The sequence below is a fragment of the Pseudomaricurvus sp. ABR4_320 genome (genome assembly GCF_056159445.1).
The window spans coordinates 115131-172801 of the sequence record NZ_JBSWVF010000010.1 but is presented as its reverse complement, the minus strand read 5'-3'; the positions used below and the strand labels follow the sequence as shown (position 1 = coordinate 172801).

The following is a 57671-nucleotide window of genomic DNA, read 5'->3' as shown; positions in this document are numbered from 1 at the left end:
TCATCTAAGTCGCCAATGTAAGAGTATAGTGAGCATGGTAACGCGGACGAGCAGCAAGCCAGGCTCTTAGTTTTTCAGTCTTATGCTTACCTAGATATCTATATTCAAGTGAGTATCCAGCACTTTTAGTACTTCTAGATCCATCTCTCGCAGGAAGCTCAAAAATTCTTTGGCCCTATGACGTTAATGTGGCCGCCGATAACCTCTACGGCTGCAACATCCAGCGCAGCAAAAAGTCTCGTTGCCACTGACGAATAAAGACACGTATCTGTGTCTCTACACGCCTAAACAATGATGGCAATGCCAGCTGGGCTCGAGTTAAGGCTTGAATATGACTCTTTTTATCGACACAAAACACGAACGCACGGGCTGAAGGGTCCACGTTTAACCCAACAATATCGTGAACCATAGCAACAAGATGGAGATTCGCAGAAAGTTTAAATGTCTGCAAGAGATGCGTCCTTAAACGCCACGAATAAAACTTTCTAATCCACTAATAAAGCTTTTGTCTTGATTGGACTCAATTAGAATACTATTAACGGATATACTGCTGGGCGTATCGCCGTTTATAGACAGAATATATTTACCCTCGCACCCAGATTGTTTTGGATATACCAAGCACAGCAAACGTACACCGTATCGATTTCCATAAGCCTGCATCTGATACATATCAGCTTGAGAGATTCCTAATTTTGCTTCTTCTGGCGCTAATAACTTCCATTTTGTATCAACAATTAGCATGGTTTTGCCAGACTGATCGATAAAACTGATATCAGGTCGCATTTGGAATACAGGCCGATCGATATCGTGTCTATACGCCATAAATCGTTTCGGCCCCTGCTCTTTCAATCTCCAACCATATTTAAACCCTAGTGGTTTCAACGTGGCAGCCACCCAGGATTCAAACAACTGGTTCATATCAAACATCAAAGAAAATGATTTTAGACCTCCAGCACCGGCACCTGGATTAAGAGCTTGAATAAATATTGAGCACAGGCGAATAATTTCTTCAAACCGATTTTCACTGCGATTTAGATAAAGCTGATCCACCTCTTTTGAACTAACTTGCCGATCAGCAACTTCATCAAAAGCATACAACAACTGAATAATATCGTTCTTGATGCGGGTTGACCGTGTTTTTGGTAGCAGTAGCCTCAAGGTATATTTGATAATTTGGTTGATGAGAATATCTTCACTTAACTCATCATATTGACAAAAAAGACGCTCTTTATGTGCCAGGTTGTGCCGAAACTGCATATGGCTGAGTAATTTCCCTTTCAACACAGCTAAATTTTCATCACGAGAAACATATTGCCGCAAAGCGCCTTGTACTAATTGCCTATTGAGTTGCTGGCAGAAATCGTGAATAAAAATATCCAGCAATGTATGTTTCTGAAAGTTAATACTAGCACTACCAGGCTTGTGTATTTTGAACAGTCCGGCCTTTCTGAGCATACGAACCAATGCTTCTCTACAGGCACCAGGGTTTGATTCCTTACCATGGATCTTGGGCAGTATCTCTAATGTCAAATCCCCCAGATTCACCAGCCCGCAATATTGCGACCACTTTACGCAACGGTGCCCCCAACTGTAGGCGTTACCAGGAATAGTATTTAGATTTGAAAGCGCCTGAGCATGTTTCGCTTCAATAGACCGATCTCCAGTCTTACGCTCATCAACGATGAGTAATGATTCATGCTCAATGATGCATAGGACTTCAGCCATAAAAATCCCAACCTAACCTTCGATGTTGGGATCTTCGTAAATCTTGCGAATGCTTTCTGGTGTGATATCCGCAGTCTTTGCAACACGGTACTCAACAAAATCTTCAAAGTCATCGTGATCAAAACCGAGCACTTCGACGTCACTCATGGTTGAATGCTCAATAATTTGCGGCTCCAGCTTTTTACCTCCGGATCCTACATCTCTGACCACTAATTGAATCCTGTGCCAGTCATCGTAGAAATACTCTTGTAGTAAGGGCACTAGCTGATTGAGCAATACTTCCTTGAGCCCGCTGAAATCCTTTACCTTGTAGAGATAAGCATGCCCCAACATCATATCCCGGTTAAGCAGAAAACGAATACGCAGGTTCATTGCATCAAGCATGGCACGAAGATTTATAACTCCACCCTGGCCATCTTCGATATAGCCATCGCCACGGGAACCAGAAATGATGCTGGAATTTGGCATTAACTCTTTGAAGGTAAATCGGCGCCTTAATGCAGTATCCAGCAATGCAATGGAGCGATCCGCCGTATTCATGGTGCCGTAAATATCTAAATTTTTTGGCACGGTAAAGCGATCTCCGGAATATGGCAGAGTAAGAAAAATACCGTCTTTCCCATTAACAATTTTGCCATCCTTATCGAATTCTGTGCGCTTGTCTTTTTCCACTAGCGTGATCAGCTCGCCAAATATCTTTGAAATATTGCCTCGATTAATTTCATCAATGAATAAAGCATAACGATGGGATGGATCATTTTTCGCCAATTGGCATAAGCGTCGAAATACACCTGGTATAACCCGATAAACCACTTCACCGGAATCTTCATCTTCGATTGGTCGCATGCCCTCCACAAAGTCTTCATAACTGTAAGCTTGATGAAAGGTAACGAATTCATAACGAGCCTGGCCATGATAATCCGGCGGACCAGCTTTTAGGGCATCGGCTTGGCTAATCTGCTCTTCACAAGCATCCTTCCAATCACCAACAAAGGACCAGGTACTGTCAGTGGATTTATCAAAAACATAAGGAGACTGACGCTTTGAATAATTAACGGTTTCAGAAGTCGCTATGGTGTGAGTTTGTAGAGTAGCCCAAATCTGCGCTCGAACATGCTTGGTTCGCCCGATGGCTTTGGCTTTTTGTTGAATGAATTCGTGCCGTTCAATCTCACCCGTTTTTGCTTTACCACCTAACGCATACAACGTCATCACCACAACATCGAACCAACGAACACTTTGCAGTGCCTGCGCTAACCACTGCTCTCTAGATACAACATTTGAAGGTGTGGTGTATTTTTCTAAAAGACTATTAAGCTCGTAGGTTTTTCCTGTGCCAGGCGGGCCGTAAAGGATTACGTTAAGGGGCTCAGAAACAGACAATGCCTTAGCAATATTCGCAACGTTATCGGTTTTCTTAGTAACTTGCGCCCAAAATTTTTCTAGCAATCCCGCGCTACGCTTCTTGATTTCAATTCCAGACTGCTGCGGCGCCCAATTTTGATTGTCGATCCTGATAGCATTAAGGTCGTCCAATGTGACAAACTGATCCTTAAACGGATCAACAATTTGGCTAAGTTCCATATCCACATAGAGACTGGTTTCTCCAGCAGCAGCCTTTCCAGCATTCCAGTGCTTTTCTTCATAGGGTTCGGTAACAATATTGCCCGTAGCAATAATCCCTTTAGGTGGAACCCCCAAACGTATCAGCCATGCTCTGTCACCGGGTTGTACGTGGCTGTTACTGCAACTCCAGCGGGTTCGAAAAGTGTTTCCCTTTAATACTTGATGGATTGCGCCCCCGAAATCTGACCATTCCCACTGATCAGGATTCCATGTAAATAACCACTGTTTGCTTTGCGTATCTCGCCACTGCTCTCTCACAGGGGGCACATAAAAATCAATTTGATCGGTACCGTAATCCGCTTCCTGTTTTTGACGAATAGCAGCTAGCTCCCTGTCAATCTCCAAAGCTAACAGCTTGCGGACTGCTGCCTTTTGTTTTCCTAAGAAGGTAGCCACAATCTCGCGTCGATCAGTGCCACCAAATATGCGTTCGAAGCTATCGGGAAACAGCAAAAACAACAGCATATGTCGAAGCTGGCGGGACTCATTCTCAGGAATGCTCTGCAACCATTCAGCAAATACCCAACCATCGCCCAGTAGCTTTTCACGCTCAGCCAGAGGCAATGCACAAAATTGTTGAGCGAAATTGACAAAATAAACCAACTCCCGCCAACGATTGGTGTTGTAACTGGTACCGGCGCTTCCAATACCCGATAACACCTCATCATCGAATAAATCATCACTGGGTTGAAATGGTTTTCCTGACCACCCCCAGATCCGAGTTACTAATTCTTGCTTTTTATCTAGACCGATATTGCTCGGGCAAAGCATCATCACCCACATCATCTCAGCCGTAAGCTGCTTTACCTCCGGTGCTGTAGGTGCGATCTGTGACTCTAACTTAGTAAAAAAGTCACCTTGACCAAAGTCCAAGTTATTCACAAAATATTGGTTGAGTGCACTGATATTCTCAACACTCCAAACGGCGTCTTCAGAAAATATCGATCCATTGGCCAGCAGACACTTGTCCTTCCAATTCTCAGCTGCATTAAACTTGGATGCAGTTTCTTTTTCCCCGCAGAATCTTGCCATGTTGTGCTCTCAGCATCCTGTTGGATCTAAATATCCTGTTGCGAATAGACGAGCAAAAGATGCTTAGCTCGCGAACAAGCCACATAATAGTCAGCTGTTGTAAAAACAGAGCCTGACATCGGGCTTTCCTTTAACAATAAAAAGACCACGTCAGCTTCTAAACCCTTAAAGCTTCGAATAGTGGTCGATAAAATACACTGCCCTGCTCTCCAAGCATCCAAATCATCCGCAAGCGGTAATTTATTAATTCTGGAGAGTTTCTTGAGGGGCTCTGGTTGCCTGTAAGGCGAAAGCACAGCAATTTGATTTGGCTCCAGCCCTTGATTAAGCAAAAGATCTTTTAAGCGAGCTTCAACACTTTGCCCCAACATTAACGCACTAGGGTTAGTGATGGTTTCTACTTTTTCACCCTGCGGAGCCATCGGGTGAGTTTTAATCTCTTCATCAATAATCCCGGCGCAGGTGGAGGAGATCTCGCACGTATTGCGGCAATTCGTTGGTAAGTGACCGCCAAAGCTCATCTCGGGAATACATTCTCGAGGCTGAAACAGAACCTGGCGCGGATCGTAGAAAACGAACAGATCGCCTTTCTCTCCCTCACTATTTAGCTCATCCAGCACCAGCCACCAGTCTTCAACAAAATCCTGTGCCTCATCCACCACGACCGCATCAAAGCGAAAATCGGGCAACACCGCCAACGCATTGGAAAGCAACTCTGCCGCTTCAGCCGACCAAAAATTCTTATTACTGGAGGGATTAAAAGGCTGACCACTGCGGGAACACAATTCCGCAACCAGGCCATGAAAATGGTAAACCTTAATCAGTTCACCGTATTGTTCAGGGATCGATTCGCGCATCCAACGCGCCAAGTGCTTATTGAAACATAACAACAGAGTTGATCGGCCTTGCTCTGCATAATACCGAGCCTGGGAAAGCGCCAACAGCGTTTTACCAGAACCCGCAACACCTTCGATGGCAACCCGCTTGTTGTGACGACAAAAATCCAGCACCCGGTATTGCTCATCCGTCAGCCTAACCAGTTGCTCCTCCTGATTAGCGATCTGTCGGCTCATTAAAGCCACCAACTTAAATTCTGGCGAAATGGCTCGCTCGATCAGTTGCTTGATGTCTTTACTAATGGGATTGGCTTTGCCCAAGCGATTCCATTTATTCAGGGCATTGGCTACCGCATCGGAAAAACTGGTAGAGGTGAGAAAATCAGAAAGGTCGATCACAATATTCGGATCACTACCCGGTGCCATACCACCTTTGTAAACCAAATCCGGAAAGCACACTGCATAACCATAGGCAAACGGCAGCGGTTGGTTGGAAAAAGCCTTCTTCTTAATTATGCCTTCGATGGCATGTAAGTTTTTGGAAGCCTGCTTGAACGGATCTTTAATTTTGTGAGTACGCCCGTAGTAGTCCTTCGAATACCACTGCATCTCGTGATCATCGAATTGAATGGTGCCACCCTTCACTTCCAATACCAGCACCCCCCGATCTGGCCAGATGATCAAGAAGTCAGCTTCCCCTTCCTGCAAAATCTGATTGTTTGGATTGAATTCATGGCGCTCCAGCCGAAGCCAGGGATAGCTATGATATACGGTGCAATCATTTGGCAACCGATCCACCAACGAGCGTGCAACGTCTCGTTCGGACTTAACTGGAATGTCCTCGACTTGAATTGGGGGAATCAGTTTTGCCATCTATGGTTTTCCCTATTTCAGCTCACCCAGTAAGGCTTTACCCTCAGCAGTTAACCGATATTTTTGCGTTGGACTTCGGGGCGATTCTGGCTGAGTACGCTCAATCCAACCTTGATCCAGTGCCGGATTCAAATAGTGCTCACGAAAGCTCGGCTTATGGGACAAATCCAAAGCAGCCATAATGTCCCCTGCCCCCAAGGTCTTGCTGCCGATAGCCACGATCAGGCGAGCTACTTGGTCGGTTACTTGGTCGGTTACTTGGTCGCTTTCACTACCAGAAATATTCAAAGCCGATTCAATCGCTTCCAAAATCATTTCCAGCATAAACTCAATAAAAACGGCGCTGTCGGTTTGATCGGTACTTGCCTGCAATGCCTGGTAATAACGCTGCTGATGTTGGTAAACGAGGCTTTCCACCGGAATATTGGCAAATACCGGATTCCAGCGGCTAAGTATGAGGGTTTGCCAAAGGCGCCCCATACGGCCATTACCATCAGCGAAGGGGTGAATAAACTCGAACTCATAGTGAAACACGCAGCTACTGACTAAAGCCGGTGCGTCGGATTTCGCCAACCATGCAAACAAATCTGCCATCAACCCTGATACTCGATCAGCGCCTGGAGCCATATGAATCACCGTCCCGCCAGACATCACACCCACACCACCAGTGCGATAGCGACCCACTTCATCGATCAAGCCCTGCATTAAGGTAAGGTGAGCTTCCAATAAATCATTTTCATTGGTGGGATGCCATTGCTCAAACTTTTCATAGGCCTTAATGGCGTTGCGTACTTCCAGGACTTCTTTGGGTGGAGCGATAACCCGCTTACCTTCCAGAATCGCCGTTATCTGTTCTTCACTTAGGGTATTGCCTTCAATGGCGAGTGATCCTTGAATAGTACGGATGCGATTGGCTCGGCGCAGTTTGAGTTCGGACGCCTGCTGGATAGCCGACAAACGGCCTACGTGCTCACTGATGCTGGCTACTAATGACAATATTCTTGAAGTAATTGTGTAGGGTGGTTGATAGGCCATGGGGTTTACTCGCGCCCTCCCTCTCTCAATAAAAATACTCGTTCGCTGCGTACGATCAATTCGGGAGACAGTGTCTCTCGGATTGGATTTTCACCAATTCTCGCGACTCGCAATGTCATTTTGAAAGTGATCAAGTAAGCTGATTGATTAGCCATTAGCTTGAACTCACTCTGTTCCACTCAATGGAACGGCTACGCCAGTGATCGTCAATTGCTTGGGTGAATTCCGCCCGAACCAGTTTTGCTCGAGCTTCACACCAATCTTGGCTATGTTTTCTAATAACGACTCCTTCAGGGGCACCTTTGCGATAGCGACTTTTGCTACTATTTAAAAGTTCGATTAATTGTTTTAGCGTTATCTTTCCTTGATAAAGATCGGGTACTACCTGTAATCCTAGCTTCCTGGCAAGATCATCCCTGCGTGTATTACTCCAGAACTTTTGCTGCTGGCGGTCATATACGTCAAACAACACAAACCAATCAGGGAGTGACTGATAATCTAAAGAATGCTTTGCCGCGCACCATTCACCGAAAAGAATCCAGTCAGGTTGCAAGTGATCGAGCAGTTGGTATCGATGTTGGCCCAGCCAACTCATTAATCGTGAGAACTGCCCAGTGTAGGGTTCGATTAAATATTGCCCCCGGTTTTGTGCCTGAAGCTCACCTTCTGCATTGAGAGAAATCCCTAAATTGGCACCATCGAGTTTTTCTTCTACCAGCACTTCACCAATCAAAAAATCATCTACCTCCTGTCGAGAAAGCACCTTGTCATCCCGAGGACTACCCTCACCTAGCCAGGTAATGTGTGGCGTGTGAGGAAAACGGAAAAAATCATTTTTGTCAGATGATCTCATCTGGACTTTTCCTCAAATTTAGCTCGTGACCATGCCTCAATAATCGGTTCAATCTCCAAGCTAGCTTCAGCTAATGACATTTCCCATTCATGCCAATCGGTATCCCCTGCGAACGCGATGCAGCTGGAACCATAATCAGATTGCGCTTGAATAGAGGCAGCAACCATCTTTTTGTCCGCATTGTCATGAATTACTGTATTCAATGGTTCCTCAAGAACACCGTGCCCGTCACCATCATAAGAGACAGAGACTAAATCTACAGCCACAGTACTCCATTTATCTATCAGAACCTGAATACCATAATCCTGATATCTCAGCTTATTGTTGTACTCTTCTTGGATTTTTCCTTCATAATCCAATACCAATCTTGATTGGCTCGAAGAAAACTCAGTCAGCCAGTTGTAAACTTGACGCCTAATATCTGGATCATCCGGTGTAGCGTCTATATCTGATGGATTAACCGGATCCGCAGCACTAGCCGCTATTAGCACATTGGTATCAACTACATAGCGGTCCTTCATTGTCCTTTTATTTCCTTCATTCGCTCCAACATCATCCTAGCTTGGTCCCGAGTCTCGCCGAGTGCATCACCGAAGAAGCCTTCAGGCCAATTAAGTACTCTGCCAAAATTATCGACCTCAAGAGTTCTAAGATTGGCTTTACCAGCCTGTGCTTCAACAAAGTACATTGCTACATGATTTTGTTCTAACTTTTTACCCGCGATTAAAGTTTGCATTCGGCGAAACAGGTGCTCAGAATGCGTTTCAACAATAAATTGTACTTTCCTGTCTTTGCTCACTTGGGCCAAGAGGTTGGCCAGAACTGATTGGGCGAGTGGGTGAAGGTGGCTTTCAGGTTCTTCGATAATCACGATATGACCAGGTTCTGCATACAGAGCCGCGACGATCACTGGTAGCACTTGAGAAACACCTACCCCGACATCCTTGATATTGGATTGTTCACCGTGATTTTCGATCAATAACTCGTAGCGCGCCGAATTACCCAGGGATTTGACTGCAAGGCCATCGGCGAGATCCATTGCTTTAAGCCAGACAATAGCCTGTTCAAAAAGCTCGCTTTCAGGGGGGGCTGGTTGATTTTTTTTGCGAGCCTTCTGAAAGGCAACGCCGCTGCCAATTAAAGCATCAATCGCTTTTGAACCATCGTCACCAATATGTGACGGCATTCGACCTGCCCAGATGTAATCGCGTTGCGCCAACTTTCGTACCGGGCCTAGATAAATAATTTTGCTCAACTCATCCAATAACGCAGGGCCAATTGGCGCAATTTGCTCTGCTACCGCTCCTAATTTATTCAAGGTGGCCGATGAAAATACAAAAGAACGCTGTGGTCGATATTCTTCGCTTTGACCAATTGGCTTACTTTGTTCTAACAGTTGTAAACGATAAATACCGGGTTTTCTTCGCTGAACCAGATATCCTAGTTTTCCTATGCCCATACGGAGATAATCCAACTCCGCGCTACCCGCATTGCCTTTGCGATATCGCGCAGAAAACAAGGCGGCACCTATGTCTGGGTCTGGATCATGCCAATGAAATTCAATGCCGATCTGATTGGCTGGGTTACTAGGACTTCCCATACCGTGCCGACATAAAACATCTTTAAATTGACCTAAAGTTACTGAGTCGCCTTCATCGGGATTTCCTAAATTTAGATCTATATTTGGATCTGTGGCTTTCACCGTCTGCCGGATTAACAATAGGCTTTGGATCAGACTCGACTTACCCGATGAATTGGTACCCAACAAAAGCGTTAGTGGCGCTACCCTCATAGCACCGGTACTACGCCAGATTTTAAAGTTATCCAGTTTTAAGTGGGTTAGCATTATTTAAGCTCCCCTCTTTCTAATTTATCCCAAGCTTGTAGTACTAAACGTTGTGTACGGTATTCACCGAATTCCTTTTCTTCATTTCTTTTTAAAACGGCAAAAGTTTCTGATGGGTAGCCCTGTTTCACGTTCTCGGGGTTCAATATAAATTGAAGCTCTTCACGATTGAGACCGTATAACATAGCAAAGTAAGCATCTAGTTCAGCCTGAATTACCGCACGTGAATTTAACTCAAATCCAAAAGGAGCATGATCAACACCGACGTCTCTAGCCAGATCAGCTAGGTCCTCAGATGTATAAATCAGCTTTATTGCTCTCGAGCAAATGAAGTCGACATCATCTTCTGAATAATAACTTTCTGGTAATACAGGTAACTGCTTCATAGTGAAGTATTTTAACGCCAAACCCCCAATTTTTTGCCTTGCCACATAGTCACACACAAGAGAGCATAAACTGGCAAATAAAACAATTGAGTGCCTTGGTTCGGAATCTGGCAGCATTAACAAAAATTTATCGTTAACTGCAGACTTTGGAATAATTGATGCGATTAAAGAACGTGCACTAGCTCGAGCATCAGTGACATCGCGCCAACCAATGAGCCAGTTGTAACGCCAAGATTTCCCCTGCAAAACTAGAGACACATTTTTCTGATCAACCCAATAATATGGAATCGCCTTATATTTTGGATTTGATAATTTATCAGAATCAATCTTGGGTAAGATGTGCGCACGTTGTCCATTTGTATTCGAGAAGTCCCCATGTCGGTGATTGTAGATATAGACCATCTTTGCCTCATACAGAGGTACATACTCTTCACTATCCCGCTTGAAAACATTCCCATCTAACTGAAACCCTTCATCTACCAAATCCTGATAGGTCTTAAATAAGTGACTATCATTCGCCATATCAAACATACGCATAAATGAAATACCCCAAGAATTCTGCTCCGCCTGCTTACCCCTGGCTTCTCGAATCAACACAGGTACACGCTGATAAATCTTTTTGGTTAACTCTGCATCATAACGAGACTGAAAAATAGGGCACGTCAAGGTATTGGGATTTACCCGTTCGATATCCTCTGCACTGAGAGAGAAGACCCGCTCAGGATCTTGAAGATCGCTGATATTCTTGCCTTGGAACATAAAGTCAGCTTCAGGTGCCGACAACCCTGAACCAACAATCGTAGTCAGCGCAAAGCGGAGCATGTGTCCTTTACCCGCCCCTTTAAAGAACCCCTCATTCTCAAACTCAAAAAAACTGTGTAGCGATTGATGAGAAATCAGCTCACCAAAAAAGTCTTTGGTTGAGTTGTCGGTTGCCAATCCCGAAGGAACAATAAAACCCGCTCGCCCGTTTGGCGACAAGACTTGGCGAATGGTTTCAGAAAACAAGGCATAGGTGTTAACGTCACCTACGCCGGTCAGCGGGTATCGTCCGCCATCATTTCCTTTTACATGCGCAAACACACTGAGCGCTTCAGCTACGCGTTTGTTGGTAATAAACTCTCGATAAAGCCGCTTTTCCGAACTGCTGGGCTTACCGCTAGTAACAATATCTGGATATAGGTGTTTGGTAAGTAGGCCTTGCGACAACCAGTCAATTCTCTGTGTACGCTCCGCCTTGTTTTTTGCATCAGTAATATCCGTCGAACGAGAAGAGAAAAACTCCTCCTCCTGTAGTTTGATTCGCTCCCAAGGCGGATTACCCAAAATACAATCGAATCCCTTGGAGGGGCCACTCAATATCTGCGCGAAGGCAAGTGGCCAGTTAAATACTTTAAATTCATTACAAAGGTCATAAGCCCGCTGAATTTTGACTTGCTGGGAAGCACTGCTAAGTTGCTCAGGCGTTTGATATGTATATAAAGCCAGATACAGATTCTGGCTGTCGGGGATTTCTGACTCTGGAATGGTGTTGTCTTTTGGAATCAGAAATGCACCCAGATATAAATCCATCGCTTGTTGCAAACGGCTACTGTGACGGTGCTCCAAATATTCTTGAAATGCTTGCTCCTTGGCTTGAATTTGTTCTACTGTTTCTTCAGGTAAGTTTTCCAGTAGCTTCAGCTCGTCGAGCGTAGAACTTGATTCAAAAGACAACGACATTTCTGGGCTCTCTAGTTCTTTCTTTATCGCTTTCAAATAATCCGAATTGGCTTTGGATAATTTTTTACACAGCTGTTTGTCGTCACCCGATAATGCCTTGAATGCATCTTTCGGGATACCCATTGTTATCTGATCCAGTTTGGTAATTCCTAGCAGCGAGTTACCATTTTGGATATGAGAATCCAAAAAGCTTAAAGGCTTGCCTGGTTCAACAGATTCCAACCACAAGCCAGTTTTACAGAGTTCAACCGCTAGTGGGTTAAGGTCGACGCCGTAAATACAGTGACGTACCACATCATGCATGGCATGCCGATAGTGATCTTCAGTGGGTTGATCGGTGCCAGCGTCAATTGCAGCCAACCTCGAAGCTAGTCGCCGTGCCGCTGCCAACAAAAAATGCCCTGAACCACAAGCCGGATCGCAAACAGTAACCGAGAGAATCGCCTCACGAGGTTGTTGTGGATTGGCTTGCAAACGATCAGCAATTACTGGATCAAGTGCTGATTTAATCAACTCCTGTACCAGAGAATCGGGCGTGTAATAGGAACCAGTAAGTTTGCGACTGTGGCCGGCTGCTGATTCTTCGTCATCAGCATCCCCCATAAAACTGAATTGCCATTTATCTTCGGTGCTCAGTTGAGGAGTCAATTCAAGTAGGGATTCATAAACAGAGCCAAACTCTTCTGTATCCATATCACGGTAATTGATACGTGATAGCGAATGCCCCTGTTGAAAATAACTAAGATTAAATAACGCGCTGTAAATAAATCTGTTCTCAATCTCAGCACAGTCAAGATCAGTGCACTGATCTTTAGCAAACAAGCCACCTAACGCGGGTTGAGCCAGCAGTGGTTGCCCTTTTGCAAAACCGTTAAAGGTAATTTGTAGTTGCTGCCAAGCGTCGCTATGGCTATCACGATGACGGTTAAATCGCGACCTTTCTCGAAGTAGTGAAACCGAATAACCTTGTTCGTAGAGTTTTCTAGCAGCGGCGTAATCATTGCCTTGGTGATCTTTAGGAAACAATGCCACGTTACGATCTTCTGCAGTGAGCAGAAACAAAAAGCGGTACACCAACCGTAGCACTTGTTGAAAGTAATCTTCTGTGGTGAGTTCTTCCTTGCTGAGCTTGTCACGCAACGACTGATTATTTGCGTGTGCAACAAACCCAGTTCCTAATTGGCGTAACGACTCTTTTACAGGCTTCCAAAGATCCTTGAGAATTCTTTCGCCTTCCTCCAGCCCTACATTTCGCCATTGTTCTAACCAACACTGTTCAATTTGCTGGTTTATTGGTTCTAGACGTGAAGCCTGTAGTAACAACCAAAGCATTGCGAAGTCAGCGTAGTTGTCTTCCTCAAACAATAGGCTGAAGTCTACTTCCAAATATGCCGGGCGAGTCATCGCAGGGTTATCACGTAACAAACGCAGGTAGCGTCCATTACTGATAATCGCCCAAAGGCAATTGTTTTCAGCGTTAAGGTATTCTTGCGCCAACCCCATTGGGGAACGCTTTCTGCCTTCTTGTCCGAATAGGACATCGCCTTTATCTAAATCAAAATCTGCGCCACAGAGCACCAGTGGCACCTCGCCGTTGTGCGCAAAATGCGTGATGGGAAATTCCCGTTCACCGATGACTTTGTTCTGGCTGGGCTCGACATCATAGCCAAACACTCTCGTTAAAAGCGGGAGCAGCCATTCCTGCTGCGCCAACGTGTGGCTGCTGATATCCTGCCGCTCGATATGTTGCTGATATTCCTTCCAACGCCCTTGTGCAATACGCCAGTAGCGGCCCATTTCTTCGTTAAAGCTTAAACCTGGCTCAATAGCGTAATCGGCTTTGCTTTGGCCCGGTAGCTTGTAGGCACGGGCATCTTGCAGCACTTTGCTTCCTAAAAAACCACCTACTATGCGGATGGATTCAAAGGCTTGATCGGTATTCTTAGCCATAGCTGGATTATTTCCTTCTTTTACAACAGGCCAGCATCTGGCACTAAGACATACACACCCATCACATCCACCGGTAACTGCGGTTGCACACTGTAACTACCACGGGCATCGGCAGCTTCACGGGTGCGGCGATGGTCCCGGAGCACTTCGTTTGCTCGCTCTTCAGCCAATTGACTAAAATCAGTTTGCAACTTATCGATGTATTGGATGGCTTGGTTTAGCTCACGGGTACGGGCTTCTGGCGCCATGTTTTTACTGGGCGGAGCCTGCATCAGTTGCACTACGTCTGCCTTGGTGAGGAGCTGTTGTTCGCCGTTGGCATCAACCGCCATAGCTAAGGCCTCCTCGGCCAACAGTTCGGAGCTGAATTGTTGCTTGGCTTGGGTACGTTTAATGGTGAGTCGTGAGCGTAGCCGTAATAGATAAATGGTGGTTTTGGTTTGAATGGCTTTGGTGAAAATCGCTCCTGCTCGTGCGACTTTACTGGTTTCCTGGCCTTCCATTGCAAGTTCAGATAGGTAGTCTGCAATGTGACTCACCAAGGGATGGGTTCGGTTGATGAATTCTGCGGGGGCACTGGTGGGGTATTTGAAATCGATATGCTGAATTTTCATCAGCCCCGAGACTTCCAAACGCTCTTTAAGCTGCAATGGCAGGTGTTGTAGCGGTATCCGATAGACGCCACTTTTTTGTTGGTTGAGCGGGGCACCGAGTCGCTCGCAGGCGGTTTTTACGAATCGCTCTACATCTTGTTTGTCTCCCAGCACGGCAAATGCCTTTTCCCACTCTGGCATTATGGCTTCGGGCTTGAGTCGGTTTTGAGCGAAGATGGTTCGGCTTTGTTTGGCTTTTTCGCGGGCTGATTCCCACTCAGCATCGAGGCTCTTGAGATCATCGTCTTCTGCAAAAAGATCTAGAGTGCCTTTGCTTCCTAGTTGCCCGTCTTTGCGCAGTAACACGGTATTGAGAATGGCTTGCATATAGCGGGCTTCGTTTTCGGGTGCTGGAACGGCGACACCCAGTGCTTTACGAATGCTTTCTGCTTTGCGAATGATGACTTGTAGTACTGCACCGTCGATGGGGTTGTCATCACCATACAGCATTAGGGTTTTTACGGTTGCTGCCTCTTGACCAAAGCGATCCACACGGCCTTCTCGCTGCTCATGTCGGGTCGGGTTCCAACTTAGGTCGTAGTGGATCACGGCGGTAAATTGATCTTGAAGGTTGATACCTTCGGAAAGGCAATCGGTGGCAACCAAGATGGATGGTTTATCGGATTCTTTGAGTTCTGCGATTCGTTCTTGGCGTTCGGTGGGATTAAAGTTACCCGTTACATAAATAACGTGATGGTCTTTAAACTTTTTTGCCAGCTCTTCGGCCAGGTATTCTGCTGTGGCGATGTAGCGGCAAAAAATGACTGGATGATAGCCCTCTTCGACAATGGGCTTGAGGTTATTAACCAGCGTTTTTAGTTTGGGGTCGCCACTGGACTTTAAGCTGCGGGTGCGTTCGATCAAACCTTGCAGACGATTAACGTCTTCCTGTTGGGCAGCACCGGGCTCAATATCGTCAAGGCTCAAATCATCGTCTGCACCGTCGAGCACGCTGCTGAAACCTTGGGCCTCCATGGTCTTCAACTTTTCTTCTTCGCTCAACTCGTTATCTGCATCGACTCCCAGCACATTATCCAAGCGGGTGTTCAGCGCTCGAATAGCGGCTTGTGGTGAAGAGGAGATACATCTTAATAGTGCTAATGCTGCCCACCAGTTCATTCGGGCTTTGAAGGTGCCCTCAGCTTCTCGTTCCACCAGCTCGCGGGCGTATTCCATAACGTCCTGAAAGATGGCGTTCCAATCTCCCGTTAAACGGTAGGTGGCTTCGGCGGAGAACCGATCGGGGAATAGATTACCTTCTTGCCACTCTTTAATGTCTTGCCTGCGACGCTGCACAAAATGATCGGCCAGTTTGATTCGCAATGGGTGATCGGCGCGGGTATCGGCTTTTAAATCGGCAAAGGCTTTATCCAGCAGTGCTAACAGGTTGTAGAACGCTTCTTCGTCACCACTGTGAGGGGTTGCGGTGAGCAAGACTATATGGCGGTTTTCATCGTTCGATAAATCCCGTAGTAGTTCGTAACGCTGTTGGCGACCCTGGCCAGTACGTGAACAGGTATGCGCTTCATCAACGATAACAAAATCCGGGCATTGTTCTGCAAACGCATCGCGGCGGTTTTTGCTTTTGATGTAGTCGAGGGAAACAACGGTGAAGGGGTATTCGGTAAATATAGAGGTTCCGGCCGGTAATCCCCTTTCCAGTTTTGCTGCTGTGCTGGAGCGCACTATTTCTGGATGGATATGAAAACGATTACTGAGTTCCTGTTGCCACTGCTCGCAGAGGTGTGGTGGGCATAACACGGTGAGGCGCTGGATTTCACCTCGGTCTAGCATTTCACGGGCAATTAGGCCTGCTTCGATGGTTTTGCCGATACCTACGTCGTCGGCTATCAGCAAGCGGATGGTTTGCTGTTTTAACGCCATCATCAAGGGCACTAGCTGATAGGCTCTTGGCTCAATAGCGATATTGCCAAAGCTACGGAAAGGGCCAGCTCCGGCTCTTAGTTTTAGCATTAAGGCATCGCGCAATAACAACCCTGCCATTTGGGTGCCGGAATGTTCTGGCTTTGGTGGTGGAAAGCTAGCTGGTTCAACTGGCTCTCTTTCCAGGGCTGGCGCTAATACTGTGGGCAATTCTTCACCGCCCCCTAAAGGGCGTAAGTACAAAACATGGGTTTCGCTTTGGGGTAACACTACCCATTCCCGGCCACGCGCACGCACGATTGATCCGGGGTTAAAGGTCGCAGCTGCTGAACTCATTCGTTGCCTGCTCCAAAAATATCGGGGTATTGGGCAATAATGGCTGCCCAGCTATTTTGTTGTTTTGAAAATCGAATAACGGTTAGCCCTGCGCTTTGTAATCGCCTTGATGTATCCGCATCGATTTTTTGTTGGTTTGGGTTTTCGTGATGTGGGCCATCGATGTAGATCACCGCTTGATGGCTGCGATAGACATAATCCGGCCGAGTATTGAATTGTTCGATCACTACCTGGGCATCGTCAGGTAAATGGTGCCCTTGTTGTTTAAGGTAATCGAGAAAGGCTTTTTCAAGACTGGAGTTAGATAATTGCTCAAGGTGCGTGAGCTGTTCTTCGGGCGATTTGCCTTCACTGCCAGAGCTAATGGTGGCGTCGATTAATTTTATTAGCGTCGATTTAAGTTCGCCTTTGGCATCCTTTCTATCGATCAGCTCGTGTTCGGGTTGATTGTAATAACTTAATAAGCAGCGATAGCATCCGGCTTCACAGTTGGGTTCCACATCGACATATTCACCCTTTTCGTCGGGTTCGAAATGGCAGATGGATAATGCGCGTTTTGCTACTCGGGATAGCGCGTCGCTGTCGGTTACCAATCGCGTTAGCACGCCCGCGCCTCCTTCTGCAGATTCGTAGAACAGAATGGCTTTGCGTTCGTTTCGGTTAGGCAGGGGCTCCGCCATCAACTCCGATTCTTCGATTTGGAATTCGGCTTCGATTCCCCGCTTCAGTGCGTATTGAAGGCTGGTGAGGAGTTGTTCGTCTAACTCTTCTTCTGGGCGGATAATGAGAACGTTGCGCCTGTCTTCAACAAAAGGCGTTATGCGTTCTATGTGCTTTTCGTCTTTGGATGCTTCGTCGTTTTCATCCGGTGGGGCTTGATCGTCTTTACTCCAAAAGCCGGTGACGGTATCGATATTGAAGCCGTAGATGGATTCTTCTTTGCGTCGTTTCCAACCGAGATTGATACGCCACACGGTGGATGCGGGTGCGTATTGAAGGTGAAGAATTTTTTCACCGCTGGCATCTTTTACTTCGGTGTTGACCACGCGCAGCCGATTATCCATGGATGCAAACTGAATGGTGGTTTGCATGTCGTAACCCTGGCGTTGACGTTCTTCTTCATCGCAGGTGATTCGGAGCACGCGCTGGGTGCTGACGTTTTCGATGCGATAGAGATTGGCAATTCGCTTGCCCCCTTCCAGCGGTGTATCGCAAGCGACACATAATTCGTTATCGAGTTGCTCGCGAAAATGGCCATAACCGCAACCGGGGCATAATATAGCCTCCTGCTTGGCTAATCCCAGCTCTCCAACTTCCTGATCACCTCGCACCCCCAGCATGATTTTCTTTACGCGGTACTGTGAGCCTTCGTGATAAATAAGACTCAGCGGGCCGAATTCGGATATGGCAAGAAAACGTGGGCGGGCCAAGAAGCTGTCTCTGCCAATATTGCCTCTGCGCCCCTGAATAAACGCCAACAATGGCAACCTGGGGAAGTTATACCCTGGTAAGAATCCCTGGCTGGCTAGATATCGATAGGTGGAAAAATCGGAACTGACTTCACTGTGTGCATCTAGCAGCAGTGCCAGTTGGGTCTTGGCTTCGCTATAGCGTTTGTCCGCTGCCTTTCTATCGCGTTCGGCTGCTGCCGGGTTGGAAATAACAGCATGGGCCTTTTGCAGTTGTTCATTGGTTGATGAATACAGATCACGCCAACGATCAAAGGCTTTATGAAAACTGGTATAGGATTGCTTTACCCGCTCCTCTAACCATTTTCTAACCGCTTCATCGAGCGGAAGTTCTGAGCTTAACCATATACCCTGAGCAACAGGAAGATCCGTCACCAGCATATTCAATAGATTGATGCCGCGTGCAGCTGTTCGTTCTAAAACTTTCGCATCGTCCATTTGTGTCCGAAACTCATCCAGAAGCGGCATTTTTTCTGGTGAGTTCATGTCCAACATACCATTGATGGCTTTGGGCAACGCTTTGCGCGTTTCGGTTAACCAGAGTGCATGCAAATGACTGGTGACGAGATCTTCATTGGCAAGATCCAGGGTAGGCGGGCTCACATGGCCATGCACCATTCGCACTGGATCAGCGAAGAAATACTGATCATGAGGGCTTAGTGCAGCACAATAGGTTAGTACCAATGCAGGCTGACCCGAACGCCCTGCTCGCCCGGATCGCTGAGCATAGTTCGCAGGCGTTGGCGGGACGTTGCGCATATAAACGGTGTTTAGCGACGCAATATCGACACCCAATTCCATTGTTGGGGAACAGAACAAGGTTTTTAGCTCTGCTTTGCGAAACAGTTTCTCACGCTCCTCACGCTTTTCGATGTCTACCTGCGCCGTGTGTTCTCGGGCTTCCAAGTCGAACAGGGTTCGATTGCCTGTATTGAGCAACTCGGCAATGGTCTGATAGAGGGTTTGGAAGTATTTGTTCTCGGATCGGTATTGATCGTTGGGATCAGGTTCGTTTTGAATGTCCGCCGGTTTCCATTGCAGGAATTCCCCCAGCAACTGATAACCTTCGATGTTTTTATCGTATTCAACTTTCTCTACCAATCCATAAGACTGGAGCACGGTCATTAAGCTTTGGATTAGATCTGGGTAATTCGCGTCTTTGATTTGTGGTAGTAACTCGAAATCTTCCTGCCAATATTTGGAACGCTTTAACTGCTGCCCAATGATGGATCTACTCGACGCTGTGACAAAGTTGAAGTTGTCTTTATTGTTTTTGGGTTTACTTGTCAGTAATAAAAGGCATCCGGGCTGAAGATTCTCTTCCTCACTGAAAGCCCAGGGTTCTTTCAAGTATTGAAAACTTTGTGATTTGAATTGCTCTTGTTGATAGGTATCCAAGAAACGACTTTTAATACAAAGCCCACGGCGCATGGTATCGAGAAGCGCTTTTAAAACACGGTAGCGGGCTTCCACCGATACGAGAGCCAACTCAGGGAAAGGAAGATTTGACCACTGGGCTTGATCGCTACAGAGGTCTTCCAACCCTTCATAATCAATTTCAAGGAGGTCTAACTGTTCCAGGTTTGGGTTGTTGAAACGCCAACCTCGACGCAAGTCATAGTACAAGCGATAAGCCAACAGGTTACGAGCAGCCTCTTCAGCCTTACGACGCCCTGGGCCTTTTGCATCTGGAGCGGTCAGGTAATCAGAACCGTCAATATCAAACCCGAGGGTTTTAAATACTTCTTGGGCCAGATTACTGTCGGTGAGATAGCCGTTGGGTGACCTTTTAACAGCGGCCAATAAACTGGAGCGAAGTAGAAGGATTTGAACAAAATCGTTGTAGTGCCCTGCTTGGAGCGAGGCATCCTGACGATTATCCGTGAAACCGAGTAATTTCTTTGCCTCGTCTTCTAGGCTGGTATCTTTTTCTAACATGTAACGCAATGCGGAAATGGATAGCACCGTGGTCGCCGATGAGCGCCCTTCCCCGCTTAGCGACGTCAGTCGGGTTGAATCTTTCCCGCGTGCTGAATGAGAAACACCGCAACTTAAACAGAATCGGAACGCACCTGGGATAAACCACCCTTTCGTGCCTTCGTGTGACTTTCTGCCATCCGGCAGAATATACATTTCTTGCGGTTTGAATTTTTTGTAATTGCTTTTTAGCCTGAGTTCACCCTTTTTCTCTTCAAACCAGTGTTCTGGGTATTTAAGGATATCTGTGTCATCGAAGCTGGTTTTGGGGTCGAACATGTAGAAACCCCAGTGGTTGTCATCTTCGTCGTTGTCTCGGTCTGTAATATCACGGGGGTTTAGTATTTCGCCATTATCGAATTCGTACCAAACGGGATGGTATTCCTGGCCACACTGCCGACAAAAATGAAGGCTGTAGAAACGTTTATTACGGTCACCTGGTAAAAACTGCTGACCGGAAAGATCGAACTGGCGCTTCGCTTCAGGCTCCAGCGTGGAAAAGAGATTGTTTGCGCCGGAAATAAATTGGTGAAGTCGGAACGCGAAAAGGGGTCTGCCTGATGTATCGGTGGTGTTGTAAGCGGTTAACAAAAACTGCTGAATATAATCTTTGCATTTTTCCTCTGCCACACCGGAATCCTGAGCGAGCTTTCCCGCCGCCCAATCGATGTCCTGTGGTTTTGATCTAACCCAACGTCCTTCTTCCTTTTCCAGGCCAAGTGATAATTCAATCCAGGATGAAAGCGGATGTTCGCGCATTTCTTTGAAGGTCGGGTTTGCAGGTACTGGCTGAGTGAGGGCTTTTGCCAACAACGGTTTTGCAGGCTTTTGTTCGCTGGGTGTCTGGCGTTGCAGCGTTTCCGTGATGATGTTTTCGGCCTTAACCTCTGCGCCAAACAATGTAGAAGCAACCTTTGCGACTACAGTATTTCGCGCAGCGAGAGTGCCTTCACTGGCCATTGTTGCGGACGTTCCAACGCATAGAACGTTTTGATTGAGGGCTTCCCTAACACGCCTGACTAGCATGGCTACATCAGCGCCTTGTCGCCCCCGATAGGTATGCAGCTCATCAAGTACGAGGAACTCTAAACTTTTCGCTGCTTGTATGACCGTGCGATCGAGTTCGTCCTGACGCGTCATCAACAATTCGAGCATCATAAAGTTGGTCAGAATGATGTCTGGCGGACAGGCAGACATGCTATGGCGTTCTTCCTGTGACTCCTGCCCGGTATATCGACCGTAGGTGACGGGTTTGCCCTCTCCGTAGTGTTCGAGGTATTTATCGAGTTCTTCTAGTTGCGAATTCACCAAGGCATTCATTGGGTAGATGATGATCGCCTTGATTGAGGGTTTCGGGTTACTGGCTTTGGCTTTTAATACTGCGTCAACTATTGGGAGTATGTACGAGAGCGACTTTCCAGAGCCGGTACCCGTGGTTAATACATAACTCTCTCGGCGCTGGGCAATATGAACGGCTTCTTCTTGATGCTTGTGTAGACGAATGCTGTGGCCTAAGGAGCCCTCCTTGTCTCGACTAAAGCGAAAGATGTGCTCGCATTCCTTATGCAAAGAACCATCATCCACTAATTCCTGGGCTGTCTTGCCTGACACGAAGGAAGGATTGAGTTGGATAAGGGGCGCTGGCCAGTAATGGCCATCATCGTACTTGGATACGATGAAGACTTTAATGTCTGGCGCTTTGATCTGGGTGAAGCTGGTGGTAAATCGCTTGTAATCACCGATGACAGCATCGCGGTAGGAAAACACATCCATGGATAGCCCCGCCCTTATTCTATTATTTCGATCAAGTCGCCGACCTGGCAATTCAGGAACCGGCACAAGGTTTCTAGGACGCTGAAATCGACACGCGTAGCTGTTTCATTATAGAGCCGGGTCACGGTACCCCGATTGATACCAGTCTCCCTGGCCACATCGGAAACCTTTAAACGCTTCTCACCCATTATCCTTGATAGATGGCATTTGACCATTTTTCAGCCTATTTGCTTTGTTATTGGAACTAGATCAGAGATATGAAGATTCATTTTGGTCTATGGGAGAGCAAAATACAACTTTATAGAGGCTATTTGTATGGGGAAGAAGCCTATTTCTGAAAAATAATACGCTTCTGAGGAAAATGATCTCGGAGCAGTCCTGCTGCCATTGCGTTGATGGGATAGAGTTCTTTGCCGATTAATAACTAAGGGCGGATATTGACTCGTTTTTGCGTTGTGCGAATTCCGCCTTTTCATGTTAATCATGGGGAATAAATAAAAGGCTCATTTTTTATCACCTAACCTATCTTAGACAACCGCCTACTGCAGTTGTATGCCTCTCCATATCATCACAAGAATCAAGTTTTACTCTTACAAAAATGTACATTGCAGTTGTCTAAGATCATGGGGACAAGCATGCTCCCCAGGTTTTTCGAAATTTGCCGACGTATGAACTCGTAAATTCACCTAAAGATCACCAGATTAAATGCACTCGAATTTATGCAAAATCTTATAAAACTGCGATACGCAGCTTGAGCTTGTTGTTCGAAAAAACCAGCAAATGGGGATTAAGCGGATTTTCCATCATGAACTTTCAGTGCTAAAAGCAGCCTCAAATACCATGTAAACTACCTACCATAGCTATCTATCCACCAGAATCACACCAAACGAATTAGCAAACGCTATTATTCAAATTTGATAAGGGTGTTCAAAACTCTGTATCAGCCAGCAACATCATAAGCTGATGGATTTCTCCAACAGATCCAGGAAGTGAATCTGTGAGTTGGGACAGTGTCAGGTTCCAATTCTGGATCGGATGTGTCCATCGCTCAGCGGCTTTGAGTATACCGGCGTAGGGTAACTTCAGTAAGCTGTTTTCATTGGAGAAACCACTCTTGGTTTTGGTGAGCTTGCGAAATTGACGGTGAACCGCTTCAACGGCATTAGTGGTGTAGATCGCCTTCTGCACGAGATCCGGATACTTAAAGTAGGCTGAAAGTGTTGGCCACGTACTTCATGGAGCTGCGTATCTGGTGAATGATACAGTGCTGTATCTCGGTATCCAGATAGATACTGTCGATGGCTTCCGGAAGCCCTTTCAACCTATCGACACAGGTGATCCGGATATCTTTTACACCCCGGTTATTCAGACCGGTTAACAGATAGCCATTGGTGAGCACCTTCCTGATCCGATAATTATATCCCCAAAAACTCTTTCTTACCGTCGATGCTGAGACTGAGAAGGGTGCAAATGGCTTTGCTCATATAACGGCCGTTATCTTAGATTTTATAATGAATGGCATCCAGCGAATTCTAGCAACGTTCAAACTAAATCAAGCATAGGCATTATTTTATTTTTAGGTAAAAGCTAAATTAACGACCGCGCTTATTTTAACTTTGTGAGCATCATGGAAGGGAAAATACCGGTCTCAATGTAGGCAGCATCGCCAACATTAACCCCCTGATAGCGCAACCGCATATTTGCCTACAGCGCCGACATCGACATATTAAATAAAGACTAGAAGAACCTCATAACCAACAACGACACAGCTCAAGAACTCTGAAAACCCTACGTTGCCTATCCAGATAACTTCCCCAAAGATAACTGGTTTTGTATTAGCGGTCGTCCTTTCCAATGATCTTGCTGGCGACTGATTGTCGAAAGAAACCCCGCGCATATAAACTTAAAACGCCCTTCAACAACCCCGTCTTGCTCAACTTTGATATAAAGGCCTTCCATCGTTCCCGTTAAGTCCGTTTGCTGCAGAGACTTATCGAGGGTCTGATTTTTCTGCATAACAGATTCTACAAAGATGTCTTTTTGTTCCGGCGAGATAAAGTGTGACGGCCCGGTCAGCTCATAAAGTTCGTCAGCGTATGAATAGGCACCCCGCCCAACGACATGCACTGAATGCAGAAACGTCAAACTGCTAAGCAGCTCTATTCTGCGGTCAGTGCTAAGAAAGACGCCGGATAATCTGTCAAAGATGTCGTATTCCAAGAGATAGTCCGGCAATGCGTCATAGAAAATGGTGTGTTTGGCGTAGAGCCATTCTCCGAACAGAATATACCGATCACCCAACACCTCCCACAGTGGCAAACGGTAAGTTGCAACCCATCGTTTCAGAAGATCAAATTCTGGGTTGTACAGCTCATCGACGAAATGGCCTCGGCTTTGGATTCGTGGGCGGTGGGCACTTTCAAAGAAGATGCCGACTTGAGTGCCGTCCATTTTCTCTTCAATAACCAAATGCTTTCCCTGCACAGACGCAAGTTTTACTTTCTTCAAATTGACAGGGTCACAAGTAAACTTGGACCCTTCAATATGTTGCGTTTTTGGGTATTTAATGAATGTCATAACTGCCAGTATCCTGGTAATTACCCGACTGCCGGATTAGTTTGCCACTTCCATCAATAACCCAGTAGCGGTGTGCCTCCTCTGGCAAAGGCCACTCCAATTGGTCTAGCTGCTTGCGAAGAACGTCTTCAGGCGCTGGATAAAGTCGATTTTTGTTGTCCCTAAAAATCTGAGACTCAGATTTGTGAAAAACAACCATCGTTACCAGGGCCTGATAATCAAACGCGATTCGACAGATGCGCTGCCTGAAGTCTTCTCGCAAGTTTGTGGCATCCCAAATAACATTTTTCTTGGCTCGCAAATGACCTTTAAGCCTTTCGCGAGCAACATTGAGAATTTGCCCGATGTTGGATTGATCAACTCTGTCACCGTTAATCTCTTGTCGCAATTCATCAAGAGAGATGATCTCGCACTCAACATCGAATTGCTTAATCCACGTCGACTTTCCCGATCCACTTGGGCCATACAAGACATACACTTCGCTGAATCCCTCTCGAAGTGCGTAGGTGCGTGCAATGCCTTCTTCTGGGGTTGCGATATCGCCCTCCTCGAAGTCTCGCATTGTTCGAGCAAAGATCATCTCTTTTGTTCTTAGCGGCACATCGTTTAGTACTGGCGCCATGTCTCGGCGAAGTTGCTGCAGCGGTTTATGCGCTTCCCAAACGTCGTACTCTTCACTGAACAAACGAAACTGCTCCAGCAAGTCGAGCTGCTCCCTAAGATCGTCACAAACGCGCCCCCTCATATCCGCCACTTCAAGCCAATAGAGCAGATCCACAGGCGCTTTTCGAGCGAGCTTCCAATACTCTCCCGAATCCATCTGTTTGATCACCAGTAGCTTGGGCATATGGTGCTCACCAATCAGCCCCATAACCCACTCAACCACCTTTCGCGACAGTTCCAGATCAAGCAGACGATGGGCAACGTAGGATCGCCCCATCGCCTCATGCCTTGTTGCTACGACTCGCTCAACGCCGCGCACTGGTTTTCTTCGAGTGGTGAGTGGCTTGGCAATATCATGCAAAAGAGCGCCGAGCACGAGCGCCTGGCGTCGCTCTCCTTGAATATGGCAAGCCTCGCAATCAAGCAATGTGTACAACTCATCCAACACCATACCGGTATGGATATAAACGTCACCTTCCCCATGCCACTGCGGGTCCTGTTCTGTCGTTTTGAACTGATACAAGAGCGGAAAGTCATCACCGAGTTTTTCAACGCACTCATCCATTGATGGCGTCCCGCTTAACGCCAAGGAGTGGAGCCAATCCTTCCTATTCATCGTCAGCGCCCTCCATAGATTTCAACCTATTGGGGACGACATCTTGCGCCATCCAATGAGTGTCGGTTTGGACGTGGTCTGTTCTTACCCATTTAGCGAAATGGTTTTGAAATTCCGAATAATGGAAACCCTCTGCGGTTCGAACAACATAGCCTTCCACCTTGTCGGTATCGACTTGGATATTCCGCACAAACTGTTCATCCCAGCGCCCTTTATAAATAACAGGCACGGTATGAAGCTGCCACAGCTCCGCCCACTCAAGCGTTTCACGCCAACTCAAGCAGCGATTATTGTCATCCCAAAGGGCAAACACATAAAAATAACTCTCTAAATCTGAATAAAAGAGCGAGTGTTTTGCGTACAGATTTTCTCCGCATATACGCCACCCTTCAGGAATGTCTGCCGCTAGACGGGCCTGCAACCCTTTAACCCACGTTCTGGATGGGTGGTGGCGACTGTCGATGGAGCGCGCATGTATGTAATCCCGATAGATGGTCGTACATTCGCCGTCCATCTTTTCAGTGATGACAATATCTTTATTCTCAAATCCATGAGACTCCGTGCGCCGAATATCGTCGGCGGTATATCCCGGAGACCACGGAAGGTGAGGTGTACGAGGGTATTTGAACCGTTGACTGTTCATTCCCTATCTCCTTAACTTCCCAATACCCCTAACTCAAAGCCTAGCGGTATATTTATTATTACCAGTGGAAAGACAGCACTTACCCTTCGCAATAAATCAGCAATGACTACTGACGGTTTAGCGAATACTGGTCGTGCCGTACAAGAAGGAGGAAATAACTACATAGCTCCACAATTAGAACGTAAGTCCAACGCCTCATAGATAAGGTAGGTTTGTTTCTTTGAAAATTATAAGCCAGACTGATCACGTTTTAAACAAAAAGCTAGAACGCCCGAATTTACACACCGGATTGCATTATCACAGCCAAGGGTACTCCCCCTTGCACCACCCACCATTTCCGGAGAACATCACTCTCTTGACGCCCACCAGTTGTTAAAGGATCAAATGGATACCTCTACCACGCCCGGCCATCGCTCTAGCGAGCAGAAACGCATCGCCCTCGATAAGTATTATCAAGAAATTCAAGATGTTATCCTCTCAAGGCAGAGTCCTGTCACCGGCCTATTGCCAGCCAGCACCGCCGTTACCGTCCACGGCGACTATACCGATGCCTGGGTGAGGGATAACGTCTACAGCATTCTGGCACCCTGGGGGCTAGCACTGGCCTACCGTCGGGCGGACTGTGATTCCAGCCGCGCCTATCTGCTCGAACAAAGCGTAGTCAAGCTCATGAGGGGCTTGCTCATCTGCATGATGAAACAGAGCGCAAAGGTAGAAGCCTTCAAGCATACCCTCAACCCTATGGACGCCCTGCACGCCAAATACAATACCCATACCGGTGATACGGTCGTCGCTGACGACGCCTGGGGACATCTGCAATTGGATGCGACGTCTCTGTTTCTGCTGATGGTCGCGCAGATGACCGCGTCGGGATTACGCATCATCTACACCTTGGACGAAGTCAATTTTATTCAAAACCTCGTGCATTACATCAGCCGCTCTTACCTCACACCCGATTTTGGTTTGTGGGAACGCGGCGCCAAAACCAATGTCGGTAACGCCGAGATTAACGCCAGCTCTGTGGGCATGGCAAAAGCTGCTCTGGAAGCCATGCGCGGTTTCGATGTCTTTGGCAGTGAGGGTGGGCAGATGTCCGTTATTCATGTGGTTGAGGACGATATCGCCAATGCTCGGGATACGCTCGAAGCGTTACTGCCGCGGGAATCCGCTTCTAAAGAGATCGACGCGGCACTGCTTAGCATAATCGGTTACCCGGCTTACGCCATTGAAGATCCTGAACTGGTCGAGCTGACCCGTAGTGACATTGTCGAAAAGCTTGAAGGGCGCTACGGCTGCAAACGCTTTTTGCGCGACGGCCACCAAACGGTTCCCGAAGCCCACGATCGTCTTCATTACGAGACCGGGGAATTACAAGCCTTCGAGAATATTGAATCGGAATGGCCGCTGTTTTTTACCTATTTGCAGCTCGATGGTCTTCTGCGCGACGACACCGAAATGGCAGCACGCTACCAAAAAGCGTTGCAGCCCTTATTTGTAGAGCGAGATGGTCAGCGCTTGTTGCCAGAGCTCTATATGGTGCCGGCCGATGCCATAGCCGCAGAAAAAGAAAACCCCCACAGTCAGGATCGCGAACCCAACGAGAACCTGCCCCTGGTTTGGGCTCAAAGTTTGAGCTTACTCGGTGACCTGCTGCGGGAAAAATACCTGTTCCCCAGCGATATAGACCCGCTGGATCGTCGTTGGCGTCAGCGGGAAAACCACAAATGTAAGCTTCTGGTTACCCTGCTGTCAGAAAATCAGAAGGTGCAAAGTAAACTGCACGAACAGGGAATCGCTACCCAAACACCGGAGCAAATTGCCCCGATTCAAGTCGCCACTGCTGCAGCCCTTGCTCGAGCTTACTGCACGGTAGGTGCGAACAGCAAGCTGTCATTAACAGGACGACCGGAACGTACCGTCGACACGCTAACCACCTCGCAGCTGTTCATCTTGCGGGGACAACAAGTGATTTTTTTACCACCATTTCTGCAGGCAAGATACTCTTATCTGGAATTGGATAATCATTTTCTGGTGCAGCAACTTCGCAATGAACTTAAACATATTCAGCACAATTGGCAGAGACCTGGCAGACCGCTACTCACCGTGTTGATCACCCGCTCCATGCTGGCAACCGCCGGCCATGAGCAGCTGACGGAACTGCTGAGAGAATTACAGAGTGGACTCTGCGAAGAAGTCGAAACCCGCACGGCCCGTGTTGCCGAACACCTCCCAACCGTCACGCGAGAAAATATCGACCACCTTCATGGCTTTGAACTGCGTCGTCATGACATTGCCAAACCGGAAGATCGCGATGGCGTATTGCCGAAGGACAATCAGGCCAATGCCACAGTGCACCCAAGTGTACTCACCCATTGGCGCAACAATCCGAACAACGAAGAACTCCTAGCAAAACTGACCAGTGATTCCAATATTTACGCCCAAGCGGACTTGCTAGGCGTGCTCTGGACACGGCTGGATATCGATGAGACGGTACATGAAGGTGCCAGCCTGCGACAGCTGGCTGAAGAGGTTTATCATCGTGCGGCCTACTGGCGAATCTGGGGTGTTATGCGCCGCGCCGTCGCCCTGCTCGGCTGGTATGACGAACACCTACAGGATGAACTTCAACGTCTCGTCATCCGAGGTTTGCGCGTCGCCGCAGGTCGCTCCTTCTCAGAACAGATGCTGATCCAAAGGCCGCTGGTCAACCGTGAAATCGTAGAGCGTATCCGCGCTTACGGCGGCGATGATCCTCGCGTGCACGTGCTTCTGCAGGAAATGATTTTACTGCTTGGAAAACTGATTAAAACGGACCCGGATGCATTCAAAAACACCTATACCTTGCACTGCTGGCACCTGCTGTTGCAAATGAATGGTGAGCTCGCCTGGGAACGAAAGATTACGGAAGATGAAGCCTTCGATGCACTGCTGGAACTGAACCCACAGGAAATGATGAACCGCTTGCATCACCTGCTAACCGATACAGGTGATAGCCTGTCGCATCTCAGTAGCGTCGAGTCCCTGCACATTCTCAATCAGGGCGATGATGTGACTCGGGTAGGCTTTAAAAGCGACTATGATCCAGACTTGGATACCACCGACAACAGCTGGCTAACTTGGCGTAAAGCTCGCGGCGGCGTGGTGCGCCTCAGCAACGATTTTTGCGCACAAATCTGGGATAGTCTTGGGCATTGCGAAGGCTTGGTCATCGGCGACCGGCTCAACTCCCAGAGCCGTATCGACAGCCAAATTGTTCGGGCAGATATGACCCCCGCGGAGAAAAACTTCGCGCTGCTGATTGAAGATAAACTCAATCTTATTCAAGCCCCCGAATATCGACAGCTTGTTGTTGAAGCTTTACAGGCGCTTGCCGCGGTCTTCCATGCCAACCCGCAATTAGAGCTTGACAGCGTTATCGTGCTCGATGTTTTGATCGGCCACGCGGTACGCATTCACGCCATACAACTGCGGGAGTCCGGCGGACCAGCACCCACCAACAAATCGGAAACTTGGGACCTCTTTTTCGAAACAGCCCCCCACCAAGTGGCCAATGCCATGGTGGATGCGTTCTATCACCTGGTCGATGAGAACTTACAAGCGCTGGCGTGATTCTCAACCACCAATCCATAGCGCGGATCATCGAAGAACGGCGATTCGCGCTATTTCTCCTGACGCCCATATGCCCGCAGAAATGTCGTTACGGCATTTTCTACCCACTGATCAATCTGTGCTTCCGATGCCTGAGCTTCCGGATGGGTTAGCGCCATCATATGCGCTTCACCCCGTAATATTCCCATAAACACTGCGGCGGCGGAATCTCGCCCCAGCAGCTGAATGTCGATCTCTCCGGCTTCGGCAGCCTGCTGCAGATGACCGGCAACAATTTTGGTCATTGTCGCTGGCCCACTCAAATAGAAAGAGCGCGCCAGTTGTGGAAATTTCACGGCCTCGGCCAACACCACTCGGTGTAACGAAAGGGCCTCCGCAGTCAATAAAATTGACAAGTAGGTATGACCGATCTCTGTAAGAACTTTGTTGATGTCCCCTGGTGTGACCTGAATCTGCTGAACCAACCCCGTAAAGCGACCGCAAGCGTCTTTGATCACGGCGGAAAATAAAGCCTCTTTGTTGGCATACCGAGAGTAAACCGTCGCCTTGGAGACACCGGCTTCTTTCTGGATCATATCCGTTGTGGCAGCGCTAAAGCCGTGCTCGAAAAAGACCCTGGACGCTGCGTCCAATACCAACATGGCTTTTTTATCTTGCGCATTTTTCTGCACCGGCGCCCTACCTTCTTAACGTTGCTCGTCTCTGAGGCGACAACTATACCGAATCTTGATCTTGACAAAAAGTGTACCGTTCGGTTTAATTCGAAAATTCCTACGAAAACCCATATTTTACTGTGATAAAGGCCACCACCAAAGTGACAAAAAGAAATTGTACCGTACGGTTTAGTACACTTGGTACAGTTAACGGTTTGCCTCCCCATAAACGCATCGCTCTGTGCATCTTGCTCAGCCTCAGTTTTGTAGGGTGCGCCACGCCACCAGCACCATCGGACACCCCAGAGCCGCCAACGAACTTCCGCGCCATCAACCTGAATCGCGATCTGCTTACCGAGCAAGAAGCACCTGAGAAATGGTGGCAAGTGTTTCAGGATCCAACCCTGAATGCTCTGCAGGAGATCGCGATCTCATCCAACCTGGATATTCGCGATGCGGCAGCGCGGGTGGAGCAAAGCAGAGCCAGTCTCGGACTACAGAAATCTTCACAAGGCCTACAGGTCGGGGTCGCTGGGGATTACTCAAGAAGTCGACTGAGCGAACATTCGCGCATGGCGCTATTGGGCGCACCGACCCAACCAACGGATTATTGGACGCTCGGCGCCGCTGCCAGCTGGGAGGCTGACCTCTGGGGCCATTTACAACAACTGACCGATGCCGCCAGGGCTCGCTATCTCGCGAGCCAGTACACCGCCGCCGGAATCCGCGTTACCACGCTGGCCGATGTAGCGAGCAATTATTGGTTATTGCGCAGCGCAGAACGTCAACTCGCTCTCGCCGAGGAAGAGGTCCGAATTCACCAGGATTTACTCACGCTGCAGGTGAGCCGGGAGAGAAACGGCATGGGCACCCGCTTCCAGACCGAAGCCGTTCGCGCAAAGCTGGATGCCGCCAATGCCACCTTGCCCCCCTTGCGCAATCAGCGACATCAGTTTGCCAGCAACCTGGCGCTGCTATTGGGTAAAAAGCCTGGTAGCCTGGATTCGCTCCTGAATACTGAGTCACAAAGCCCGCAACTGCCTGACCAGATTCCGCTCAGTCTTGATTCCACCGTGGCTAAACAGCGACCGGATATTCAGCAAGCTGCCGCACAACTACAGGCGGCAATCGCAGATGTCGGTGCCGCTCGCGCGGACTTTTACCCACGTATTCAGTTAAGCGCCAGCGGCGGATACGAAGCCTTTGAATTGTCGGACCTCGGCAACTGGAGCTCACGGACCTTTGCTGTTGGTCCCTCGCTCTATCTACCTATTTTTCAAGGTGGCCGACTGCGCCGAATGCTGGAACTCACCCAGGCCCAGCAGCAATCTGCTGCGATCAACTATCAGCGTGTTGTTCTCAACGCCTGGCACGAAATCGCCAATGCTCTTAGTGAATATCGTAACGCCCTTGATCGCGAAACGGACATGGATAATGCGCTCGCTCACAGCAGTCAAGCCCTGTTCAGTGCAAAGCGGGCGTTCGATCAAGGTCACGCAAGTCAAATCACCGTTTTGAGTGCCCGCCTGGCGGAACTGCGTGCACGCCAATCGCAAGATATCACCCATACCGGCAGCTTATTATCCACCGTCGCCCTTTATCGCGCAGTGGGCAGCGGCTGGCAGAGCGCCATGGATTCCGCGACGGTCGAAAACAACAGCACCATGTCACCGCTGACGGTATCGACAGCCTCTGCGTCTATGTCGGGCAAGGCCAATGACTGATTCGCGTACCAACACCAAGCCTCCTGGGCCCCCGCCACCGATTCCGTTTACGCCTCGACTGGCACTCGGCCTGTTGGGTGTTCTGCTGGCCGCAATGGCGACAGGATTAAACGGTCGCGTTCCCGGACTGCTGTTGGCCGACGTCCGCGGACATCTCGGTATCAGCTACGACCAAAGCACCTGGCTGGACTCAATGTTTACCGCCGGCGAATTGATTGCCATGCCATTTTCCTGCTGGTTTGCGGTGACGTTTTCGTTTCGACGCTTTCACCTGTCGATGCTCGCCGGCATGTTAGGCATGGCGACAATTATGCCGTTCATCCACGATTTTCACTGGCTGGCAGGATTGCGCCTGATCCAAGGTATTTTTTCCGGCGCGCTCATTCCGTTATTGATGATGGGCGCGCTGCGTTTTATGCCCATCAACGTCCGCCTGCATGGATTGGCGCTCTATGCGATGACAGCAACACTCGCGCCCAACATCAGCCTTTGGCTCGCCGCCGTTCTCATTGACGATCCCGTATCGGTTGTCTGGCTCTATTGGCAAATTATTCCTCTTGGCCTAATCGCAGGCGCCCTGGTGTTTTACGGCATTCCCAAATTGCCACTCGCATTGCCTCGCATAAAACAGGCAAATTGGTTTGGCATGGCGTTTGGCATTCCTGGCATGGCCTTACTGGCCACCGGCATTGCCCATGGTGTAAGACTGGAATGGTGGCATTCGCCACTGGAGCGCACGTTGCTGTCGGTGGGCGGCCTTCTAACGCTTACCTTTTTATTCACTGAGTGGTTTCATCCCAGCCCGTTTATGCGCCTGCAATTGCTCAGCCGCCGCAACCTGGGACTCGGCTTTATCGTTTTCTTTTTGCTGCTGATCGGAATGACCAGCGGCGTATCACTGCCAACATCGATTCTGGAACACACCCAGGGTTTTCGGGTTGAGCAATTGACCTGGCTGGGATTATCCGTTGGCCTCCCACAAATTCTACTTGGCTCAGTGGTTGCCATATTGCTGTATCAAAAATGGATCGATGCCCGTTACCTGTTTGCCGTCGGGCTTTCCATTCTCGCTGGCGCCTGCTACCTGGGTTCTCAGGTCACATCAGAATGGATGGTCGCAGAGTTTTTCTGGGCGCAGACACTTCAAGCCATTGGCCAACCCATTGCTGTTGTCTGCCTGCTCTTTTTAGCGACCAGCGTTGTACAACCGATGGAAGGCCCATTTGTCGCGGGAATTATCAACGCGTTACGTGTGATCGGGACTTTGATCAGCGGAGCCGTTACCGGGCAAATTAGCCTGGAAAGGTCGACGTTTCACAGCGACATGCTTATCAATCAAGCCGGCCAATGGCTCACCCACAACAGCAACAGCATGCTGCCTTCAGAGCTTTCAACCACTATTGCCAGCCAGGCCAGCGTTCTCGCCAGCGCAGATACTTACAGGATCTTTATGTTTCTACTGATCGCACTGATACCGGCAGTTCTCTGCCTCAATTACATCGCGCCGCCAACCACCACTCTGCCCCAGCAGGCTCGCGGCAGTTAAAGCGGCCAGCTATCTAAAGAATAGGTACAAACCACCACCATGAAAACTCCTCAGAAAATTCTTACCGGCGGCATCGTCATTATTGCTGCTGCCTGCGCTGCCATCTACGCAAATCGATCCCCCTCTCTCGCCACCACCCAGGCGACCGACGACGCCTACGTAAAAGCGGACATGACAACGATTGCCTCCCGAATTGCAGGTACAATTGCCAGTGTTAATGTCAAAGACTATGACCAGGTGAATGCCGGCGATCTACTGTTCACAATCGATGACCGAGATCTGAAAATCGCATTGCAACATGCGCAAGCAGCAACGGAAAATGCGGCCGCCATCGTCGAAGAGTTGACCGCGGAACTCAACGCTCACGGCAACAGCATCCGTCAGGCAGAAGCGACCTTGCAATTGGACAAAGCCAATTTAGAGCTGGCTAAAACCAACCAAATTCGCTTCGAGAATCTCGCCAAAGATGGCTCTGGAACCGTTCAGGATCAACAACAGGCAGACGCGGAGCTTCAAGTACAGGAAGCCACCCATCAGCGGGATTCCGAAGCCCTTCTGGCGGCGCGACAGCAAACTGCCGTTATCGAAGCGCAACTAAAAAGTGCTCAGGCTAACCTGAATGCGGCGAAAGCCACAGAATCACAGGCAGAACTCAATCTGTCCTATGCGAAGATCACGGCCCCTTCCGCAGGTATCGTCGCCCAACGTTTGCCACGTGTGGGTAGCTATGTCCAGATTGGGCAAGCGCAAATCACCCTTGTCCCCACCCAGGGCTTGTATGTCGAAGCAAACTTCCGCGAGACACAACTTGTCAACATTCACCCTGGCCAGAAGGTGGATATCCGTGTGGATGCTCTGCCGGGCGCCAAACTGGCGGGCATTGTCGACCAAGTCGGGCCGGCTTCCGGTGTCAGTTTTTCTGAAGTTTCTCCCCATAACGCGACTGGCAACTTCACCAAAATTGTTCAAAGACTGCCGGTTCGAATTCGAGTAAACAGTGGCCAGCCGGAATCTTCAATGTTGCGGGTGGGTATGTCTGTACAACCCAAAATTCACACGGACTGAACATTTAACTTGAGGAGGCCTACAGTGCATCAAGGCTATCAAATTACGTTTTTTACCCAACAGGATCGCAGTTACAAGCAGCGTTCCATTGCCCAATGGTTATTTGAAGCAGCAGGCGAACTCGGTCTCCCCGGCGTTACCCTGCTGGGGGCTCTCGAGGGCCAGGGACACGACCAACAAATTCATGCGATTAATATGTACAGTGTCGCAGAACAACCCATTCAAGTTGTCATGGTGGTCAATGAGGAACAACGTCAGAGATTGTTTGAGTATTTGGAGCAGGAAGCCGTTTCGATTTTTTATACGGTGATTCCGGTAGAGTTCGGCACTGTGGGCAAAGAAGGCGCCTAGACACCTTCTTTACCCGAGCCTCATCAGGCGTTTTGATCTGGCGCTGCCAACGCTGCGTGGCCTACATGAACACCGGCCATCTTCGCCAGATAAAATACGACCGCATAGACAATCATAGACACCAGCAGTCCATACAGCGATGGGAAGAGCGCACCGGAACCCGGGAGACTGACCCCTTCACCAGACGCATAGGCAGCCGCAGCACCGACCACATAGGCGAGAATCGCAATGGGGTTCCACTTTGGCAGATGCGTAAGCCGTGAGGGATCATAGCGCATACGATTCACCAGATAGTAATCCACCACAATCGGTCCGATCAGCGGTGGCACCAGAGCGGCCAATAAATTTATCCAGCTGAGAAAATGCTGATACACCCCCAGCCCAAGAATTGTGCCCAGCAACCCACAGATCAACGTCGTGACGCGTTTGGGGCGACGAAACACGCCCGCCGTTTGTACAGCGGGTGCATAGAGATTGGTATCACCCGTGGTCCACAAGGCGAGGCTCATGGCGATCAAACCGATAAAGCCGATGATCGGCCCCTGCTCCAACATATAGGTCGTAAATTCGTAGGTGCCAGAGACAATACCGCCGGTCGATCCAATGATCTGCAAAAACCACTGGGAGATAATCAGCACCACAAAGGGAATCGCAATCGCAACCCACGCTTTCCGAGCGAAGCGGGTGTAGTCCGCCATGATGATGGCACCGACAATCCAGGAGCCAACCACCAAATTAATGGCTTCAGTCATCGATAACGGCGCCGCCGCGGCCTTTTCAGCCGACATCGCGAGAAACGGTTCCCAGCCACCGGTTTTGTCGATGTTCAGCCAGGTCGCATAGATGCCGACACCAACCAGCATTAACACCGACGGCATGCTGACTTTTTCCAATGCGGCAACACCAAGATAGGTTGTTGCTGTGTAGAGCAGCCCAGCAAAGATCGCGACCGCATAAAAGGTCGCGCTGTCAAAAGACTGTGCCCAGGCGAAACCAAACGCGCCCACCGTAATACCCTGCCAACCAATGGTGAGCATGGCTACGAACAGGACAGGTATGTAGGCACCAATATTGCCGTAGGTGAAGCGATACAGAAGCCCGGTATTACACGCGGTTTTAAAACCGATAAACCCCACCAGCGCACCAATCACGAAGTTCATCGCATTCCCCAGAAAGGACGCCATCATAAGATCAGGCCAGAAGGGTAAGCCCTGGCCCAACGCGCCACCGGTTAGCAATCCGGTTACCAGAAAGCCCCAACCGAAGGCCAGGGCCAGCAGAGGCAAAGAATTACGGCGCTGACTATCCGTTAACGGGGTCAGCGGGTTATCCGCACTGGCGGCTTCTTCGTTGGGATCGAGAGACCACCATTTTTTGAGTCGTTCTAGTATCACGGCCGTTTCCTTATGCAGTGTGGATCGGGAAATATGACAAGCGGATGAATGCTCGATCGACACTAGAAAAACTTAGCCACAGGCGCATTAACAAATGTCAATCCGCAAACGTGAAATATGAAACGACTGGAAAATTACACCTCTGAAGTAAACAGGCGTACGATTGAGGTCATATTGTCCTCTCCATACCCTGCCTCGATCCCTGCGCGAAACACATTGCGGGCAGCGGTCAAGGTTGGCGCCTGAGATGACGGCAGCTGAGCCAGCGCATAGCCGAAGTCTTTTTCAATTAAAGCTACCGGGAACAAGGGAGAGAAATTCTCATGCATCATAGAACTGCTCAGGTAGCCGGCAACACCACTCCAAACCGGGGTAGAGGCAACTGCACTAAGCACCTGCTCAACATCAGCCCCCTGTCGTTTAAGCTCGCCAATCAATTCCGCCAGAGCCGTCAGCTGCACCCCCATAAGCGTGTTGGTTGCCAATTTTGCTTGCGCCCCGGCACCTAAAGGCCCGCAATGGCTAACCGCACTCCCCATTGATTCAAACAAAGGCCGCTCGCGCTCGATCAATGCGGAATCGCCACCGACCAGAAAAACCAATTGGCCGGCTTCCGCATGGGGGCGACTGCCGCTGACGGGAGCTTCCAGAAATCCCACCCCTGCGTCAGACAAGCGGGCCCCTAACGTCTTGGCCCATTCCCCTGTAATGGTTGAACACTCGAGCGCAAGGCTTCCCGATGACATTCCCGCCAACGCTCCAACCTCTGGATCCAACCATACCGATTGGGATGCGTCGTTATCCCGCACCATCGCCAAAACCACATCTGCGCCGGTCGCAGCATCTTTGGGGGTAGGTGCCGAAATGGCACCGGCGAGCACTGCCCCAGGCTTTGTTAGCTGTTCGCATACATCCGCGGAGCGATTCCAGACGCGTACCGAATACTCCGCCTTCAACAATCTGGCCGCCATGCGTCGTCCCATTGCCCCCAACCCCAGAAATGCAATTGTTTTCATCTACTGCTCCTGTCGAATTTGCAAAACCGTTAATCACTCAACGTTTAAAGCTGTCAGCCAGTGACATTCAATTGAGATTTGGTCGCTTGTATCAGGCCATTCAACCAATCCTGGTGAGCATTCAACATGGGATTGGGAAGCGTCGCCGCAAGTTCTCTGGCAGGTGCACCATTCTGAGTTTCCTGGGTCAGCACCCGCAAACGATCGCCGGGTAACGATTCCAGCAACCAGGCGTGATGAACATCCAAACGCCCTTCTGAGTCACCTTCCACCCAACCATGCCAAGCAACCCGGCCTGGATGATTCGCATCGGGTGCTACAAATTCCACCACTTCCGCTTCCACCGGAAAACCAAAGGTTGTGAATCGAAAACGTGCACCTGCGGTTAATTGAGGACCTGCATCATTGTAAAAGCGTATCTCGCTCGCGTTCTGATAGTACTTGGGCCAGGCGCGGGTATCGCATAAGTAGGACCAAACCTTCGCCAGCTCCACCCCTGTGACAACCACTTCATTCGATACAAAGTTATCGGTCATACCGGGTAAATAGTCCCCCGGCCACTCAATATCACTCATTCTATATTCCTTCGAAAATCTCTAAATCGTGTTAAAGCGTTATCTTGCCGACAGCCACGAAATTACTCCAATCGAAGATCTCTATTTGAGCCATTCAAATTACTTATATCTACCCCACCACCTAACGCCACCGACCGCTTAAAAAGAACGCTTGTCATATAAAAAATAAACCGGCATAGTTGTTTAATATCTGACAAAATTTAGCATAAAACACATAACAATAAGGCCTTTTCATGTCTGTCTCTGCACAGGAATACGACGTTATTGTCGTCGGCGCAGGCTCATCCGGCTGCGCACTTGCCGGTACCCTCGCCCGCAACACCAACTTTTCAATACTGCTACTCGAAGCCGGTGGAAACAATCAATCTGCCTTGGTAAGCATGCCCAAAGGCATCGCCAAGTTGGTCAACATGCCCGCATATACTTGGGTCTATCAGGTAGACCAAAAACGCAGCCCAGATGCTGATCATGGCGAAGTCTGGATTCGAGGCAAAGGACTGGGAGGCTCATCCGCGATCAACGGAATGATCTGGTCACGAGGACAAGCGCCCGATTATGACGCCTGGGAACGCTTGGGATGTGATGGCTGGAATTGGGAATCCATGAATACCGCCCTCAAAGCCATCGAAGATCACCAACTCGGCGCCAGCACCAATCGCGGTGTCGGCGGCCCAGTTACTATCAGCCCAGGCCCCTTCCGCTACCCATTGGTTGACGCCATCCTGGAAGCCGGGCGCCAACACAGTCTAGACGTTGTTGAAGATTTAAATGACAGCCATGAGGAGCGCATTGGGCTCTACAGTCACAATACCCGACGCGGCCGCAGAGTAAGCGGCGCCAAAGCCTTTCTGAGTCAGACGTATGCTGGCAAAGGGCTCAAGGTCGTGACCGGTGCACAAGTGCATCGGGTGGTCTTCGATAAGAATAAAGCGATTGGCGTTGATGTCTCTATCGATGGCCATCGTCAGGAAATTCGCAGCCGCTGTGAAATCGTCCTCTCAGCTGGCGCTATGGAAAGCCCCCGCCTACTTCAGCTCTCGGGCATCGGCCCAACAGAAGTATTAAACAACGCCGATGTTCCTATCGTTGCAGCAAGTCCCGATGTTGGACGCCGCATGAAAGAGCATCTGGCCTTCGCCATGTCTTATCGACTGAAAAAAGACGGACTTGGAAATCAGCATTGCTTCCGGGGATTGGGGCTTGCAAAAAGCGTTCTTCAGCAACAGCTCTTCGGAACCGGAGCCATGTCATTAGGTCCATTCGAGGTGGGTGCATTCACAAAAATTGGCGGGGCCGCCTCGCCGAACTTACAACTCTATTTGTCGGGCTATGCATTCAAACTCAGTGATGACAATCATCCCGTGCCCCTGTCCGACATTGACCCGGAACCTGGCATGTCTCTCTACGGGCAATTATTAGATTTGCAGAGCGAAACGGAAATCCGCATTACCAGCCCAAATTCCGCCAAACCCGCCATCGTCGAACCCAATTGGCTGACTCACCCTCAGGATCGACAGCGGGCTGTGCAAACCGTTCGCTACATGCGGCAATTTGCCGAACAACCAGCGCTCGCACAACTGATCGACCATGAGATGGTACCGGGTAATCAAGTGCAAACAGATGAAGACATTCTAAATGCGTTTCGTCGCCTCGCCACCTGTGGGCTGCACGGTACAGGGAGCTGTCGTATGGGAGGAGATGCCAATGCTGTTTTGGACGGTCGCCTTCGTGTAAAAGGCGTTGAGGGTTTGCGGGTAGCAGACTGTTCTGCCATGCCCGGCACCATCTCCGGCAACACCAATGCCCCCGCAATGGCGCTCGGTTATCGAGCAGCGCAGTTGATTAAGGCCGATCTATCAGCCTAAAGGTTAAGCTTGAACACCATAACTGCCGAGCGGGGTGCCATCACCTTTAAAGGCGTGCCCCCAACTGGCACCCGCCTCCGCACAACTTTGATGAAAGGCCCGCATAGTACTGTCGTAATCCGCGTAGCCAATCACAGTTGTGACCCGACTGTTGTTATAGAGAACAAACACATATTCGAACATTTCGTTGGTAACCATAGCAACCTTCCTCGCGAGTCGTCTGAGACAGCGCAAAAAGGAGAGAGGATTAAACAGTCACCTGCTTCAGACGCCGATCATGTCATCCTACAGAGATTCACGGGCCTTAGATACCGTCACAGTTTGCTTCACCACCTAATGGCACGTGAAATACCGAATCAGAGCATATCTTGTGCTGAGCGGGCAGCCCACTGGCGCCGACAAGGATTTCAAATTAAAGAGCTACTTGTGTGTCGAAATCAATGAACCCATTACACACTTTCTCGGGAGTAAAATACCCGAAAAGCGTCAATTAACGCCGACCTTCCAAATAGTCATTAATGACTTCATGAAAGCGACGAACGCGAGTTTCCTGACCGGCTAGATAGCAGTCATCGAATGCCATGGAGCGCAACCCCCGCTGCTGGGTTACCGCCAGGGAAAGATCCTGGGTTAAAAAATCCCCTTGATCGAGAGCGGCTTCATAATCAGCATAATCGTCTTCCTCTTGTTCCGCTTCTTCATATGGACGCATGCCGTAAAGTGTCGCGACTTCCTCTGCGCCTTTTACTTCCGGCACCAAATACCAATAATCGAACGTCGACCAATTGGGATCTTCTGCATCCGGTTCCGTACGAAAGACGTGTAGCCCTTCCGGTGTTCCCGTCAACGTTAAATTTGGAAAGCAGGTGTGATGCATCTGATCGGTTAACTCATCGTCAGTTAGCTTGTCGAAATAGTTATAGCCTCGCTCGGGACCTAGACGTCGACGAGCCTCCTGCAACGCGAGCCGACCGTCTTGCGCCCGCCCGTTAAAATCCTGGGGATCTATATCCCATTCTTCCAATACGGATGCCCACAACGGCTGCACCTCATTTTTAAACTCGGAGCGAGAAGACGGTTGTAGTTTTTCGATCATACGATTGTGACCATTGGGATACATCTCAAAAATCGATGTCGAATAATGATCATCGATCATGGGTTCAAACTGAGGATGTACCGCCGGGATGTGGTAAGCCTCATTAAAATTATCGGAGGCGAACTTCCAGTTGGTATTAACGCGAAGTGTTCTCCAGACCACCCGAGTATGGTTATCCAAATCACGGTTGCCTAATAACTGAGGAATCGGATCCAGATACTCTAACAGGGGTTTGGCCTCAGGATTAAACGACCAGAAAATAAATCCTCCCCAGGTATCGCACTTCAATTCTTTCAAGTGTAATTTTCCACAGGGATTACCCTGCGGAAAATCTTCGGCATCCTGTACCCATTCCAACGCGCCATCCAACCCCCACTTCCACCCATGATATGGGCAGGTAAACGCGCTAACGCCACCCTCATCAACACTGACCAATTGATTTCCGCGATGCATACAGACGTTGAAAAACGCTATGACAGAACCGTCTGACTGCTTGACCATCAACACCGACTCATGCCGAAAATTATGAACGATGAAATCGCCAACTTCTTGCAGTTGTGCAACTCTTCCCCCGACGTGCCAGATCTTTTTCCACATGCGCTCCCACTCGCGATCAGCAAAGTCCTTTGACCAATAGCGATCACCACCAATTTTGTCTCCACGGGCTGCAGGAATCTCTGCATCCGGATGCGTAGGATAAGAGCTCTTGTGAATGATGGATTCCTGAGTACCCATAAATATCTCCTTCGGCGGCAAGCCGTCATTATTCGTTATCGTAGTTCAAGAGACGGAGTAACATCGAAAAGGGTGAACAAGCCTTTCGAGGCAACTCACAAAAAGTCACAGCAGTAAAAGATGGGAAAACGAGCGCCTTTTTGATGACAGGCAATCACCTCTGCCCGTGAATCTCATCCAAGGATCCTGGCATGGGCATACCTTGTAATATTTGATAACGGGTACACTTCCATTGATCGTCGGTTTTTACACACGTCATTCGATAACGCACGTGAACGAGAACTTCATTGCCATCACTGGAGCGCCCCAATCCCTGTACGTAAGCGCGCATCACCGCGCCATCACCTGAGTAGGATTCAACTCTAAAATTGGAAATGTAGTGAGTGTGGTGGGTCATATCCGCAAACACACTGTCGTAAAAGTTTTTATATTCGGCACGCCCGTGCATTGCTGGCAATCCGATATCGGAGAAATCCAATACCGCATCTTCGGTAAACAAATCCAAGAGTGTATCGACCTGATCCAATGCATCGACCGCATAACAGTAATCCGTCATTAGATCCTGCAATGCAAGGCGTTCTTCCAGGGGAATCTTAACTTGAGTTGCTGCCATCATTTTCTCCATTATTATCAGCCAACACACCATTCACTCTTAAAAACGATTCGCACTTAACAGCCGTTAGCACTTAACACGCAAGTCACACTTGGCATACCAACGCTAAACAACGGGCATGTAGGGTACGAAATTATTTTTAGAACGTTATTCTAATTAAGATCCTAACCCGAGTCTTAGTGAGCTGTAAACTGCTCTTGTAGACCAAAATGTTCGGAAACAAGGAACCACTCAGAGGTATCGGTTATAGCAAAGCTTAGCTATGATCCGTCCAGAACATTCCTACAAGCCCCGCGCTGGCTATATCTCCACCACCGATACTGGCTTATGACGAAAATCGACACCACACTGGATTTCTCCTCAATCGATTGGCTCGACGAACAAGATTGGGCTTACAAACCTGCACAAAAGCGTAGTAAACAGACGCTGCAAAAGGTTCTTTCCTGCGCCATGAAGCTGTTTATTAACACCAGCTTTGAAGAAACCACCCTGGCGCAGATCTCTCGCGAGTCAGGCGTCTCTATCGGTTCGATCTACAATCTGTTTAGCGACAAGAGCGCCATCGTGCGAGCACTCTTTGAACACTATCGATTTAATCGCGTGTCGCAAATTGATGAGATGGCAGAGCAATTACTGCAGGCGAATCACACCGCCCTCGATGTTATCCGTTTTCATATTGGAATTATCTATACATCGTCCAGTAGCGACGGCGCCTTCTTGCGCTTAATAGAGCGACAGCGCTTTGTCGATCAACAGCTGTATGACATTCAAGCGGACTCAGAAGAGATTTTTTGCCAAACAATGCTGGGGCTTTACCACCAACAGCATGAGTCCTTTGGTCACCCAGATCTCGAGACATCAGTTCGATATCTTCACTACGTGATACGCGGGTCTGCCCTGTGGTCACTGCTTCCCTCATCACGAGAGCGGCAGTTTCTCAATGTTTCCGACCATGGCTGCCAGGAAGAAGCGGTCGCTATGGCCGCAGCATATCTCCAATGCTCTTGCAATCAATAGGTTTCCGATGAATTACTGGCTACTCAAATCCGAACCCGACGCCTACAGCATCGCAGACTTAGCTGCCGAAAAAACCGGTCGCGGTCGCTGGGATGGCGTACGCAACTATCAAGCACGCAATCTACTCCGCGACGCCATTAAACAAGGTGATGAATTCTTTTTTTACCACAGCAGCTGCAAACTTACCGGCATCGTCGGAACAGGCATTGTCGTTAGCGACAGCTACCCAGATCCATCACAGTTTCGCGATGACCAGCCGGGCTTTGACCCCAAAGCAACCCAAGAGCAGCCTCGCTGGTATTGCGTGGATGTCGCTCACAAAAAAACCTTTGCGAACGTTTTGAGTTTAAAACAACTCAAGCAGGAATCGCCACTGGCAGAGATGGCGCTTATTCGACAGGGGCGCCTGTCCGTACAACCTGTTTCTGCTGACGAATGGCAATACATCAATTCGCTCGCCGAACGTCAATAAAAAAGCCCTCCGAAGAGGGCTAAAGAAACACCAGATAATTTAAAAAATTCGTATCGTTAAAACTCTAGAAATTGTACGCAACAGTAGCTCCAAAGGTTCTAGGCGGCGCCAAAAACCCAGCATTGGTTCTCGAGCTGTTGAGAATAAAGGTTCCGACGTAGATTTCTTCATCCGTCAGGTTTTTCCCCCAGAAATTAACTGTCCAGGCATCATCAGGTGAACTGAGCATGACATTCGCATCGATGGTTGTCACCGACTCCTGACTCAAGGCCTCGTGATTGAATTGTGAGAAAAAGACCTCGCCCTTGTAGGATGCAAGGACGCTGGCGTCTGCAAGCCAATCCGTTCCGGGCAGACCGACGCTGACCGTCGCCCCCAAACTCCACGCCCACTCCGGTGACTGTACCATGCGATTACCCGAGAGGTTTTGGGTGAGATCCACGTCAGCATCAATAAGGCCCAGCTGTTGATAAACCGTATCAAATGGATCCGTCGTGACGTAATCACCAAATTCTGCATCGAGCCAGGTCGCGGAGCCGTTGAGTTGCAGATGTTCGAATGGCAGCCAGGTAAACTCCATCTCCATACCGGTAATTTCGGCTTCGGCGGCATTTTCATAGATCAATGTAAAACCACTGGTGCCGGTGGGCACACTGCGCCCCTGCTGCAGATCGGTATAATCGTAGTAGAAGGCAGCCGTATTAAATTGCAGGGTATTGTCGAAGAACATTCCCTTCAGACCCACCTCGTAGGCATCGATAATTTCAGGCTCCAACACCGGCGATGTTTGCCCTGAGAGAAAAATACCGCTTTTGAAGCCTTCGGAATAACTGCCATAGATAAGCACGTCGGGAAGAGCTGCCCATTCCAGTCGTATACTCGGCGAGAACTCATTAAAGCTCTTCTCATCTTGATAGGTCAGCGCATCAACCAGCCCCGGAGCAATCCAGCGAGTTGTGTCACCTTCGCGTTTTTCATAGCTGTATCGACCACCAACAGTGAGGCTTAGCACATCCGTCAAATCGAAGGTCAGGTTGGTAAAAATCGCATAAGCTTCAGCTTCTGCGGTGCCGGAGAAGTCAAAACAAAGATCCTCCAGCGGTGCGCCCAGGACAGAATTCGACACATTGTCGTTGACGGTACAACGCGGTGGCCCTGGATCGAGCGCCAAGTCCAAACGATTGTTGGAATCGATTTCTTCGTTGTAGTAATACAACCCGACTAAACCTCTCATGGTGTCGCTATCGAAATTTAAGCGCAACTCCTGGCTGATTTGGTCCGTCTCGAAACTCTCTGACCAGACGTAGAAATCCTCTTCCGTCATATCGTAATCTGCTTGAGGAATTTTTTCGAACGTCTGGTAGTTAGAAAGGGATGTCAAAGAAAAGACGTCATTGATACCCCAATTAAATTCGACGCTGTACGAGTTCTGCTCGCGCTCATTTTGCAAATCGACATTGGAGTTGATGTCTCGCGGATCGGAAGCTCTCGTACCTGTGGTTGGCTGAGGCTCCAACGCAGGTACGGGTGCCGGATCGTAGGATGCCGCACGAAACTTCGGAATATAATTGGTATCGTCTTCTTCATGATGTTCGGCGGCGAAGCGAATGTCCATCGAATCGTTAATCAGCCACTTCAACTGCCCACGATAGGAAAACTGATCGGCATCATCAATATCATCACCTGTGGCGATGTTTTCACCGTAACCATCCCGGTCGATTTTGCGAATTGCCAGTCGACCCAACAGCTCTTCCGTTACCGGACCACTGACCGCGCCTTCAAACTTCATGAGATTGTAATTTCCAGCCGTAAATCGACTGTATCCTGACAACTCTTCCGTCGGCTGTTGAGTGATAACGTTGATCGATCCGCCGGTTGCATTACGGCCGTAGAGTGTTCCCTGAGGCCCGCGCAGAACTTCAACCCGTTCGATATCGAACAGCGACCCAAACTGGGCCGATGATTGCCCTGTAACCACCCCATCAATGTGCATGGCAACCGAGGGATCTCCGCCGGCGAAGGGGTTATCTGTACCTATGCCACGCACCATAATCTGCGCAAAGCCGAAGCTTTCACCGATTTGTAAACTAGGCGCCATATTCTGGAGATCGGAAATATTATTTACATCTGTTTTTAAAAGACTATCGCCACTCAACGCGGTAATAGCTGCACCAACATCCTGGCTGCTTTCCTGACGCTTTTGAGCGGTAACAACAACCTCCTCGATTCCCTGAGCCTGAACAGAAACACCACTTGATGAAGCGAGAATTCCAATAATAGACGGCAGATAAACGTGTTTGAAACGCGCACGCAGGCGCTGAGGATGACACTGACGGTCCATGGTAACTCCGATTATTATCACTGTTATTGGTTATCCTAGGCGCGCTCTGTAAATGACCTATTGCGATCAACGGCACGCTGATGCGGACATTAGGTGAGATAGAGAAACGAAGGAATGGCTAAAAGTGACGAAAAATTATGCAAAAGTTACCAGTTATGCCATTTTCGCATAGTAGTAAGCACTCACTTTCGGCGCAGGCGCCAGTATTACAAGGGATATTAACCGGTCTTGGAGATGTCTTTGGCGTGAGGATCCCCCCGAAACGAGCGAGGGGAGATTCCCGTCCAGCTTTTGAAGGCCCTGGAAAATACGGCCGAATCGGAAAATCCGACTTTTTCAGCCACCTCCCCCACCGACAGTGAATGAGTCGACAACAGCCAAACCGCACGATCCCGCCGCACCAAATCCTTGAGCTTTTGGTAAGACGTGCCCTCGTCCTTCAGCTTGCGAATGAGTGAGCGCTTGGTCAGATTCAACTGATTGGCCGTGTCTTCAATGGAAGGTAAACCTTCAGCGATACGGCGCTTTAAGATCAATAGCACTTCGCTAGAAAGACTGAAATCCACTTGCGGTTGCCGAAACAAATCCGCCGGGCAGCGACGCATAAAGTTTCTGAGTGAAGCGGCATTTTGAACGATGCTCTCGTCCAGATATCGGCTGGGAAACGTAAACCCTAAAAAACCGGCCTCAAAATTGTGCCGTCCGGGAAACAAATAACTGTATTCGGCGACTTGTGGCGGTACTGGAAAATTAAAAAATACGTCTTTCAGCGGCAGGTTTTCTGCAATCAACCATGAGCTAAATCGATGCCACGCCATCAGTGTAATTTCCGCAAAGAGATGGTGTTTGTCGCGGGTTTCTCCCGGCTCGACAAATCTCAGCTCTGTAATTCCTGCGGTATTGTTAATTTCGATGTGGTAGGCACGCGTGACCATCCCGTAAAAACGACCGGCGACCTTTAATGCTCGCCCCAACGTTGGCTCGTGAATGGCCAGTTTGCCCATCATATTGAAACTGCCTCTGGGAATCGGCGCATAGGAGACGGCCAGCCCTTCATCCTGCAGCTGATCCCAGATGTACTGCACGACCAGAGCGAGGCGCGTTGTATCGACACGCATCTGCGGAGCGTCCAGTATGGCCTTATTGATTCCCAGACGCTGCAGCATGCCGTCGGCATCCAAACCACGATCTTTCGCCAGTTGGTAAAACTGCGTTAGGTAGTAGTTCGCGGCCGTGGCGTATTCGCGTGTCTGTTCCATGGGCAAAAAGGTATTGTTATCGTGATGCGGTTATACCTTTTCCTCCGACTGGGGTAAAGACGCACAATGGTCAGCTCTCTTCGTCGTTGATCTGCACTACCGGCTTACCATAGTGCCAGACCGTCGTCAGTGTTCGCGTGTTGCGGATGTCTTTGGTTGGGTCTTCACGCAATATCAGAAAATTGGCCTTCATCCCGGCCTGTAAGCGCCCCTGATCTTTCAGGCCCAACATGTCTGCATTCCCCGCCGTCGCACTGTGCAAGACTTCTTGCGGCGTCATTCCGGCGGCAACCATCTGTACCAACTCCAGATGTTCGGCAATGCCAGGAACCCGGACCGGCGTCGCTCCAGAATCCGTTCCAAACCCAATGTTCACACCAGCACGATGAATTTTCTGTAGGTTTGCCACGTTGGTGGCCACCGCCTGCCCGGCTTTTGTCTTCTTCGCCAGCGCCGATTCCACCCAACTGGAGTCCATCATCGCTCGCCCCAATTCAGGGCTGATTCCCGCCGCAAAAAAAGGCGCAAACTGCCAATCTGGGTTTTCAGCGTACAGATAGTTGGCTTCATCGATATTGATGGTTGGCACATACCAAACCTGGTTTTCCACCAATGCCTGAATAAACGCCTGATCCACAGGCTGGTCTCTAACGCCATGGGCGACAACATCGACTCCAGCCGCAACAACCGCTTTGGCATCCTCAAGATCGTGAATGTGCGCCGCCGCTTTTAATCCGTGACGGTGCGCTTCATCGATCGCCGCCGTGAACACCTCGACCGGCATTTTGGGAAACTGACCGCCATTGCTATCGACCCAGACTTTAACCATGTCGACACCCGCTGCAGCCATGGCCCGAACCTGTTCGCGCGCAGCGTCTGGCGTCTGGGGGCGATCAACCTGCGTCCCCTGCAGATTCATTCCCTGAGCCGGCGGCAAACCATCTACCGCACCCACGCCGGGACCAGCACCGTACAAATCGGCCCCCTTGTGTTCAAGCCCGCGCAAGGACTTACGCAGCTCATAGAAAATGGGCCGATTCAGCCCCAGCGCATTGACGCTGGTGATACCGTAGTGAAGAAACTGCTGCAAATCGCGCTGCACGACGTCGGCGGTATAGTTGTGGCCGCCAAAATCCATACCCTGGACCATACCGACATGGCTGTGGCCCGCAATGATGCCCGGCATCAGGAAGGGAACATCGTAAACCTCATCCACGCTTTTCGGCATAGCCACCTGGCTTTGCTCGCCAACCGTTTGCAGAACATCTGCCGATGTAATTAATCGGGCATTTTGGATAACGGTATCGCCGTCAAAAAGCCACTCTGCGTTAAACACGCGTGTTTGAGCATTGACCAACGAAGAGAAAACGAGACACACCCCAAGTGTGGCGCTGCGAAGAAACATGGAACCCCCAGATATACGAAGATAACGGTAGGATACGCAAGCTCAGGGGGCGAAGAACAGTGATTGAGGAATCACCCAAGGCAAGAGAGTTTTTACCTGCGGGAAAGATGATATCGCAGGCCCCAGGGCCTGAGATTTGGTGAGCGAGAGCAGCTTACTTACCTTCGCCCCACTCTTTTTCCAGAGCCCAGACCTCTTCGAAACCAATCAGTGAGCAGAACTCTTTAAAGTTAAAGAGCGGCACACCTTCTGGCTCAGGGCTGCCATCTTGCAGTTTCATTTGCTCAAACGCCATCTCAATGGCCTTGGCGGAAACCAGGCTTGGCAGAGATGGGAATACCGCCAGGCTGTAGCCCAATTCCTGCATTTGTTTTGCCGTGCGCATCGGGGTCAAACCGCCATTGGCCATATTCGCCATCATAGGACCTTTGACCTGATCGCAGGCGATTTTCATCTCCTCATCGGTCGTCAGCGCCTCGACAAAGAGAATATCCGCACCCGCGTCCTGGTAAGCTTTTACACGGTCAATGGCGCCGTCTAAACCTTCGGTCTGACGGGCGTCCGTGCGTGCGATGATCAGCATATTTTCATCGCGACGGGCTTTCACAGCAACTTTGATCTTCTCGACCATATCTTCTTTCGGAATCACCCGCTTGTACGGTGTGTGACCACACTTCTTAGGGAACTCCTGGTCTTCAATCTGAATAGCGGAAACACCCGCTTCTTCGTAACCGCGGATGGTGTGATGAACATTCAACAGACCGCCAAAACCAGTATCGGCGTCGGCCATGACAGCCGCATCGCTACAGCGAACCAGCGTCGCCATGCGATCAACCATCTGGGTGAAGGTCACTAAACCCGCGTCTGGCAAGCCGTAAGCCGATGCTGAGAACCAGTATCCAGAACCATATACAACGTCGAGTTTGGCTTTGCGAGCGATTGCCGCAGTGACCATATCCTGAACGCCCGGCGCGTAGAAGAATTCGCCTTTTTCCAGTTTTTCCCTGAGTATTGGATTACCCATAATGTTATAACCATATGTAATAAAAGAGATTTTTATCATGACCTGAATTTGACACTATGCTGTCATTACGGTCCTGACACCTGTCATACTACCACCCTTGCCAAAGCCGACGAAATGACAAGTGTCATGGGCCCTCATCTGGGGTAGTCTCTCGCAAGAGATGTATGCCCGCCCGTAGCCCAGTGCCCGGCCGGAATAAAGACAACGAATCTATCCCTTAAACTGTTTAGAAGAGATCCCCTGAATGGCGATTACAAAAGGCATCCAGCAACTGATGCACGAAGCTCGCGCGCGGATTCAAACTCTGACTCTGGAAGAGGCTAACGCAGCCCTGAACGACACGAACACGCAATTCGTGGACATCCGCGATATTCGCGAACTTCAACGGGAGGGGCAGATTCCAAACGCCTTACACGCCCCCAGAGGTATGCTCGAATTCTGGGTGGACCCGCAGAGCCCCTATTACAAGGAGGTGTTTGGGGAGGATCGACGCTTTATTCTCTACTGCCAATCATCCTGGCGTTCGAGCCTGGCTGTGGCGAGCCTGGTCGACATGGGAATGACGAACGTCTGCCATTTTGATGGGGGCTTTAAAGCGTGGAAGGATGCCGGACTCCCCGTAACCGAAAAGTCCGGCCCTAAGAGTTAAGCGTCAACCGAGGGCTTTCGGCACGGTGATTTCGACACCATGCTCCGTGTTATCGATGACAACTTTATCCTGTTCTCCCATATCCGGCAGGTAGATCGAACGGGAAAACTCACTGCTTCTGGAGATGTAGGATTGCCGGCCCTGGGCGTCATCTTCCTGATGATCTTCCAGCCGACCATTGATGACCAAAGACTTGTCATGTAGCTCGGTATTCAGCTCAATTTTCTGGCCGTCTGGCACCTGTACATCAATCAGATATTTCTCGTTATCGTCTTCGACCTGAATTTTTGGCTGTAAACGGGATTGACCAAACAAATCCTCCCCACTGCCCACCGTCTGCATAAAGGAATCCATCTGACGCTCCATCGCAGACATGGTGTCGCGAAACGACGTGGCATCGCCCGGATCACTCATTTGCGAGCGCGGTATAGTCGACAACCCCGTCACCAACGGGGAAGACTGGTCAAGCAGTTTTTGCCGGGTCTGCCACAAACCAATACTGGTCATGACCAATAACACGCTGAGCACAACCACAGCTCCGGAGAGCCATCTGAATTTTTATAAAACTTAGAGAGCAGCAGCCCCTTGCCTCTCCCAGAGTTCATCTTTTTTTTCACTCCTTAACGATTATTCAAACTGAACAGGCAGTCACGTCGCCCCACCCAGCACTCACAGACGGAAATTGACGCCACAAGTCTCTTGACCGCGATCAAAATTGACGCGAAAAACCCATTTGCACAGTGAATATTCAAGTAGACTGATCATTGAACACGGAACGCCTAGAGGTATTTGGCACTGACACTTTTCGGTCACCAGGAGCCGCAACATGCAAAGCAGCAATCACCAACTCGTTGTTATCGACCCCACCCAGGCCAGCCAACCCTCCCTTGATCGCGCGTTGATGATGGCAAGGCTCATCAGCGGTGATCTCAAAATGAAAATGACATTCCTGCTGCTGGTGACTGAACAGACCCGCAACCGAGAAGAACTTACCTCTCTGACCGTGGAGCAAGACTGGATCATGGATAAAATCATCACCCCCTGCCATGAGCTGGGCGTGGAGTTTTCGATCCTGGTATCCTGGTCTAAAGAATGGGCGGAAACCCTGTTGTATCTCGAAGAAACCAAAGAGACAGATCTCACAACGATTTCTTTTTACAGCAAGGGACAGAACCACGTTCTGAGTGATGACAATTGGAAGTTGCTACGCCAGTCACAAAAACCGATCTACATCGCGCGGGACATCCCCCGAGATGAGCTTACCGACTTGCGGCTGCTGGCGGCGATTAAAGCGCAATCACCAGAGTATGAAGAGAAAAACCAAGCCATTCTCAATACGGCGTCGCGCTTGGTCGAGCTTTTCAACGCGGATTTACACCTGATCAATGCGTACAACAACTCGATGGAATTCCCAGACCGGGGACGCCTCGCCGCTATAGCACGAATCGATAACGATAAAATCCTGGTAAAAAACGGCGATCCGCAAGAAATTATCCCTGCGGCTATTGAAGAAACCGGAGCCAACCTGTTACTGATTTCCAGTAACCGACGCAGTGGTATTCAAGGCATTATTCGGGGCAACACCGTAGAAAAAATCATTGATCGGGTTGGTGTCGATATTTTAATGATCTGATCAACAGGCTGATCACCGTGAGACAGCGAGGTATTGGCAGCAAAACGCTGCGTTTACATCGCTGCCCGCTTGGCGTAGCACGCCGGCATTAATTGCCGGCGAAACGCTCAAAGCTTGGTACTAAGCCACACCCTCGCAGAATGATCGATATCAACGATCGAGAAACCGCCTCAATATCATCCTCTTCGTATTCCTTGCGATTCAGCAGCGTCAAAATTTCTGCCTCGGATTCGCTGTAGTATTGAGAAGAAGCCCAAATCATAAAGATCAAATGCGCAGGATCGACTTTTGCCATGCGCCCCTGATCGATCCAGGCTTGTAAAACTCTGACACGTTCGCGAAAAAAGCTACGCATATGACCACTCATATAATCGGCCAAATACGGCGCTCCGGCGATCACTTCGGACGTGAACAATCGACAGCGGTCTGGCTCCCGGAACGACAGAACCACCTTAGAGCGAATAAATGCCTCTAACACAGGCGCAGGATCATCCTCTTCGGAGATGTCAGCCAACCCAGCGTTCCAGTGGTCAACAATCCTCTCCAACACCGCGCGATAAAGATTCGACTTGCTGCGGTAATAATAATGAAGGTTCGCCTTGGGCAATTCGGCACGATCAGCAATCGCCTGCATGCTGGTACCACGAAATCCATGTGCTGCAAACTCTTGTTCTGCAGCGTCTAAAATGGCTTGCGTATTCTGTTGGCGAATACGTCCGGCCTTTTTCTCGGTTCCCTGCTCATCGTTCGAAGCGTCATCCAACGATGTCGAAGAAAAATTGGACATACCTGCTATAGCCTTCTGAAAAAACCTCTTGGTAAAACGCTCCGATCACGGGGAATTACCTCCATGGTGCGACAACTGACGCTCGAAAAATTGTGCAGCACTCAGTCGTTAAACTGTGTACGATTTTCTGACTCAAAAGTCAAAATAAAGGCAATGCCTTATTGAATACTACAATTCGATGACTGCAAGTAACACACCCAGCAGAAAAGCTTTTTTTACTTTCCTTTTAAATGCAGTTAAATCAATTACCTGGATGTGACTTTCCCGCTCTAACATCAACTACCCCAAGATCTAAAAATCCGCAGAACAACGTCTCTCTATCTTGAGGCTACGACCGAAAAGCTGTCTCAGCGGACAAATTTAAGCATTTTTAATTCCAGCTTCGACATTTATGCCAAAACCCAATGACAGAGACTCATAGTGTAGATTTTTTGCCACTAAGGTAGGCTTGTTCATTCCAATAGTCATGTGAGCCATCGCAAGGAAAGAACGAAAGTGACTCATTTAAATGCATTCATCACAAAACTCGCCCTTTTTTGCCTACTTATCGCACCAATCAAGAGCATCGCCGAAACCGAAAAGCGCTACTGGGATCTCAAAGATCTCTACCCAAGCGTCGACGCCTGGGATCAACAAAGACAGGATAGCCTCAAAGACATTGCGAAACTCCCAGAGCTTCAAGGCACTCTCGGAAAAGACGCGGATTCTCTTTTGGCCGGGCTGGACCAAATTTCCGACATCCAGAAGACGGCGTATCGACTGTACAGCTATGCAAGCCTTCAGCAAGACGAGGATCAACGGCAGCCAGACACTCAAGCTCGCTTTGAAGACGCCCGTCAACTGGTCGCCAAGCTCGATGAAGCCACGGCCTGGTTAAGTGCAGAAATTATCGATATTGGAGCCGATCAGGTGAGCGCCTATATTAAAGCTCAACCCAAATTGGCGACCTATCAATTTCCCCTGCAAGATATCCTACGAATGGCACCACACACCCTGGATCACGACGGGGAAGCTTTACTCAGCAAAAGTGCTCTCGTCCTGGGTAGCCCAGGTCAGATCTATGAAAAGTACGCCAACGCAGACATTCCCTGGCCCAAGGTAACTCTGAGCGACGGTGAAGAGGTCGAGCTAAACCAAGCCGGCTACAGCCGCTATCGCAGCAGTAGCAACCGCGAGGATAGGCACTTGGTATTTGATACCTTCTGGGATACCTGGCAGCAGTACGCTGACGGCATGGGAGCAACCTTAAGCGCAGAAGTCCAAGCCAATATTTTCACCGCAAGAGCCCGCAATTACGCCTCTGTTCTAGAACAAAACCTCTTTGAAGATGGACTGCCTGCAGCGGTTTTTGAACAATTGGTGAGACAGGTTCATGCATCGCTACCGGTGTTTCATCGATACCTGAATCTGCGTGCGAGAATGCTCGGCATTGATGAACTCAAGTACTACGACATCTACCCTCCGTTGGTAGAAGCCGACACAGGGGTGTTTGATCTGCAGAGAAGTGAGGAAATTACAGAAAAAGCGCTCGCGCCATTTGGGGATCGCTACCTGTCGTTACTCGAACAGGGCTTCTCCCAACAATGGGTGCACAGCCATCCACAACCCGGAAAAACATCCGGCGCCTATATGAATGGCTCAGCTTATGACGTACATCCCTATGTTCTGCTGAACCACAATGACGATTACAACGCCTTATCGACCTTCGCTCACGAATGGGGCCATGCCGTACACAGCCTTCTCGCGAATGAGGCGCAACCGTTCGTAACGGCGGACTACTCGACCTTCATCGCCGAAATGGCCTCGACCATCAACGAAATTTTGTTGGAAGAGTACATGATCGCAAACGCCAAAAGCCGCGAAGAGAAACTTTTCTACCTCGGTCAGGCATTGGAAAGCATTCGCGGCACGCTGTTCCGGCAAACCATGTTTGGTGAGTTCGAAGCACAAATTCACGAACTGGCGGAATCGGGCAAACCATTAACCGGGTCTATTCTCAACGAGACTTACCTCAAACTGCTACGCCAGTATCATGGCGATGCCGAAGGTGTGCTTACGATTGATGACCGCTATGGCGTAGAGTGGGCTTATATCCCTCATTTTTATTACGACTTTTACGTCTTTCAGTATGCAACATCCATATCTGGTGCAGCTTGGTTTGCGGAACAATTTCTAAACGGAGATGAAGCCGTTAAAGATGCCTTTATTCGCGTTTTAAGTGCCGGCGGCTCTGCGCTACCTCACGACATCCTTGTTAATGAAGCAGGGTTGGACATGACGAGAGCCGATGCCTACGCCCCCGTCATGAGACGTATGACATCGTTAATGGATCGCATTGAAGCGCTGCTCTAGCGCTCGATGACAAGAAAGCTATGAGTGGGCGTTTAACTCCGTCCCCTCAAGCTTTTTTTCACGACTTAGATGGGTGTCTTCAGGCATGACCAGATTGAGAATAATGGCCGTTATGCCCCCAGTTGTGACCGCCGACCCAATGACGTTTTGAATTAGAGTTGGCGTGTGCTGAAGAACATCTGGCACCATGGAAATACCCAAGCCGACGCCGAAAGAAACAGCCATAATCAACATGTTGCGGCGGTTCATTTCAAGAGTCGCCAGGATTTTTACACCCGCGGCAGTCACCGTACCAAACATCACCAAGGTAGCACCACCGAGCACCGGCTTGGGAATGGTTTGCAGAATACCGCCGATGATCGGAAACATCCCGAGAATAAAAAGAATTGCCGCAATGTACAGGCCGACATGACGACTGGCCGTTCCTGTCAGTTGAATAACGCCATTGTTCTGACTAAACGTTGTATTCGGAAACGTATTGAAAACCGCAGCCAACGCCGAGTTAAATCCATCTGCTAAAATCCCGCCCCGCATACGCTGCAAATAGGAGGGCCCACTGATCGGCTGCTGGGAAATCAGGCAGTTTGCTGTTAAATCTCCGGTCGTTTCAATGGCCGTTATCACATAAATCAAAGCAATGGGGATAAAAGCGCCCCAATCAAAACTGAAACCGAAAGCAAATGGGACTGGCACACTAAAAACCGGCAGCTCTATAAGATTAAAATCGTATTTCCCCATCACTAAAGCCAGGCAGCAGCCGACCAACAACCCCAACACAATTGCCGAAAGTCGCACCCACTGATTTTGCATGCGATTAAATAGAATGATGGAAATCAGCACCACCACACCCAATGTCAAATTGGATAGCGAACCAAAATCCTCTGCATTACTTCCCCCAGCGAGATCGGTCATGCCGACTTTGATAAGACTGATCCCAATAATGGTGATCACGATACCCGTCACAATAGGCGTGACAATACGGGATAATTTATGCACGAACTGACTGAGAATAATCTCCACGAAGGCGCCAAAAAAACACACACTAAAGATCAACGCCAGCATGTCTTCAGTGCTACCACCGCGGCTCTTGGCAATATAGCCTGCCGCTAGAATCGCCGAGAGAAACGCAAAACTGGTTCCCTGAACACAAATCATACCCGCGCCGATCGTCAAGGGTCGACGAGCCTGAATAAAGGTGCCGACACCAGAAACCACCAGCGCCATACTGATTAGATAGGGAATATGTTCTCCGAGCCCCAAAATACCGCCAATAACCAGCGTTGGCGTGATGATGCCGACAAAGCTCGCCAACACATGCTGCACCGCTGCAAAAGAGGACTCCAGAAACGGAGGCTTATCATCCAAGGTGTAAATCAGTTCGTTATCGGTGCGCCCATCGGCAGCCATTGTCAGCTCTCCTGTTTCGACCTAAGTCTCTTTTCTGCAAGCAGATACATCTATCGAAGCCCCTCATGGGAACGCCACTGGAGGGATTCCAGCACAATTCATACCCGAACGGCTGGCGCGGCGGATACCCTCTTCATTTTGCGAAACCGTTTGCTCTCTTTGTGGCACCTCAAACGAAGAAATACTGCGCAGAAGTGAGAACACGTCATCGGCGTGTATTTTCAACTTCCGCTAAGATTCTTTTCACAGTACCTTTGCCAAACACGACACAAATAAAAGACCGACTATGAAACATTTTGCCGCCTACCTAAGCCTTGCACTCATCTTGACCAGCTGTGGCGGGTCCGGGTCCGGCTCTGATTCAACACCAACGGACACTACCGAAACCAACGAAGACTTTACGGACACACCTTCGGTGGATCCTGATCCTACCCCGGATCCCGTAGAAGAAGGCGACGAAGTCTCCACCAAAGATGACCGACTCGTTATCGCCACGTCAGATGATTTTTCCGGTTACGCCCTGTATGTTCGCGAAGATATAAACAGCTCATGCGACACAAGCTGCATGAGTGGCCGCGTGCCTCTCACCCTTTACGATGGAACAGCCT

The 57671-nt window shown here is 49.3% G+C and carries 41 protein-coding genes and 1 pseudogene (1 of these 42 only partly in view); 12 read left to right on the top strand and 30 right to left on the bottom strand.

All coding sequences use genetic code 11. The features are described from left to right. Positions 1-205: 205 nt before the first annotated feature. From ACXAFR_RS19280 to ACXAFR_RS19205, 16 genes and pseudogenes are all read right to left on the bottom strand, one after another. Positions 206-451, bottom strand: a complete 246-nt coding sequence (locus tag ACXAFR_RS19280) for a hypothetical protein (RefSeq protein ID WP_475179781.1) — start codon at positions 449-451, stop codon at positions 206-208. 11 nt (positions 452-462) lie between these two features. Then, on the bottom strand, positions 463-1725 hold the full coding sequence (locus ACXAFR_RS19275) for an McrC family protein (protein WP_475179780.1): 1263 nt from the start codon (positions 1723-1725) through the stop codon (positions 463-465). A gap of 12 nt (positions 1726-1737) precedes the next feature. Further along, on the bottom strand, positions 1738-4383 hold the full coding sequence (locus ACXAFR_RS19270; RefSeq protein WP_475179778.1) for an AAA family ATPase: 2646 nt from the start codon (positions 4381-4383) through the stop codon (positions 1738-1740). 26 nt (positions 4384-4409) lie between these two features. Then, complete coding sequence (locus ACXAFR_RS19265) at positions 4410-6092, bottom strand: NERD domain-containing protein (protein WP_475179776.1); 1683 nt, start codon at positions 6090-6092, stop codon at positions 4410-4412. A 12-nt stretch (positions 6093-6104) separates the two neighbouring features. Then, positions 6105-7127 (bottom strand): Fic family protein, encoded by a 1023-nt coding sequence (locus tag ACXAFR_RS19260; protein ID WP_475179775.1) that lies wholly within the window; start codon positions 7125-7127, stop codon positions 6105-6107. 154 nt (positions 7128-7281) lie between these two features. After that, positions 7282-7980, bottom strand: a complete 699-nt coding sequence (locus tag ACXAFR_RS19255; RefSeq protein ID WP_475179773.1) for an RNA ligase family protein — start codon at positions 7978-7980, stop codon at positions 7282-7284. After that, positions 7977-8501 (bottom strand): hypothetical protein, encoded by a 525-nt coding sequence (locus ACXAFR_RS19250; protein WP_475179771.1) that lies wholly within the window; start codon positions 8499-8501, stop codon positions 7977-7979. Before ACXAFR_RS19250 ends, ACXAFR_RS19255 begins: the two co-directional genes overlap by 4 nt. Continuing rightward, positions 8498-9826 (bottom strand): DUF3696 domain-containing protein, encoded by a 1329-nt coding sequence (locus tag ACXAFR_RS19245; protein ID WP_475179769.1) that lies wholly within the window; start codon positions 9824-9826, stop codon positions 8498-8500. The genes ACXAFR_RS19250 and ACXAFR_RS19245 overlap by 4 nt, the downstream gene beginning before the upstream one ends. Then, a complete protein-coding gene (locus tag ACXAFR_RS19240) occupies positions 9826-13884 on the bottom strand; it encodes an Eco57I restriction-modification methylase domain-containing protein (RefSeq protein ID WP_475179766.1) in 4059 nt (1352 codons plus the stop codon). The genes ACXAFR_RS19245 and ACXAFR_RS19240 overlap by 1 nt, the downstream gene beginning before the upstream one ends. Positions 13885-13904: 20 nt before the next feature. Continuing rightward, entirely contained in the window at positions 13905-16757 is a 2853-nt protein-coding gene (locus ACXAFR_RS19235; RefSeq protein WP_475179764.1) for a helicase-related protein, read from the bottom strand. Continuing rightward, complete coding sequence (locus tag ACXAFR_RS19230) at positions 16754-21976, bottom strand: DEAD/DEAH box helicase (protein WP_475179763.1); 5223 nt, start codon at positions 21974-21976, stop codon at positions 16754-16756. Before ACXAFR_RS19230 ends, ACXAFR_RS19235 begins: the two co-directional genes overlap by 4 nt. Positions 21977-21990: 14 nt before the next feature. Continuing rightward, complete coding sequence (locus ACXAFR_RS19225; protein WP_475179760.1) at positions 21991-22191, bottom strand: helix-turn-helix domain-containing protein; 201 nt, start codon at positions 22189-22191, stop codon at positions 21991-21993. A 738-nt stretch (positions 22192-22929) separates the two neighbouring features. After that, positions 22930-23502: pseudogene (locus ACXAFR_RS19220) on the bottom strand (transposase); the annotation flags it as partial. 271 nt (positions 23503-23773) lie between these two features. Next, positions 23774-24553: an RNA ligase family protein gene (locus tag ACXAFR_RS19215; protein ID WP_475179759.1), complete on the bottom strand. Its 780-nt coding sequence runs from the start codon at positions 24551-24553 to the stop codon at positions 23774-23776. After that, positions 24540-25832, bottom strand: a complete 1293-nt coding sequence (locus ACXAFR_RS19210; protein WP_475179757.1) for an AAA family ATPase — start codon at positions 25830-25832, stop codon at positions 24540-24542. Before ACXAFR_RS19210 ends, ACXAFR_RS19215 begins: the two co-directional genes overlap by 14 nt. Then, positions 25825-26475, bottom strand: a complete 651-nt coding sequence (locus ACXAFR_RS19205; protein ID WP_475179756.1) for an RNA ligase family protein — start codon at positions 26473-26475, stop codon at positions 25825-25827. The genes ACXAFR_RS19210 and ACXAFR_RS19205 overlap by 8 nt, the downstream gene beginning before the upstream one ends. A 384-nt stretch (positions 26476-26859) precedes the next feature. Here ACXAFR_RS19205 and ACXAFR_RS19200 point away from each other — a divergent pair, with 384 nt between their 5' ends. Beyond that, positions 26860-30084, top strand: coding sequence for a phosphorylase b kinase regulatory subunit alpha/beta (locus ACXAFR_RS19200; protein WP_475179753.1), 3225 nt, complete (start codon positions 26860-26862; stop codon positions 30082-30084). Between the two features lie 50 nt (positions 30085-30134). Here the strand turns inward: ACXAFR_RS19200 and ACXAFR_RS19195 are convergent, their stop codons facing one another. Continuing rightward, positions 30135-30755 (bottom strand): TetR/AcrR family transcriptional regulator, encoded by a 621-nt coding sequence (locus ACXAFR_RS19195; protein WP_475179752.1) that lies wholly within the window; start codon positions 30753-30755, stop codon positions 30135-30137. 143 nt (positions 30756-30898) lie between these two features. Here ACXAFR_RS19195 and ACXAFR_RS19190 point away from each other — a divergent pair, with 143 nt between their 5' ends. Genes ACXAFR_RS19190 through ACXAFR_RS19175 form a run of 4 tightly spaced genes read left to right on the top strand, consistent with a single transcriptional unit; the run spans position 30899 to position 35423 of the window. Further along, positions 30899-32461: an efflux transporter outer membrane subunit gene (locus ACXAFR_RS19190; RefSeq protein ID WP_475179751.1), complete on the top strand. Its 1563-nt coding sequence runs from the start codon at positions 30899-30901 to the stop codon at positions 32459-32461. Further along, entirely contained in the window at positions 32454-34007 is a 1554-nt protein-coding gene (locus ACXAFR_RS19185; RefSeq protein WP_475179749.1) for an MFS transporter, read from the top strand. The genes ACXAFR_RS19190 and ACXAFR_RS19185 overlap by 8 nt, the downstream gene beginning before the upstream one ends. 39 nt (positions 34008-34046) lie before the next feature. Next, positions 34047-35072, top strand: coding sequence for an HlyD family secretion protein (locus ACXAFR_RS19180; protein WP_475179748.1), 1026 nt, complete (start codon positions 34047-34049; stop codon positions 35070-35072). Between the two features lie 24 nt (positions 35073-35096). Further along, the gene (locus ACXAFR_RS19175; protein ID WP_475179747.1) at positions 35097-35423 is read left to right on the top strand and encodes a DUF190 domain-containing protein; all 327 of its coding nucleotides are present in this window, start codon (positions 35097-35099) and stop codon (positions 35421-35423) included. A gap of 23 nt (positions 35424-35446) precedes the next feature. Here the strand turns inward: ACXAFR_RS19175 and ACXAFR_RS19170 are convergent, their stop codons facing one another. From ACXAFR_RS19170 to ACXAFR_RS19160, 3 genes are all read right to left on the bottom strand, one after another. Then, a complete protein-coding gene (locus ACXAFR_RS19170; RefSeq protein WP_475179745.1) occupies positions 35447-36817 on the bottom strand; it encodes a cytosine permease in 1371 nt (456 codons plus the stop codon). 134 nt (positions 36818-36951) lie between these two features. Next, entirely contained in the window at positions 36952-37833 is an 882-nt protein-coding gene (locus ACXAFR_RS19165; protein WP_475179743.1) for an NAD(P)-dependent oxidoreductase, read from the bottom strand. Between the two features lie 53 nt (positions 37834-37886). Further along, positions 37887-38408, bottom strand: a complete 522-nt coding sequence (locus ACXAFR_RS19160; protein WP_475179741.1) for an SRPBCC family protein — start codon at positions 38406-38408, stop codon at positions 37887-37889. A gap of 233 nt (positions 38409-38641) precedes the next feature. Here ACXAFR_RS19160 and ACXAFR_RS19155 point away from each other — a divergent pair, with 233 nt between their 5' ends. After that, positions 38642-40273 (top strand): GMC family oxidoreductase, encoded by a 1632-nt coding sequence (locus ACXAFR_RS19155; protein WP_475179739.1) that lies wholly within the window; start codon positions 38642-38644, stop codon positions 40271-40273. A 3-nt stretch (positions 40274-40276) separates the two neighbouring features. Here ACXAFR_RS19155 and ACXAFR_RS19150 read toward each other — a convergent pair whose 3' ends face one another. The 3 genes from ACXAFR_RS19150 to ACXAFR_RS19140 form a co-directional block, all read right to left on the bottom strand. Then, positions 40277-40471, bottom strand: a complete 195-nt coding sequence (locus ACXAFR_RS19150) for a hypothetical protein (RefSeq protein WP_475179737.1) — start codon at positions 40469-40471, stop codon at positions 40277-40279. A 292-nt stretch (positions 40472-40763) separates the two neighbouring features. Beyond that, the gene (locus ACXAFR_RS19145; protein ID WP_475179736.1) at positions 40764-42104 is read right to left on the bottom strand and encodes an aromatic ring-hydroxylating oxygenase subunit alpha; all 1341 of its coding nucleotides are present in this window, start codon (positions 42102-42104) and stop codon (positions 40764-40766) included. Positions 42105-42258: 154 nt separating this feature from the next. Continuing rightward, a complete protein-coding gene (locus ACXAFR_RS19140; protein ID WP_475179734.1) occupies positions 42259-42717 on the bottom strand; it encodes a nuclear transport factor 2 family protein in 459 nt (152 codons plus the stop codon). Between the two features lie 327 nt (positions 42718-43044). Here ACXAFR_RS19140 and ACXAFR_RS19135 point away from each other — a divergent pair, with 327 nt between their 5' ends. Beyond that, entirely contained in the window at positions 43045-43734 is a 690-nt protein-coding gene (locus tag ACXAFR_RS19135; RefSeq protein ID WP_475179730.1) for a TetR/AcrR family transcriptional regulator, read from the top strand. Between the two features lie 7 nt (positions 43735-43741). Further along, on the top strand, positions 43742-44206 hold the full coding sequence (locus ACXAFR_RS19130; RefSeq protein ID WP_475179729.1) for an EVE domain-containing protein: 465 nt from the start codon (positions 43742-43744) through the stop codon (positions 44204-44206). Positions 44207-44270: 64 nt separating this feature from the next. On the opposite strand, the gene ACXAFR_RS19125 is transcribed toward ACXAFR_RS19130, so the two are convergent. From ACXAFR_RS19125 to ACXAFR_RS19110, 4 genes are all read right to left on the bottom strand, one after another. Then, positions 44271-46547, bottom strand: a complete 2277-nt coding sequence (locus tag ACXAFR_RS19125) for a TonB-dependent receptor (RefSeq protein ID WP_475179728.1) — start codon at positions 46545-46547, stop codon at positions 44271-44273. A 218-nt stretch (positions 46548-46765) separates the two neighbouring features. Continuing rightward, positions 46766-47806 carry an AraC family transcriptional regulator gene (locus ACXAFR_RS19120; RefSeq protein ID WP_475179725.1) on the bottom strand — a complete coding sequence of 347 codons (1041 nt, stop codon included), beginning with the start codon at positions 47804-47806 and terminating at the stop codon, positions 46766-46768. Between the two features lie 70 nt (positions 47807-47876). Continuing rightward, positions 47877-49211, bottom strand: coding sequence for an amidohydrolase family protein (locus ACXAFR_RS19115; protein ID WP_475179723.1), 1335 nt, complete (start codon positions 49209-49211; stop codon positions 47877-47879). 154 nt (positions 49212-49365) lie between these two features. Next, complete coding sequence (locus ACXAFR_RS19110) at positions 49366-50235, bottom strand: isocitrate lyase/PEP mutase family protein (protein WP_475179720.1); 870 nt, start codon at positions 50233-50235, stop codon at positions 49366-49368. 244 nt (positions 50236-50479) lie between these two features. On the opposite strand from ACXAFR_RS19110, the gene ACXAFR_RS19105 reads away from it, so the two are divergent. Beyond that, a complete protein-coding gene (locus ACXAFR_RS19105; RefSeq protein WP_475179716.1) occupies positions 50480-50884 on the top strand; it encodes a rhodanese-like domain-containing protein in 405 nt (134 codons plus the stop codon). A gap of 3 nt (positions 50885-50887) precedes the next feature. Here ACXAFR_RS19105 and ACXAFR_RS19100 read toward each other — a convergent pair whose 3' ends face one another. Beyond that, the gene (locus ACXAFR_RS19100) at positions 50888-51412 is read right to left on the bottom strand and encodes an Hsp20/alpha crystallin family protein (RefSeq protein ID WP_475179713.1); all 525 of its coding nucleotides are present in this window, start codon (positions 51410-51412) and stop codon (positions 50888-50890) included. A 298-nt stretch (positions 51413-51710) separates the two neighbouring features. On the opposite strand from ACXAFR_RS19100, the gene ACXAFR_RS19095 reads away from it, so the two are divergent. Further along, positions 51711-52517 carry a universal stress protein gene (locus ACXAFR_RS19095; RefSeq protein WP_475179712.1) on the top strand — a complete coding sequence of 269 codons (807 nt, stop codon included), beginning with the start codon at positions 51711-51713 and terminating at the stop codon, positions 52515-52517. Positions 52518-52605: 88 nt separating this feature from the next. On the opposite strand, the gene ACXAFR_RS19090 is transcribed toward ACXAFR_RS19095, so the two are convergent. Further along, the gene (locus ACXAFR_RS19090) at positions 52606-53304 is read right to left on the bottom strand and encodes a TetR family transcriptional regulator C-terminal domain-containing protein (protein ID WP_475179710.1); all 699 of its coding nucleotides are present in this window, start codon (positions 53302-53304) and stop codon (positions 52606-52608) included. Positions 53305-53799: 495 nt separating this feature from the next. On the opposite strand from ACXAFR_RS19090, the gene pepF reads away from it, so the two are divergent. Then, the gene (pepF, locus tag ACXAFR_RS19085) at positions 53800-55656 is read left to right on the top strand and encodes an oligoendopeptidase F (protein ID WP_475179707.1); all 1857 of its coding nucleotides are present in this window, start codon (positions 53800-53802) and stop codon (positions 55654-55656) included. Positions 55657-55674: 18 nt separating this feature from the next. On the opposite strand, the gene ACXAFR_RS19080 is transcribed toward pepF, so the two are convergent. Further along, positions 55675-57063 carry a uracil-xanthine permease family protein gene (locus tag ACXAFR_RS19080; protein ID WP_475179705.1) on the bottom strand — a complete coding sequence of 463 codons (1389 nt, stop codon included), beginning with the start codon at positions 57061-57063 and terminating at the stop codon, positions 55675-55677. Between the two features lie 286 nt (positions 57064-57349). Here ACXAFR_RS19080 and ACXAFR_RS19075 point away from each other — a divergent pair, with 286 nt between their 5' ends. Continuing rightward, positions 57350-57671, top strand: the beginning of a protein-coding gene (locus ACXAFR_RS19075; protein WP_475179702.1) for a CAP domain-containing protein. Its footprint extends 599 nt past the window's final position; the window shows 322 of its 921 coding nt (coding positions 1-322); the start codon lies at positions 57350-57352; its stop codon lies off the right edge, out of view.

Bases quoted from the DNA above. Each gene is read 5' to 3' on its own strand.
- ACXAFR_RS19185 (WP_475179749.1), top strand. From the start codon at position 32,454: ATGACTGATTCGCGTACCAACACCAAGCCTCCTGGGCCCCCGCCACCG.
- ACXAFR_RS19200 (WP_475179753.1), top strand. From the start codon at position 26,860: ATGGATACCTCTACCACGCCCGGCCATCGCTCTAGCGAGCAGAAACGC.
- ACXAFR_RS19255 (WP_475179773.1), bottom strand. From the start codon at position 7,980: ATGAGATCATCTGACAAAAATGATTTTTTCCGTTTTCCTCACACGCCA.
- ACXAFR_RS19240 (WP_475179766.1), bottom strand. From the start codon at position 13,884: ATGGCTAAGAATACCGATCAAGCCTTTGAATCCATCCGCATAGTAGGT.
- ACXAFR_RS19115 (WP_475179723.1), bottom strand. From the start codon at position 49,211: ATGTTTCTTCGCAGCGCCACACTTGGGGTGTGTCTCGTTTTCTCTTCG.
- ACXAFR_RS19160 (WP_475179741.1), bottom strand. From the start codon at position 38,408: ATGAGTGATATTGAGTGGCCGGGGGACTATTTACCCGGTATGACCGAT.
- ACXAFR_RS19165 (WP_475179743.1), bottom strand. From the start codon at position 37,833: ATGAAAACAATTGCATTTCTGGGGTTGGGGGCAATGGGACGACGCATG.
- ACXAFR_RS19205 (WP_475179756.1), bottom strand. From the start codon at position 26,475: ATGAACAGTCAACGGTTCAAATACCCTCGTACACCTCACCTTCCGTGG.
- ACXAFR_RS19235 (WP_475179764.1), bottom strand. From the start codon at position 16,757: ATGAGTTCAGCAGCTGCGACCTTTAACCCCGGATCAATCGTGCGTGCG.
- ACXAFR_RS19145 (WP_475179736.1), bottom strand. From the start codon at position 42,104: ATGGGTACTCAGGAATCCATCATTCACAAGAGCTCTTATCCTACGCAT.
- ACXAFR_RS19275 (WP_475179780.1), bottom strand. From the start codon at position 1,725: ATGGCTGAAGTCCTATGCATCATTGAGCATGAATCATTACTCATCGTT.
- ACXAFR_RS19260 (WP_475179775.1), bottom strand. From the start codon at position 7,127: ATGGCCTATCAACCACCCTACACAATTACTTCAAGAATATTGTCATTA.
- ACXAFR_RS19090 (WP_475179710.1), bottom strand. From the start codon at position 53,304: ATGTCCAATTTTTCTTCGACATCGTTGGATGACGCTTCGAACGATGAG.
- ACXAFR_RS19120 (WP_475179725.1), bottom strand. From the start codon at position 47,806: ATGGAACAGACACGCGAATACGCCACGGCCGCGAACTACTACCTAACG.
- ACXAFR_RS19245 (WP_475179769.1), bottom strand. From the start codon at position 9,826: ATGCTAACCCACTTAAAACTGGATAACTTTAAAATCTGGCGTAGTACC.
- ACXAFR_RS19230 (WP_475179763.1), bottom strand. From the start codon at position 21,976: ATGGATGTGTTTTCCTACCGCGATGCTGTCATCGGTGATTACAAGCGA.
- ACXAFR_RS19250 (WP_475179771.1), bottom strand. From the start codon at position 8,501: ATGAAGGACCGCTATGTAGTTGATACCAATGTGCTAATAGCGGCTAGT.
- ACXAFR_RS19265 (WP_475179776.1), bottom strand. From the start codon at position 6,092: ATGGCAAAACTGATTCCCCCAATTCAAGTCGAGGACATTCCAGTTAAG.
- ACXAFR_RS19215 (WP_475179759.1), bottom strand. From the start codon at position 24,553: ATGACATTCATTAAATACCCAAAAACGCAACATATTGAAGGGTCCAAG.
- ACXAFR_RS19095 (WP_475179712.1), top strand. From the start codon at position 51,711: ATGCAAAGCAGCAATCACCAACTCGTTGTTATCGACCCCACCCAGGCC.
- ACXAFR_RS19105 (WP_475179716.1), top strand. From the start codon at position 50,480: ATGGCGATTACAAAAGGCATCCAGCAACTGATGCACGAAGCTCGCGCG.
- ACXAFR_RS19125 (WP_475179728.1), bottom strand. From the start codon at position 46,547: ATGGACCGTCAGTGTCATCCTCAGCGCCTGCGTGCGCGTTTCAAACAC.
- ACXAFR_RS19110 (WP_475179720.1), bottom strand. From the start codon at position 50,235: ATGGGTAATCCAATACTCAGGGAAAAACTGGAAAAAGGCGAATTCTTC.
- ACXAFR_RS19080 (WP_475179705.1), bottom strand. From the start codon at position 57,063: ATGGCTGCCGATGGGCGCACCGATAACGAACTGATTTACACCTTGGAT.
- ACXAFR_RS19270 (WP_475179778.1), bottom strand. From the start codon at position 4,383: ATGGCAAGATTCTGCGGGGAAAAAGAAACTGCATCCAAGTTTAATGCA.
- ACXAFR_RS19225 (WP_475179760.1), bottom strand. From the start codon at position 22,191: ATGGTCAAATGCCATCTATCAAGGATAATGGGTGAGAAGCGTTTAAAG.
- ACXAFR_RS19155 (WP_475179739.1), top strand. From the start codon at position 38,642: ATGTCTGTCTCTGCACAGGAATACGACGTTATTGTCGTCGGCGCAGGC.
- ACXAFR_RS19130 (WP_475179729.1), top strand. From the start codon at position 43,742: ATGAATTACTGGCTACTCAAATCCGAACCCGACGCCTACAGCATCGCA.
- ACXAFR_RS19135 (WP_475179730.1), top strand. From the start codon at position 43,045: ATGACGAAAATCGACACCACACTGGATTTCTCCTCAATCGATTGGCTC.
- ACXAFR_RS19150 (WP_475179737.1), bottom strand. From the start codon at position 40,471: ATGGTTACCAACGAAATGTTCGAATATGTGTTTGTTCTCTATAACAAC.
- ACXAFR_RS19180 (WP_475179748.1), top strand. From the start codon at position 34,047: ATGAAAACTCCTCAGAAAATTCTTACCGGCGGCATCGTCATTATTGCT.
- ACXAFR_RS19140 (WP_475179734.1), bottom strand. From the start codon at position 42,717: ATGGCAGCAACTCAAGTTAAGATTCCCCTGGAAGAACGCCTTGCATTG.
- ACXAFR_RS19210 (WP_475179757.1), bottom strand. From the start codon at position 25,832: ATGAATAGGAAGGATTGGCTCCACTCCTTGGCGTTAAGCGGGACGCCA.